Raw genomic sequence first — 57,671 nt, forward strand, 5'->3', positions numbered from 1 at the left:
TCAACGTACGTGGGTTCGGTCCTCCAGTGCGTTTTACCGCACCTTCAACCTGGACATGGGTAGATCACATGGTTTCGGGTCTACGACAACATACTCATTCGCCCTATTCAGACTCGCTTTCGCTGCGGCTCCGTCTCTTCAACTTAACCTCGCATGCTATCGTAACTCGCCGGTTCATTCTACAAAAGGCACGCTATCACCCATTAACGGGCTCTAACTTGTTGTAGGCACACGGTTTCAGGATCTATTTCACTCCCCTTCCGGGGTGCTTTTCACCTTTCCCTCACGGTACTGGTTCACTATCGGTCACTAGGGAGTATTTAGCCTTGGGAGATGGTCCTCCCGGATTCCGACGGAATTCCTCGTGTTCCGCCGTACTCAGGATCCTCCTAGGTGTTATCCAAATTTCGCCTACGGGGTTTTTACCCTCTTTGACATACTTTTCCAAGTATTTCGACTATCTGAATAGACTACCATATCGGAGTCCTACAACCCCAACAAGCAAGCTTGTTGGTTTGGGCTTTTCCCGTTTCGCTCGCCGCTACTCAGGGAATCGAATTTTCTTTCTCTTCCTGCAGGTACTTAGATGTTTCAGTTCTCTGCGTCTACCTCGACTGCGCTATGTATTCACGCAGACGTAACATCCTATAAAAGATGCTGGGTTTCCCCATTCGGAAATCTCTGGATCATAGCTTACTTACAGCTCCCCAAAGCATATCGGTGTTAGTCCCGTCCTTCATCGGCTCCTAGTGCCAAGGCATCCACCGTGCGCCCTTATTCACTTAACCTTTGACCTTACGGTCGGTTTTGAGTACTTCTTCTAGCGATAGAAGGTTGCTCAAGAAAATAAGCGTTGAACTTATTAAAAAACTCTTTTAACATTTCAACTCGGTGTGTGTTACTTGTTTTGATTTTTTCTTCGATATCCAGTTTTCAATGAACAAAGCATAACGACCATTGTCGTTAATGGAGCCTAGCGGGATCGAACCGCTGACCTCCTGCGTGCAAAGCAGGCGCTCTCCCAGCTGAGCTAAGGCCCCGGGTAATTACTTGAGAGTAGACCTCTCAAAACTGAACAAAGGCAAACGATGTGTAGTCTTCCGAAATATTCCTTAGAAAGGAGGTGATCCAGCCGCACCTTCCGATACGGCTACCTTGTTACGACTTCACCCCAATCATCTATCCCACCTTAGGCGGCTGGCTCCAAAAAGGTTACCTCACCGACTTCGGGTGTTACAAACTCTCGTGGTGTGACGGGCGGTGTGTACAAGGCCCGGGAACGTATTCACCGCGGCGTGCTGATCCGCGATTACTAGCGATTCCGGCTTCATGTAGGCGAGTTGCAGCCTACAATCCGAACTGAGAGAAGCTTTAAGAGATTAGCTTAGCCTCGCGACTTCGCAACTCGTTGTACTTCCCATTGTAGCACGTGTGTAGCCCAGGTCATAAGGGGCATGATGATTTGACGTCATCCCCACCTTCCTCCGGTTTGTCACCGGCAGTCTCGCTAGAGTGCCCAACTAAATGATGGCAACTAACAATAAGGGTTGCGCTCGTTGCGGGACTTAACCCAACATCTCACGACACGAGCTGACGACAACCATGCACCACCTGTCACTTTGCCCCCGAAGGGGAAGCTCTATCTCTAGAGTGGTCAAAGGATGTCAAGACCTGGTAAGGTTCTTCGCGTTGCTTCGAATTAAACCACATGCTCCACCGCTTGTGCGGGCCCCCGTCAATTCCTTTGAGTTTCAACCTTGCGGTCGTACTCCCCAGGCGGAGTGCTTAATGCGTTTGCTGCAGCACTGAAGGGCGGAAACCCTCCAACACTTAGCACTCATCGTTTACGGCGTGGACTACCAGGGTATCTAATCCTGTTCGCTCCCCACGCTTTCGAGCCTCAGCGTCAGTTACAGACCAGAGAGCCGCCTTCGCCACTGGTGTTCCTCCATATATCTACGCATTTCACCGCTACACATGGAATTCCACTCTCCTCTTCTGCACTCAAGTCTCCCAGTTTCCAATGACCCTCCCCGGTTGAGCCGGGGGCTTTCACATCAGACTTAAGAAACCGCCTGCGCTCGCTTTACGCCCAATAAATCCGGACAACGCTTGCCACCTACGTATTACCGCGGCTGCTGGCACGTAGTTAGCCGTGGCTTTCTGGTTAGATACCGTCAAGGGATGAACGTTTTACTCTCATCCTTGTTCTTCTCTAACAACAGAGTTTTACGATCCGAAAACCTTCTTCACTCACGCGGCGTTGCTCGGTCAGACTTTCGTCCATTGCCGAAGATTCCCTACTGCTGCCTCCCGTAGGAGTCTGGGCCGTGTCTCAGTCCCAGTGTGGCCGATCACCCTCTCAGGTCGGCTATGCATCGTTGCCTTGGTGAGCCGTTACCTCACCAACTAGCTAATGCACCGCGGGTCCATCCATCAGTGACGCAAAAGCGCCTTTCAACTTTCTTCCATGCGGAAAATAGTGTTATACGGTATTAGCACCTGTTTCCAAGTGTTATCCCCTTCTGATGGGCAGGTTACCCACGTGTTACTCACCCGTTCGCCACTCTTTTTCTTTCGGTGGAGCAAGCTCCGGTGAAAGAAAAAGCGTTCGACTTGCATGTATTAGGCACGCCGCCAGCGTTCGTCCTGAGCCAGGATCAAACTCTCATAATGATTTGTTTGAATGACCATACGGTCATTAAGCTCATAAAAATTAACTTTGCTAGCTATTGCTTGCATGTATTTGTTTCAATAAATTGAAACGTCCTACACATTGGTTCGTTTGCTTGCTTTGTTCAGTTTTCAAAGGTCTACAGTGCTGTGTTAGCAACTTTTATATCATATCAGAGCGACAATTGATTGTCAACTCTTTTTTAAAAGTTTTTTTCGCTCGTTGTTTTTCAACTTCGCAGCGGCTGTCTCAGCGACTTCATTAGAATAACAAATGATTTGTTATTTGTCAACAACTTTTTTTAATTAATTTTGTTGATGTATCAACGTCGATTAACTATTTTAAAATTGCGACTTCGTTATAATATCATCTGTCGAGCTGTGCGTCAACCACTTTTTTCAATTCTTTTTACGAATTCATTTCAGTCATTTGGCACATGTAATAATATACCAACTAAATCCCTTGCGGTCAATCATTTTCTATGGCTTTTTTTAATTTTTACAAACCCGTCTAATCACATTGAATCCAGCTTTTATCGTTCGCATTTAATCCGTTTTCTAGCAATTACCCTGGCTTTTTCCCCTCTAATTCCTCACTGTTTTTCTCCCTGATCCAGCAGACAAGAAAAAAAGCCGCCCATCTCTTGCGAGTGGACGGAGCTTTTTTATCTCATTGTCGGGAATAATAAAACGTCACGAATCGATTGTGCATCGGTCAACAGCATCACTAAGCGGTCGATCCCGATCCCTAATCCACCAGTTGGCGGCATACCGTATTCAAGTGCTTCTAAGAAATCTTCATCCACCCCATGGGCTTCATCATTTCCTGCTTCGCGCTCTTTTTCTTGTCCTTCAAAACGTTCTCTTTGATCGATTGGGTCATTCAATTCCGTGAAGGCATTCGCAAATTCACGACCAACGATAAATAATTCAAAGCGATCCGTAAAGCGTTCATCTTCTGGATTCTTTTTCGCTAATGGCGAAACTTCCACTGGATGACCAAAGACAAAGGTTGGCTGCTGTAACGTTTCTTCAACAAATGTCTCAAAGAATTCATTGATGATATGGCCAACAGTCATGGCATCAGTGATTTCAACATGATGTTCTTTCGCTAAACTACGCGCTTCTTCAACGGACATTGGTTGCCAGAAATCAACACCTGTTTGATTTTTGATTGCATCGACCATATGGATTCGTGCAAAGTCGCTAGCTAAATCGACTTCTTGTCCATCGTATTGGATCGTTGCTGTATGCAAGACTTTTTCAGCAGCATTACGGATAATGCCTTCTGTCAAATCCATCACATCTTTGAAATCTGTATATGCTGTATACGCTTCTAGCATCGTAAACTCGGGATTATGGGTCGTATCGATTCCTTCATTTCGGAAAACGCGGCCGATCTCATAGACTTTTTCCATGCCACCCACGATCAATCGTTTCAAGTGAAGCTCAAGTGCGATTCGTAAATACAGATCCATGTCTAAGGCATTGTGGTGTGTAATGAAGGGACGAGCCGCTGCACCACCTGCTTGATTATGCAATACTGGCGTTTCGACTTCGATATATCCATGTCCGTCAAGGTAACGACGAATTTCGCTAATGATTTGGCTTCGTTTCATGAAACGATCAAAGCTCTCTTTATTACTGATCAAATCCAAGTAACGTTGACGGTAGCGTTGTTCTACGTTCGTCAAGCCATGGTATTTGTCTGGCAATGGACGCAATGCTTTGGATAAGATCACGATTTCTTTGGCTTTGATGGTCACTTCGCCAGTGTCGGTCTTCATGATTTCACCAGATACACCAAAGAAATCACCTAGATCTGCATGCTTGAATACTTCGTAAGGTTCGTCCCCGACTTGGTCTTTACGTACATATATTTGAATACGGCCTTCGCGGTCTTGTAAATGCGCAAAACCAGCCTTCCCTTTTCCACGTTTTGTAACGATTCTTCCTGCAATGCTTGCTGAAAGATTCATTTCGGCTAATTCTTCTTTGGTTCTTTGATCAAATAACTCATGTAACTCGGCAGAATTATGGGTGCGTTCGAATCGCTTGCCAAAAGGATCAATGCCTTCTTCCCGTAGTTTTTCCATCTTTTCACGGCGAACCAACATTTGATCATTCAATTCTTCTTGTGTTTGTCGTTCCTCTGTCACGAGTTTTCCTCCATTCTTAACTTGGGTTTCCTTCTTATAATGCCAATGATGACGCAAAAAATCAAGCCGAACTTTCGAATCGACTTGATTTGTTTCTTATTCCTTAAAAGTTGCTACCGGCTGTTTTTCGGTCTTCTCTACAAATGCATCTAATAAATCAAAAATCGTTTGCTTATCTTCTGCTTGATTGATAGCTGCCTTCACTTTGGCTGCCCGTGAAATACCTTTTAAGTAGTACGCAGCATGTTGGCGGAATTCTCGCGAAGCGATTTTTTCCCCTTTTAGATCAGCCAACCGTTCTAAATGAAGTTTCGCTGTCGAAATTTTTTCTCGTGGTGTTGGTTCCGGCAACAACTCGCCTGTCTCCAAGTATTGCTTGGTGCGGTGAATCATCCACGGATTGCCTAAGGCTGCCCGTCCGATCATCACTGCATCAGCGCCGACTTCTTCCAACATTCGTTTCGCATCTTCAGGGGTTCTGACATCGCCGTTGCCCATAAAGGGAATGGTGATACTTTGCTTCACTTGTTTTAAAACGTCCCAATCAGCCGATCCTTCATACATCTGTACACGGGTTCTGCCATGCATACCGATTGCTGCGGCACCCGCTGCTTCCGCGGCTTGGGCATTCTCAACCGCAAAGACGTGCTGCTCATCCCAACCGATCCGCATTTTGACGGTAACGGGCTTGTCGATCGCACTGGAAACAGCATGGACCATTTCATAAACCTTGTCGGGATCTAAAAGCCACTTCGCACCAGCTTCTGCTTTGATGATTTTGTTTACAGGACACCCCATATTAATATCAATGATATCGGCAGTTGTGTTCTCTGCGACAAATTGCGCTGCTTCTACTAAGGATGCTTTATTCCCACCAAAAATCTGAATACTTAGAGGATGCTCGGTCTCGTCAATAAACAGCATCTCAAGGGTCTTCTTGTTACGCAGTTGAATCCCTCGATCACTGATCATCTCACAGACGACTAAACCCGCGCCAAATTCTTTGACTGTCACACGAAACGCAGAATTGGTGATCCCTGCCATTGGCGCAACGACGACGCGGTTAGGAATCTCAACCGAGCCGATCTGCCATGTCTGTCTATCTTTCACTTACGCTTCCGCCTCTTTCTTCAACGCCGCCAATTCCGTTTCATCAAAATGATACTTGTTGCCACAAAACGAGCAGACTGCCTCTGCCCCATGATCTTCATCAATCATTGCTTGGATCTCCTCAGCCCCTAAGGTGATGATCGCTGTCGCAAATTTTTCTTTCGTACAATCACAGTGGAACTGGACGGGCATTTTTTCTAGTACTTCGATCGTCGTGTCTGGTAACAATGTCGCTAAGATCTCTTCTGGTGATTGGCCTTCATCGATCAAGGTTGACACTCGAGGCAATTCTCCCAAACGTTTTTCGATGGCATCAATGATCTCTTCACTGGCACCAGGCATGATCTGTAGCATAAATCCACCGGCTGCCCGAATCGAATCATCAGTTTCTACTAATACACTCAGACCAACAGCAGAAGGAATCTGTTCTGACACTGCTAAATAATAAGTAAAGTCTTCCCCAAGTTCCCCAGAGACGATCGGTGTTTGTCCAGAGAAAGGTTCTTTTAGCCCTAAGTCTTTGATTACGGTAAAAATCCCTTGGTCTCCCACTGCGCCCCGAACATCCAATTTTCCTTGAGGATTCAATGGCAGACTGATCTGTGGATTTTTTATGTATCCTTTTACGTCCCCACGGCCATTGCTGTCTACGACGATTGCCCCAGCAGGACCATTTCCTTGAATTTTGACGGTCAATTTGTCTTCCCCTTTTAAGGTACTGCCTAATAACAAACTTCCCACCATCGCTCGCCCTAAAGCAGCAGATGCCGTATTCCATGTTTCATGGCGTCGTTGTGCTTCGGCGATCGTCTCTGTTGCCGATACGGCGTATGCTCGGACGAAGCCGTCATATGCGAGTGCTTTTACTAAATAATCCTTCATCTTGATTCTCCTTTTTATTCATTAATGAATCATACTAGGAAGCGCCGCTTTTTTCAACTGAATGTGTTTGAATTTAAGAAAAGTCTTCTTAAATAGAAACAAAAAGGCGCCGAGTTTCCTCGGCGCCTTGATACGTCTTGTTTTAGGCGTTATCATCTTTGTTTTCTTGATCAGTCGGTTGGCTTTCGCTATTGCGGCGAACGTCTTCCAATTGTTGATCAAAATCGTTTGATGATGCATCTTCGCTGTGTTTTTCTGCAGCTTGCTTCTCTGCATCTTTTTCTTCCAGCGCACGTTTCGCTTCTTCAAACGTTTGGGCTTTTTCACTAGGATACTCAGAGCTTTCAGTCCCTGCAGGCATTTTGCCTTCTTCAAACAAGGATTTGATTGCTTTAGCATCCAATGTTTCATGTTCAAGTAGTTTTTCAGCGATCAATTTGTGTTGGGCACGATGTTCTTCAATGATTTCATGGGCTTTTTGATGGGCATCCATTAAAATCTTGCGAACTTCTTGATCAATTTCAAAGGCAACTTGTTCAGAGTATGCTTTTGTTTGACCGTAATCGCGACCGACAAAGACTTGATGGTTTCCTTCATATTGAACTGGACCTAATTTATCGCTCATTCCATATTCTGTCACCATGCTTCTTGCAAGAGCAGTTGCTTGTTCAAAGTCATTGGAAGCCCCCGTTGATTGCACACCGAAGATGATTTCTTCAGCCGTACGTCCACCTAGCAAGCCAACGATTTGTTCAAACATATCTTCTTTAGTCATCAAGAATTGATCTTCTTTCGGCAAGGCGATCATGTACCCACCAGCACGCCCCCGAGGAATGATGGTTACTTTGTGTACCACACGGGCACGACTCAAGACTAAACCAACAATGGTATGTCCTGCTTCATGGTAAGCAACCATTTCACGTTCGCGTTTGTTGATGACCCGGTCTTTCTTCGCAGGACCAGCGATCACGCGGTCTTCTGCTTCATCGATATCTGAAGCATCGATTTTTTTCTTGTTACGACGAGCAGCAACTAAGGCGGCTTCGTTCAAGACGTTTTCCAGATCCGCACCGGCAAAGCCCGGTGTTTGTTGGGCAACGACTTTCAAATCAACATCATCTGATAAAGGTTTGTTCCGAGCATGAACACGGAGGATTGCTTCACGGCCTTTCACGTCTGGACGACCAACTAAAATCTGACGGTCAAAACGACCTGGACGCAGCAACGCTGGATCTAGAACATCCGAACGGTTCGTTGCGGCAATGACGATCACGCCTTCATTCCCATCAAAACCATCCATCTCAACCAATAATTGGTTCAATGTTTGTTCCCGCTCATCATGTCCGCCACCCATACCGGCACCACGTTGGCGACCGACGGCATCGATTTCATCGATAAAGATGATGGCTGGTGCATTTTTCTTCGCTGTTTCAAATAAGTCACGTACCCGGCTTGCACCGACACCGACAAACATTTCAACGAAATCTGAACCAGAGATCGAGTAAAACGGTACGCCAGCTTCACCGGCAACGGCTTTGGCTAGCAACGTTTTCCCGGTTCCCGGAGGTCCCTCAAGTAAGACACCTGCTGGGATACGGGCACCTAATTCAACGAAGCGTCGAGGATCTTTCAAGAATTCCACGACTTCGACAAGTTCTTGTTTTTCTTCTTCTGCACCGGCTACGTCTGAAAAACGTACGCGGTTGGCTTTTTTGTCCGCTTCTTTGGCTTTTGATTTGCCAAAGTTCATCACACGGCCGCCACCGCCACCGCCGCCGCCTTGTTGGCTCATCATCATATAGAAGAAGAAAATGATGATCACAAGTGGTAAGAAGCTAACCAAAAGCGATAACCAAATACCACTGTTGGATTCTTCTTCGATGGTAGTTTTGACCCCTTGTGCTGAGGCCAGACTGGTGACTTCGCTCAGCGTAGAATCATTTGGTAAAATGATCGTTGAAAAGCGGGTCGAACTCGCCTGTGTATTGCCTAAAACAGACAAGCTGTTGTCATTGCTGACAGTTTGTTCTTCATTGTATTCACCCACGATTCGATAAACACCGTTAGCGGGTTGGACAGTAAATTGTTTGACCTTCCCGTCTTTCAGTTGTTCTGTAAACGTGGAGTACTCGATCGTTGGGGTCTGCTGATTGCCATTTCCAAAAATGAAATAAACGACCATGACCATCGCCAACAAGACAAGTACATAATATAAGGTATTTTTTACCATACCGTTATTTTTCTTATTCATGCGTACCTCCCTGGCTATTTTGTTTTATCAATCCTGACCATTTAATTGTATCACAATTGATTTAGAACAGTCACTAATTTGACTGATAAACACTAGGTTTTAAGACGCCAACGTAAGGTAAGTTTCGATATTGCTCTGCATAGTCCAGTCCATATCCAACAACAAACTCATTTGGCACATCGAAGCCGACGTAATCAGCATCGATCTCAACAACACGGCCTTCCGGCTTATCTAATAACGTCACGATTTTCACTGATTTCGCTTTACGGTATTTGAATAGATCTACCAGATAAGCCAACGTGCGACCGCTGTCAATGATGTCTTCAACGATCAAAAGATCGCGGCCCTCAACATTTGTATCTAAATCTTTAATGATTTTGACTTCTCCAGATGAAATCATGGCATTGCCATAACTTGAGACATCCATGAAGTCTAACTCCAAGTAACAATCCATCTCACGAACGATGTCTGCCATGAAAGGAACGGCACCTTTCAGTACACCTACGACTAGAGGATTTTTATCCGCATAAGCCGCCGTTAATTCTTGACCAAGTTCCACACAACGATTTTTGATTTCGTCACGGGAAATCAAAATTTTCTCAATATCTTTATCTAGCATAAAGTTCTCCTTCCAACTCTTACTTCTGATATTTATAAAGAAGTATGTAGTGTATTTTATCAGTTTCTGGCGTAATACTCAAATAGGAAAATGCATGAGGTAGTAAGGCAATCACCTGTTTATCAAGGTTTGTGACGACCCAACTTTTTTCTCGCTCTTCATTAGGAATTTTTGAATCGATAAAAAAACGACTGATCTTTTTGGTCAGGCCACGTGCCAAGCGGATTCGGTCTCCTGGCTGACGCTTACGTACGATCAGCTCAGAGGAATAGTTTAGCGGTAAATCTTGGGAAAACTCTGACCAATTTGTGATTTTTTTGGGAATATGCTGTTCATTTATCGGAAAATACCCAATCCATTCCTTTTCAGAAAGATAGATCCCTTCTCCTAAAACCAGACGCTGACTGACTTCTGTCAACGGCGCTGCAGGCTTTTGGGGAACAGCAATGGGTTCCAATAGTAATTGGTCATAACTGCGCCGCAGCTGCCACTGTTTGTGCAACGCCAATTGCCATTGCCCTTTCTTTTCGTCTAGCAAACGCAATAGCTGTGGCAGCTGTTTTTGATTGAGTGGATGCTTTGTAAAAGCTTCTGCTTGTTGCAAAAACCCCGCATAGAAAAAATAGCGCTGCGCCGGCGAAAACGTCGGCAGCTGTTGCAGATCGATCACTAAGCGAGTAGCTTGCTGTTGAACGAACGCAGACAACCATTGCTGCTGCTCTTGCTGGATCAACTGATTGGCGAACTGCATTTCTACAGAAAGCTGTTGAAAATGCGGCAACAGTTGCGGATTTTCCGCTTTTAATGCCGGCACTACTTGCTGGCGTAGTCGGTTTCGCAAATACAGCGGTTCGTGATTGCTTTCGTCTTCAAAGTAGGGAATCTGCTGTACTTGCGCATAGTCGTAAATCGCTGTCTTACTGACACTAAGCAACGGCCGCAACAGGATTCCAGCGTGAAAAGGCTGCTGCTGCTGCATCCCGCCAGCCGATTGCAAGCGGCCTTCTCGCATCATCTTCATCAGCATCGTTTCTACTTGGTCATCACTGTGGTGAGCAGTCAGCAAAACATCATAGCCTTCTCGGGACATGACATCGGCAAAAAACGTATAGCGAAAGTCCCGAGCGCTAGCTTCTATGCCAGTTTCTGGCGGATTTTCCCAGCACCGCTCATAAAAAGGAATGCCGCGTTCTTGGCAGTACTGCCGTAAAAAAGCAGCTTCCTCAGCAGATGCTGGACGCAATTGATGGTTTACATGTGCCACACCAAAGACCTGCTCTTTTTGCATTTCGGGAAACAACTGACAAAAGACCTGCAGCAAGACCATGGAGTCGACTCCCGTCGATACCGCCAGCAAAAAGCGGCGTTTTTTTTCAGGATCGATGGCAGTGAGTTGCCCTCGAACGGTTTGAATGACCATCATTTGCCCTCCTTCTCATTTGGTAGACCCACAAGAAAGAAAGCTGAAACAAAACGAACCAACAGTTTTGTTTCAGCTTTTTCCAACTTGCTATTCATGTTTAGTTACGGCGTCCGCCGCGGCCACCGCGTTTTCCTTCTGTATTTCGACGTAATGATGAAAGACGATCATCACTATCTTTTAGAAAAGAACTCATCAATGAATCGAAGTCTTGTTTATTTACATTCGTAGTTTGATTGCGTGAAAAAGATTTTTTCGGATTTGGTCGATTGAATTCTTTTTTCGGGTATTCACGTTTTTCTTCCGGCTTATCTTCTGCTTTGCGGATCGATAGTCCAATTTTTCCATCGTTGCCGATTGCCGTAACAAGTACTGTCACTTCATCCCCAACAGACAACACGTCGTGAATGTCTTTGACGAATCCGTTTGATACTTCACTGATATGCACCAAACCAGTTTTCCCTTCACCAAGATCAATGAACGCACCAAAATTTGTAATACCAGACACTTTGCCCTTTAGTTTCGCTCCAACTTCGATTGACATATAAAAAATGTTCCTCCTAATTTTTACCCATTTAAAATAATTCAAACTACTGCGCTGAGTAGGTATGACATTGCTTAATCTTGTGACTCTGTGGATGATGATTCTTGTTCGCTTTGCGCAGAACGCTCATTAGTGTTTTGAGAATCCGTTCCATCTGGCAAGACAGGATAAATTTTTTCGCCATCTTTTGAGTAGAAGAATCGGCTGCGGGCCAATTTTGCCACATACTCATCGTCTTGAAATAAGGCAACATCTCGCTCCAATGAAGCCACTTTTTGTTCAGCTTCTTTTTGTTCGGCGACTGTTTCCGCCTTGTATTCCTTTAGTTTTTGCAGGCGCATTTGGTCGTTAAACATCTGAATCCCCACGACTGCAAATATCGCTAATGCCGCCACGAAAAACGCCACCAGCCGACGTCGGCGAAACACGACTTGCCGCCGCTCTTTTTCAAACTTGGCAAATTGCTCTTTCGCATAATCGGTCTGCAATAGTTCTATTTTTTTATTTGATTCTTTTGCCACCTGAACTCGCTCCCGTCGCTGTCTTTGTTTTTTACATTATACCAACATCCGCAAAGCTTGTCTAACTGAAAATGCCGTAAAAATCAAGCATTTTCTGAGATTCTTTCCTCTGAAACAATCTCATACATTTTTGCAGCGTCTTCTTTTTTCGTCGATTCATGCAATTCATTGACTTTTACTTCCAAGACCTTATTCCCGAACTGAATACGCATAGTATCGCCTACTTTGACGTCACTGCTTGACTTGGCTAATTTGCCGTTGATCTGAATGCGTCCCTTGTCTGCCACTTCTTTGGCCACAGAGCGACGCTTGATGATGCGGGAGATTTTAAGAAATTTATCTAATCTCATGTTTTTCACCTCTTCTTAATAGTTTCTTTCCAAATGGAACTAACAGCCATTCGCGAATCGTTAACAATTTGATTTTGATCGCTGCCCCGATAAAGGCTGCGCCTCCCAAACCGACACCGCCTAGGCAAAAAATCAGCGCCTGTAGTCGATGGGTCAAAGGACCGTTCAATAAGATCGCAACGAAGCTATAATATAAGAATAGCACGCTTGCCATGATCCCTAAACAAAGAAATAATTTTTTTCCATAATTTCCTTCATACCAAAAGCGATTGATGCTACTTTGTGCTCGACGCTGTTCGGAAACCACAAAACAGCATAAGGTCGCGCCTAACCCCAACAGCGTACTGATACTTGCTCCTGCAGTCCCATAAGAAGCGGTCAGCGGCCACATCGATAGACATTTGACTAAAAGACCAATTCCCGCAGCGAGCAAGCCGAAGGTATAGGTATTGCGACTTTGTTGAATGCTTTGATAGGCTTGGATCGTCGCCATCAGAGCGATGGAAAAGACAAACAATACCAGCGCCGCATTGCCAGATCCGTCTTTAAATAAAGCAAAGTTGATATAAGGCAGCAAAATCGCTAACCCTACCGCAGAAGCCGAAGCAATCCCGATCGTTAGGCGCAAATACATTTTTGCCGACTTTTCAAACAGCTGCTGATTTTTTACCGTCAAATACTTGGTCAACGTTGGCAAAAACGTCGAGCTTAACGCCATCGCCACCACAAGACCTAGTTGGACGAGGGGTTGTCCGCGATCATAGATCCCTTTCGAAATCCGGGCTGCTTGTGCCGTCAATCCCCCCGCTTCTAGCGCATTGGTCAATAAAAACGAATCCGCTAACTGGAACAAGATCAAATAGCCGCTATAAATCGTCAACAGACCGCCTTCTAAGAAGAACCGTTTTTTCAACGAGGCGGATAAACCAGCGGTATTTTCTCCTGTACGGGTGACTGGTTTATGCCATAGCGATAGGCGTTTGCCGTTGATTTGTCGGCTATAATAACTTAAAATCCACCACGCCGCAAGGCCCCCGACTAAGGCACCCATCATGGCGACAGTCCCCGTTTGATAAATCGTCCAGCCCAATTGCTGGAAAGCTGCCGCAGCACCTAAAATCACACCAACTCTAAGCAGCTGCTCTACAACTTGAGACACTGCGGTTGGCACCATTTGTAGATTTCCTTGAAACATTCCTCGATAAAAGGTCAAGGGTGGGACAAACAAAAAGGTAAAGGAAACGACTCGAATCAAGCCTGCCAGTTGATGGTCCCCCATCACTTGCGCGATTGGACCGGCAAATAAAAAGGTCACAGCCCATAAGCCAATCGCCGACCAAAGCACATAAGACGTCAACGCTTGCAGCCGCTCCTTGCTTTTCAAAGGATCAGGTTCTTCAGCAACAATGCGGGAGATAAACTGCGGCAAACCTGACAACGCCAAAGTCATTGCCAATCCATAAATCGGATAGACCTGTTGATACACATAAAACCCTTCGTCGCCTACCAGGTTCTGAAAAGGGACCCGATAAACGGCACTTAAGATTTTTGCGATAAAGGAAGCGATCGTTAAAATAAACGCCCCTTCCATCGTACGCTTCAATTGTGATTTCGGCATCCCTCTGGTTCCTTTCTAGCCTTGGCTGGCGTATTTTTGTTCCCGTAACGCTTTGACAAAATCTTGGATTTCTAATAGCCAGGTGCTTTCTTTCATCACTGGCGGAATCTGTAATTTGATGGTCATTTGCTCATGATCGACACCCATCGTGGCTTTTAATTTAGTAGCTTTCAATGCTTCAAACAGCTGCTCCACCGAATAATTTTTCGTGCCTACTTTACTCAAAGTAAACGACACGGTTTGTTGCTGCTTGCGGATAGTTTCTAACAAGGCACGATCGCCGTTCATTTTGATCTCGCCCACCGTTAAGAGGTGCGCCACTTCTACAGGGTATTCTCCGAAACGGTCTAATAAATCATCTTGAAGTTCATCAACTGCTTCTTGTGATTCCAGCTCACGAATTCGTTTATAGATCTCGATTTTTTGCCGTTCGTCTTCAATATACGAAGTCGGTAAGTAGGCATCGATCCCCAGATCGATCTCAACGGTCGTTTTTTCTGTTTGGGTATTTTTCCCTTGTTTACGAGTGACTGCTTCCGACAGCATTTGTGAGTACATGTCAAACCCGACTGCATCGATAAAGCCGTGCTGTTGCGCCCCCAATAGATTTCCTGCCCCACGAATCGAAAGATCTCGCATCGCGATTTTGAATCCTGAACCTAACTCCGTAAAGTCCTTAATGGCTTGCAGACGTTTTTCACTGACTTCGTTCAACACTTTTTGCTGTTCATACATGAAATACGCATAAGCGACTCGATTGCTCCGACCGACACGGCCACGCAACTGATACAACGTCGAAAGCCCCATGTAATCGGCATTTTCCACAAACAACGTATTGGCATTGGGAATATCCACACCGGTTTCAATGATCGTCGTCGTCACCAACACATCGTATTGCCCTTCAATAAAGTCAAACAGGGTATTTTCCAATTGGATCTCGGTCATTTGCCCGTGGGCATAAGCGATTCGTGCATCTGGCACTAACGCCTGCAGTTCTTCAACTTTTCGCTCGATCGTATCGACACGATTATAGAGATAAAACACTTGGCCCCCGCGTGCCATCTCCCGTTGGATCGCTTCTCGCACCGCTCCTGGATTCATCTCCATCACATAGGTTTGGATCGGGTAACGATTTTCCGGTGGTGTTTCGATCACAGATAGGTCCCGCACGCCCAGCATCGACATATGCAATGTTCTTGGGATCGGCGTTGCCGTCAACGTCAACACATCGACTTGCGAACGCAGTTGTTTCAAGCGCTCTTTGTGTTTGACCCCAAAACGTTGTTCTTCATCGATCACCAACAAGCCCAAATCAGCAAACTCGACATCTTTTGACAATAATCGGTGGGTCCCCACCAAAATATCGACTTGCCCTTTGCGCACTTGCTCGATTGTTTCATTCTGCTGTTTTTTCGTCCGAAAACGACTCAGCACCCCAACATTGACGGGGAATCCTTCAAAACGATCGACCATCGTTTCATAGTGCTGCTGCGCCAAGATCGTTGTCGGCACTAAGAAAGCCACTTGTTTGCTTTCTTTGATCGCTTTAAAAGCAGCCCGCAGCGCCACTTCTGTTTTCCCAAAACCGACATCTCCAACTAACAAACGGTCCATCGGCTTTTCTTTTTCCATATCCCGCTTAATCTCTGCCGTACTGCGCAGCTGATCATCGGTTTCCGAATAAGGAAAGGCATCTTCAAATTCTTTTTGATAGGCATCGTCTGGTTGAAAGGCATAGCCTTTTTCTGATTCGCGTTTGGCATACAATAAAATCAAATCATCTGCGATGTCTTCAATTTTAGCCGTCACTTTGCGCTTGGTCTTCGCCCACTCACTGCCGCCTAATTTATTGATTTTCGGTGTTTTCGATTCGGAAGCCACATATTTTTGAATCAAATTCAATTGGGTGACTGGAATAAAGAGCTTGTCTTCGTTTTGGTACAAGATCGTCATGTAATCTTGATGGACGCCATCGACTTCTAAGGTTTCCATGCCGATGTACTTCCCGATCCCATGATTCGCATGGACGACATAATCGCCGGTTTTTAACTCATTGTAGCTTTTGAGACGTTCCGCATTGGTGACATTTTGCCGGCGGGCTCTTTTTTTGTTCATCTTTTGGAAAATTTCTTTTTCTGTAACCACCACTAGCTTGTCTTGCGGCATTTCAAAGCCGCTTTGCAAACGTTCCACCACGATTTGGGTGCGTCCCGTAAACAGGCGGTCTTGTTGCGTCTGCACGGCATAGATATCATGATCTCGCAGATCTTGCTCTAACTTCTTGGCCCGTTCTTGGTCACTGACCAGAAAAATCACCGTTTGCTGTTGCTTCTCCCAGCGATCGATCTCAACTTTCAAGAGACCCATTTGGCTGAAAAACTGCTGCATCGGCCGGTATTGGAATTGATGGATCGCTTGGAAGCGAATGTTCCCCATTCCTTTTTGGAATAAAGAAAAGAAGCTGGTCACAAAGGTTTCTTTTTGCAGCAGTTGATGGACATCGATCCCGAATTGCTGTTCAGAAAAGACCCGCAGCTCCGCTAATTTTTGGGTATGCCACTCCGCTTCTTCCCGTTCGATCTCACGATTGGTCTCCATGATCCGAGCATAATCATCGATCATCAAAAAGGCGTCTTCAGAAAAATAATCTAAGACACTCGTTTGCTGACGATAAAGCAAATCCGTGTAATAACGGGCACTTTCACCGGGAATCCCCGCTTGCCATTGGGAGGCCAATTGGCCGAAATAGTCTTCTAAAAACGCGCGATCAGTTACTTCTTTGGTGACCGCCAACCGTTTGTTCAATAATTCTTGTAGCTGCTTTTGCCCCGCAGCTAAATCTTCCGCTGAGAAAACCAATTCGGTAGTCGGTAAAATAGCCACTTGCTGCAGCGTTTCCACTGAGCGTTGCGTTTCCACGTTGAAAGAACGCATCGAGTCGATTTCTACATCGAATAACTCGATCCGTACGGGGTATTCGGCATTTAATGGATAAATATCGAGGATGCTCCCACGAATACTGAATTCGCCGGGTTTGCCAATCATTGACTGCCGTTCGTAACCCATCAAGATCAATTGTTGCGGCAAACGCTCTAAATCGATCTCATCGCCGATTTGCCATTGGAATTGGTTGGCTAACCAGGTTTTCTTTTCAGGCAAATACTTTCGCAAAGCCGCTACCGGCAACACATAGATCCCGGTTTTCCCTTGAGAAACAGCATTCAGCGCTGCCACTCGTTCTTCTCGTGCTTCTGGTGAAGAAAAAGCCATTTCGGCTGACAACACTTCGTCCACTGGGAAAACATAGACATCATCCGTCACGTTGCGCAGATCTTCGGCTAGTTGATTCGTATAATACAGATTTGGTGTCACCACGATCACTTGTTTTTGAAATGCCTGATACACACCGGTGATCGCCAATGTTTTTGCCGATCCAGCTAGACCGGTCAGTAATTGCCGGGGGGCCTGTTCACGTAAACCTGCATGCCAAGCCGCCACTGTCGGCACTTTATTTATTAATTCAATTAAATCCATCTCGGCCCTCCTTAGTTAAATCGATTCATTGTGGCAAGAAAGTCGCCGTTGGTCAAGTAATCACTACTTGCCTCGACCGCCTTATCAATACTTTGTAAAACGATGGGCAGATCGTCTTTTGCAAAAGGACTCAGTACATGATTGACCACGGTTTGTCCTGGACGTGGCCGATCGATCCCGATTTTGATGCGGTCAAAGACTGTCGAGTCCAAATGCGCGATCAAACTCTTGATTCCATTGTGCCCCCCCGCACTGCCTTTTTGGCGCAAGCGGATTTTCCCTAATGCTAAATCAAGGTCATCATAGACCACTACTAATTCTTCTTGATAGATGCCAAAATAGGTCATCAACGGACCTACCGAACGACCGGATTCATTCATGAAGGTTTGCGGTTTGACCAAAAGGATTTTTTCACCCTTCAAGAAAAACTCTGCCACTTCTGCTTCAAAAGCCGACTTTTTAAAGGTTGCTTGGTACTTTTGTGCCAAGGCATCCACTACCATAAAGCCAACATTGTGTTTGGTTTTCTCATATTTTTTGCCGGGATTTCCCAAGCCTACAATCATTTTCATTTTTCGATTACGCTCCATTATTTCTAGTTTCAAGCTGATTCTTCATCTATTTTATCGGTTTTCTTATCCAAACACAAAATACTGGGCACACAAATGCGCCCAGTTCTTTTGCTGAAATAATTATAACACGAAATGGACTGTTATGGTGGCGTCCTCTTGCTCAGTTTTTATCTTTCTTAACGAATCTTAATAAAACGTTGATATATCCTCTTTTTGACGTAATAACAAAGAAAGCATTTACAACTGAAACAGCGATATTTTGTGTAATATTGTTGTGCAAATCACATGACAAATATACTTGAAAATGGTAGGATGATAGCGAGTAAAACAATTATGCGGAAGGAATGATACACAGATGACTGCAAAAACGAACAAAAAAGATCACCAAAAGGTAATTCTTGTTGGAGACGGTGCGGTTGGTTCTAGTTACGCGTTTGCGCTGGTGACCCAAAACATTGCGCAAGAAGTCGGAATCATTGATATAAATACAGCAAAAACAGAAGGCGACGCAATTGATTTGTCCCATGCCTTGGCCTTTACTTCCCCTAAAAAAATCTATGCCGCTTCTTATGAAGATGCACATGATGCTGATTTAGTCGTTATTACAGCTGGTGCGCCTCAAAAACCAGGTGAAACCCGTTTAGATTTGGTTCATAAAAACTTGAAAATCAACCGGGAAGTAGTTACCCAAATCGTTGATTCAGGGTTCAACGGAATCTTCTTAGTAGCAGCGAACCCAGTCGATATTTTGACTTACTCGACTTGGAAATTCTCAGGCTTCCCGAAAGAACGCGTCATCGGTTCAGGTACTTCTTTAGACTCTGCACGTTTCCGTCAAGCTTTGGCTGAATTAGTCGATGTTGATGCCCGTAACGTCCATGCCTATATCTTAGGCGAACACGGGGATTCAGAATTCCCTGTTTGGTCTCATGCCAACGTAGCCGGCTTGCAAATCTATGAATGGGTCAAAAATAACCCAGACATCGATGAAGAAGCAATGGTCAACATTTTCTTCAGTGTTCGTGATGCAGCCTACACCATCATCGAGAAAAAAGGTGCGACTTTCTATGGGATCGCGGTAGCCTTAGCACGAATCACTCGCGCGATCTTAGACGATGAAAATGCTGTTTTACCATTGTCTGTGTACATGAACGGCGAATACGGCTTAAACGACTTGTACATCGGTGCGCCTGCAGTTATCAACGCCCAAGGGATCCAAAAAGTGATTGAGATCCCATTGACGGATGGTGAAAAAGACCGGATGGCCGCTTCTGCAAAACAATTAAAAGATATTCTTGATGAAGCTTTTGCGAAACTAGATGCAGAAGACAATCAATAATTTCTTTCACTTCGTTTAGCTAGTCAACTATGCCACTGAACGAACCTTACAGCTCACTCTTTTTCAGAACAATTTGATCAAGATGATTTGCTGCGGTTCGTTCAGTTTTTTTATGCAAAGAAATGCTTTTCTACAGCTTAGCTAAAGATAGTTTAAGAATTTTCTATTTTTCATGGAAGTTTCATTTGCCATATTCGCTTTCTTGGGGGAATATGGTATGATTTAAGCGTTATTATCTATTATGCCATTAGAAAAAAAGGAGTAGTTGAATGACTCGTTCAAACAAACATACTGACGCCAAGAACAATACCAAGAAAATTGTTCTGATCGTTGTGGCTGCTATATTAGTAGTGATCGCTGGCGGCTATACCTACCGAAGTACATATTATGCAAACCGTTTTTTACCAAAGACTGAAATCGATGGGATCGACATCAGCAACAAAACTGTTGCCGAGGCCAATGCCCTGCTGCATGACCGCTACTCGCAAGAAGATTTCACCATCAAAGAAGGCGATAGCGAATGGAAGACAATCAACCTTGCTCAATTTGGGTTACAAACGGATTTCACCAATGAGCTGCAATCATTAAAAGATGAACAGAACCAGTGGAGTTGGGGAATGGCTTATGTTTCCGCTGCAGAAGAAAAAACACTGGACAATCTCTCGGTGGATCAAGATACGCTAAACAGCGAAACGGACACGATCCAAAAGGAACTAGAAACTTTAAATGAGGATCGTACCAAGTCAGCCGATGCAACATTGGAAAAAGGCGAAGACGGCTTTTCTATCAAACCAGAAGTTGACGGCGATGCCATTGATGTGGACAAAGCAGTAGCAGACTTACAAGAAGCCATCGTCAGTGGCGAAAAGGAATTAAATCTCGTCGATTACGTCACAAAACCAAGTGTGACCGCTGATGATCCTGATCTAACCAAAGAAATGGATTCGTTGAATAAAATCGCCAAAGTAACCGGCAATTATACGATCAACGGAAACACGTTTCAAATTCCAAGAGAATCGATCATGGATTGGCTCTCTTACAAAGATGGCAACACCACGATCGACGAAGACAAAGTAAGAAGCTATGTCGCTTCTATCGGAGAGCAATACAACACCAGCACCAATTCTTCGACCTTCAAGAGTACCAAACAAGGCGAAGTAACGGTTCCAGCCGGCACCCTCAGCTGGACGATCCAAACCGATGCGGAAACAGAAGCATTGATTGAGGCGTTAAAAGCCGGCGAAGACTTCACGCGCACACCGATCGCTCAAGGAAGCACCGATGCTGGCAGCCCGTTATTTGGCAACACGTATATCGAAGTTGATCTGAAAAACCAACACATGTGGTATTACAAAGATGGCGAGCTGGTGCTAGATACGAAAATTATCTCTGGAAAACCAGCCACACCAACGCCAACTGGTGTCTTCTATGTCTGGAACAAAGAAGAAGATGCAACCTTGACCGGTGAAGATTATGCGTCCCCTGTTGATTACTGGATGCCGATCGATTGGACCGGTGTCGGAATCCATGATTCTGATTGGCAAACGGAATACGGTGGTGATCTTTGGAAAACCCGCGGCTCTCACGGCTGTATCAATACTCCGCCAGGCGTGATGAAAGAATTGTACAGTAAAGCCGAAGTCGGGACACCCGTGATCGTGATTTAATGGAAAAAAGAGTCAAACCTTTTTATAGATGAACCAAAAGCCGCAAAAAAATTCTTTTGCGGCTTTTTTGTTGTTTCCAAATGTTCCTGTTTACAAAGCGCCATTTAATTAATATACTTAATTAAACATATTAATTAAAAAGGAGAATCACTTTGGAAAAAGTTGTCTTTATTGATCGTTCTACTTTAGCTGGAAGTCTGATTAAAATTTTCGCCCGCAACATCCAAATGCTGTCCGAGGATCAAATCAGCGTGACTGTTGTGACACCAGAACGTCTGATGAATTATCGTTTTTCGCAAGAAAAAATCGTTTTGGTCGATCCTTTGCTTTCTTTAACAGATCCGATGATCAAGCAGGCCATCCCGCCGCGAATCAAGCGCCTGTCATTTCCCATCAATCATTACAGCGGCATGAATGCTGAAGCCATTCTAGAATTGATCCAACAAGCATAGCCTAAAAAAGGCCGACGGAAACCAATGGTTTCTGCCGGCCTTTTCTCATGCCACTTGCCCTCTGCTAGACAATCGCCTCTTCTTGTTCTAACAAAGTAACTTGTTCTCCTTTGTCTTGTAGCGCAGCGACGTGCATCGTGCCCCACTGGCAAAGGGTATCCAATAAGCCGCCTAACGTTTCTCCATATTCACTCAAGGAATACTCAACTTTGGGTGGTACTTGATTATAGGATTTGCGGGTAACGATATCAGACTCTTCTAGTTCCCGCAATTGCTGCGTCAACATTTTTTGACTGATGCCAGGAATTTTTCGCCGTAAATCACTAGGACGCAATGCCCCATGGCGTAAATTACAAAGAATGATTGGTTTCCATTTCCCGCCGATGACATCCATCGTTGCTTCTACACCGATATTATAAATTTTTTCTTCCATTTTTTTCACCTCATCAAGTCTGTAAACACACAAATGTTACCAAAATGTGTGTATCAAACAAAAAAGTACGTACTACACAACCTTACCTCCTCATTATATGATGATTACAGAAAAAAATAAAGGAGATGTTTTTATGATCGAAAAATTATCGGATACCGTTACACTGAACAACGGCAGCAAAATCCCCGGTTTGGGGTTAGGTGTCTTTCAAATCCCTGAAGCTGAAACAGCAGAGGTCGTGAAACAGGCCATTATCAATGGGTATCGCCTGATTGATACGGCGGCTATTTACGGCAACGAAACAGGAACAGGGGAAGGAATCAAACAAGGCTTACAAGAAACGGGGTTGGCTCGTGAAGAACTCTTTGTCACTTCCAAACTTTGGAACGATCATTTAACTTATGATGAAACGATCCATGCTTTCAATGAAAGTTTGGCCCGCTTAAACCTCGAGTATCTCGACTTGTACTTGATCCATTGGCCGGGAAACCAGGCATTTCAAGAGTCATGGCGCGCCTTGGAAGACTTGTATGCCGCTGGAAAAATCAAAGCAATCGGGGTCAGCAACTTCCAGATTCATCACTTGGAGCAACTATTGGCCGCTGCTAAGGTCGTTCCTGTCGTCAATCAGATCGAACTGCATCCCAAACTTACGCAGCAAGACCTGCGGGACTTTTGTGCTGAAAAGGGGATTGCGATCCAAGCTTGGTCACCTTTGATGCAAGGCAAACTGCTGAAAGAGGAAACCGTCTTGGCGATCGCCGATGCACAGCAAAAATCAGCGGCACAAGTGCTTTTACGCTGGGCTATCCAACAAGGAATCTTAGTCAATGTCAAATCGACACACCCTGAGCGAATGCGCGCCAATGCAGCGATTTTTGATTTCCATTTATCAGAAGATGAAATGGCTCGCTTGAACGCATTAAATGAGGACCTGCGAGTGGGTCCAGATCCAGACACATTCGATTTTCATTAACCAAACGATATACTAAACAAAACCTTAGGAGGAAGTATAATGACAAACACAAACACAGGCTTTTCAATGGTGAACCACGTGGGAATCACCGTCAGCAATCTCGAACGTTCCATCCAATTTTATGAAGCATTAACTGGAAAGAAAATCGCCAATCAAGATACGATCGGTGGCAAACGAATGGCGCAAACGCAAGGTTTAGAGGATACATTGATCAAATACGCCAATCTTCATTTAGACAATCTCAACATCGACCTTTTAGAATACGTCGAACCAAAATCCAACAAAGCTAGCTATTCCAATGAGCAAATCAGTGCCATGCATCTTTGTTTTGAAGTCGAAAATATTGATGAAGCCGTTGCTCGTCTAAAAGCCATCGGGGTTGAACCTGACGGTACCCCAATCGTTTTTGAAGAACAAGATGGTTTAAAAAGCGGCTTCGGGACAGGTGTTGCCTACTTTACAGATCCAGATGGTACCAATCTTGAACTGATTGCACCTAAAGGACCATTTCAACGCGGATAATTGAAAAAGGGATGGCGACTTATAGCGCCCTCCCTTTTTATTTACGCAAAACTATCTATTTTTTCAATAGTTCCCCTTCATAGAACCCTTTACAGCGAGTACAATAAATAGATAATCCTTTTTATTCGCTGATTTTCCCAACAAACCTCGCTTGAAAGGAAGTGATCTCGATCGATATTGGTCTTTTGTTGTTGATTTTTACGGGTATTTTTTTCATCGTCTTCCGGTTCTTTTACCGAGAAGAACCCAATTATATATTCGGCTTTCGCACCAAGCGCAGTACAGCCAGTGTCAGCAATTGGCGTTTTTCCCAGCAGTGGTTCTCCCTGTTGGCGATGCTCTTTCTAGGTGGGGTCATTTTGCTGCAGCGCAACGAGCTGATTGAAGAGAAATTTTACCAGATAGCCGTCCTTGGTAGCTATCTTCTAGCAGCACTGCTGGTAGAAATAGCGCTTTATCTCAAAGATTCACGCGCGAGCACCAAAAAGTAAGACGAAAAAGACATTCCGTGGAATGTCTTTTTTCTATTCTTTATTTTGACTGTGGATCGTGATTCCCAACACCAGGGCTAAAATTCCTGAAACCACCCAGATGGTCCGGTGGAACAAGAAAATTCCTAGCAAGCTGCTTAAAACCGCCCCAAAAAAGAAACCGCCGATGATCAAGGAAATAGAAATGATCTTGGGTGTCACTGATCGGTCCTGCTTAAACCCGCGCAAATACAAGTAATCAGCCAGCGAACGTAAATTGCCAGTGGTCATCGTGGTGGCATAGGGCATCCCTGCCAAGCGCCGATAAGCGGCATATTGAATCGCTGCAAAAAAAGATAATCCGGAATCAACCAGGACATTGGGTAAAGAACGCGCAAAAAAGCCCAGAACCAAAATACCGATTGCTTCAAAGATCAACGCAGCATTTTGCCAAACGATCCAACCACCAGTCGGAAAATGATGCTGCAGATAATTCGTCACCACGATCCCCACTAAAAACATACAGATTGGTGGCAGATACCGAAAGGCTTGTTCAAACTGCCCCGTTGAAAGATTGATCCCTAACAAAATAACATTCCCCGACTGCATGCTCGCAAACACTTCACCGTGAAAGAGATAGGTATAGGCATCTAAAAAGCCGCCAGCCATCGCGAGAAGAACCCCCACCGGCAAACTTTCATGCACGACAAACTCGGTTTTGCCTTTGACACTACTCAAACTTTTTTCCATTGGTTTCGCCTCTTGTTTTTTATACTTTCTAACAGCTTAACGCTTAAAAACGCCGACAACTCGTTATGTTTTGCGGCGTTTAGGTGACTTTTTCGATAACTGACAAATCAACCACCCCAAAAGAACGGCGGTCAGTGCTCCAGCTGAATCCAGCATGACATCTTGAAAAAGCGGCGTCCGTCCTCCCGTCAGCATTTGATGGTATTCATCGATCCCAGCATAGCCGGTAGCTGCTAACCAAGCAAAAAAAGCGGCTAGCCAATACGGCGTACGGCGATATACGAGAACGAAGAACAGACTGCCCCCTAAGACAAAATAGGTAAAGAAATGCGCGCCTTTACGAATGAAAAATTCCACAAATGAAAAATAGCCTTTTTCCGCAATACTGATCTCCGAACCAGCATAGGAAAAAGAAATCTTCTCTAGCCACTCTTTCAATGGTTCATTTTTTAAGATTCGTGAAAGCAACCCGATTTGTGATTGCTGCTCATAGGTTTGTGAAGAACTGATAAAGAGGATGACCATAACCGCAAGTGCGATACAAAAGTAAAAATTCGGTTCTTTCAGTAATTTTTTCATAGTTTTCACTCCTCATTTTCCTATCTTACCATTTTCATTTGGTGATGCAACTGTTTTTCCAGCAAACCGTGGTGACATTGCACACACAAAAAGAGTGCTTCCGTGAAGATTAGAAGCACTCTTTCTTTTTAAAAATAGCCATCGGTATGAAAAGCCGTCACCCGTTTGGTTGTGAGATTTTGGGGCTTGTGACGTTCAGCTCCTTCAACGATTCTCAGGGCTGTTTTGCGTTTTTTTCTCCAGTAAACAATGACGAACCCATCTCGTAGCCTTCTACATAATGGTTCAACCGATCGACGACCTCTGCTGCCGCTTCTTGTGACGGCGTGATGATCAATAAAATATCAAACCCTGCAATCGTGCCGACAATTTCTGGTAGCTCCATTTCATCAAGATAATTGGCGATCACATCGGCGCCGTTTTCAGCCGTATGAACGACAACTAAAAAGTCAATCTGCGTAATCTTTTTTAGGTACTCATACATCGAAAACGCAATTCTGTCTTCTAGATCCTGCTCTTTGGATTCAAAGATCGAATAATACGGCCGACCGTTTTTAGCATACGTTTTAGCGATGTTCATTTCCCGCATGTCTCTAGAAATCGTGGCTTGGGTAGCTGAAACATTTTCTTTTTTTAATAAATTCATCAATTCTTCTTGAGACTCAATCCGATGTAGGACAAAGAGTTTTTTGATAATTGCTTGTCGCTCTTTTTTTTTCATTTACTTGATCCGCTCCTCTCAAGTCGCCTCGCTTACTGAAATAGTTGATCCGTCTCGTTCACATCTTGAAACGTAGCTTACAAGAACAACATTGAGAAGATTAAAATGGCAAGATTGGAAATTCCGATAACCAGTAACGGTTTGCGCATAAAGCGGGTCCAAGTGGAATAGTTGACCCGAGCCAGCTCCAATCCCCCCATCACGACGCCAGAAGTTGGTGTGATCAAATTCACTAATCCGCAACCAGCAGTAAAGATCATCACCATGACGTTCGGATTGAGTCCGATGCTTTGCGCCAAGGCCCCCATGATCGGGATCGATACATACGCTAGTCCGGAAGTCGATGGAATCAAGAACGATAAGAGCAGATACAAAATGTAGGCGCCAATCACAAACAGGACAGGTGATAGACCTTCTAAAAGATGGGAAGCCCGATCCAAAATAAACAGATCCAAGTACGTCGTTTGCATAATGTAGGAAGCACCCCGTGCCACAACGATGATCAAGACAACGGATAAAATGTCTTTGACCCCATCGATAAAGTTGGTCACGATTTCTTTTTCTGAGAATCCTTGAATCAACGCAATGATGATACTGATGTAGAAGAACCACATGGCCAAATCACCAAAATACCATTCACCGAAGCTATTGCCGGTCAAAAAGGCGGTCCAACCGTCAAACACATGGATATCAAAGTCGCCCCAAGGAATCAAGGAAACCACCATGATCACAAAGGATAAACCAAAAATCGTCAAAATCAGGCGATGTTTTTGCGTAAACACCAAGGCTTCGTTCGTGTCTTTGACAAAATGTTCTTCCATTTCTTTTTGCTCTTGCAGCGATAAGATCGTGGAGCCTTTGTCGGCTTTGACTTTTTTGGCATAAGACATCACCACAAAGATACAGTATGCGGTCGTGACTAACCAAAGCAATGCCCCGACTACTAAGATCGTGCCATTGTTTGGGGCAATATCGATGCTTCGCAAGGCATCCATCGCAACGCCGGTCGCAAAGGGATTGACGGTGGAGCCAATCACGCCGGCACCAGCACCCAGCATAACGGTTCCTGCTGCGACGATCGTATCAAAACCTGATGCCACCATCGTTATTGCTAATAAGGAATAAAAAGGAATCGTTTCTTCCGCCATTCCATAAGTGGAGCCGCCGATCGAAAACAAGATCATTAAAATCGGAATCAAAATCAACTCATTGCCTTTGAGTTTTTTGACCAAATGCTGAATCCCGGCTTCCAAAGCGCCTGTTCGCGTGACGATATTCAAAAAACCACCCAAACAGAGAATAAACACACAGATCTCGATCGCATCACGAAATCCGTTAAAAGGCGCCATAAAGAAATCAGAAAACTTGGCACCCACCACTTGGCTGACCATCTCTTCTTGGCCTGCTGGTAAAGAAGGCGCAAAAGGCTGCCCTGCTAAGAGCCAGGAAGCGACCGTCAAGGCGATAATGATCAGAAATAAGATACTGAATGATGTCAGCGACTTTTTTTCTTTTTGCTTTTTTTTCATCTGTGTTCCCCCTTTTTTGAATCGATCCTATTTGCTGCCAGCCATTACTTGGCAACATGAGAAAAATAATCTTGGTCATAAATAATGAGTTCTTTGTAGCGATAATAAATCTTTCTTTTATGCACGAGCGCCTTGAGCGTTTGACTGACTGTCTCTCGCGTCGTTCCACTGTACTTGGCTATATCATTGATAAAAACTGGAAAAGGGATGCGAATCTGCTCACCTTGTGTCTGCCCATGCTCGATCATCAAAAGACCAATCGTATTAACGACTCTTGTTTGCGCGCTGGAGGTGACACAATACTCGACACGGCGTCTTTGCTTTTCCAACTGCCGGCTCATTTGCTGATTGAGCCACAGCAACTGACTTGTAGACGAAACGACTAGCGGTTCAAACAGTGACATCGCTGCAAACTGCACGACAATGTCTGTTGCAGCGAATGCCGATACATCATAGTTGTCTCTTTCAAACAAGCCAATCAAAGGAAATAACTGATCTGGCCCAACAAAATCTACATAACAATAGGAATCAGTTCCGTCGGTCTTTTCGATCCGCACAAGTCCTTCTATCACAAGGAATATCCGATCTCTTACGTCGCCTTCATAAAAAAGCACTTGACCTTTTTTGTACGTACGGCAGTAAATATGCTCTTTCAAACGCTGCTGATTTTCTTCTTCCAGCCATTGAAAGCTGTTCGCTTTTGTTGATGGATCTTTTATTTGGTGGTCGATCATTTTTCTCACTCCAATGTTTTGGGTCTTGCTTTGCTGCTTCGCTTACTTCCAGGTGATCTGCGTGCCAGCATCATCGATAGCTGCCAGCTTGTCTAAAGAAGTAATCACTGCCCGTTTTTCCGCCCCCATTTTGACAAAGTTCAAAGCGGCTTGTACTTTCGGCAACATACTACCTGGTGAAAAATGGCCTTCATCGACATAGGTTTCCAATTCCGCGGCGGTCACATGATCCAACCACTGCTCACTTTCCTTGCCAAAGTTCAAAGCGATTTTTTCTACGCCCGTTAAAATGATCAGCTGATCCGCATCGACTAATCGAGCCAATTTTTCAGAAGCAAAATCTTTATCGATCACGGCTTCAACACCCAGGCCATTGTCTAGCACGGGAATGCCGCCGCCTCCTGCACAAATGACGATCGTGTTTTGTTCAATCAGCGCTTTGATGCTGGCAACTTCTTGGATCGCTTGTGGTGCAGGACTAGCCACGACTTTCCGCCAGCCACGACCAGCATCTTCCCGGTAGATGGCATCTGAAGCCGCCATGGCTTCTTTGGCAGCCGTTTCCGTTAAGAAAGGCCCGATTGGTTTTGTCGGATGGGCAAATGCTGGATCTTGGGCATCGACTGTAATTTCCGTGACCACAGTCACCACCGGCTTCGCTATTTGTGCTGCTTTCAACTGGATTCTCAGCTCATTTTGCAACCAATAGCCAATACTGCCTTGGGTCATGGCGACACAGGTATCTAAAGGCATTGCTGGGTTTTTGCTAGAATCGCTCGCTTGCTGCTGCAAAACCAGGTTTCCCACTTGGGGACCATTCCCATGAGTAATGATCAAATTGACGTCTTTTCGGATCAAGGGAATCAGATAGTCCACGGTCTGTTTGAGTCGCTCTTTTTGCCCTTTGGCACTGGCATCTTCTGCTAAGATGGCGTTGCCGCCAAGGGCGACAACGATCGTTGGTTTCTTTTCACTCATCTGCTCACTGCTCCTTCTCACACTCTAGGAATAAATAGATCGCCTAATGTTACTGCCATGATCGCTTTGATCGAGTGCATCCGGTTTTCAGCCTCTTCAAATTGACGACCCCAGTGACTACGGAAAATATCGTCTGTGATCTCCATTTCAGAAATGCCAAATTTTTCTTCGATCATTTTTCCATATGTCGTATTCGTATCATGGAACGCTGGCAAGCAGTGCAGCACGATCAAGCCATCGTCTTGTTTTCCGGTGGCCATCACCATTTCGCGGTTGATCTGGTAATCTTTCAACAGCTTCACCCGCTCTTCGAACTGGTCTTCTTCCCCCATTGACACCCAAACATCGGTATACAAGACGTCTGCATCTTTGACGCCTTTTTGGATATCATCTGTTACCATCAACTGACTGCCAGATTCTTTAGCAAATTTGTTGGCATAGTCTGTCACTTCTTGCGCTGGGAAAAGTTCTTTTGGTGCACAGATACGAACGTTGACCCCTAAAATTGCCCCCGTCACTAACAAACTATTCGCCATATTGTTCCGGCCGTCGCCCACATAAACTAGCGTAATGTTTTCCAAGGTGCCGAAGTTTTCTTTGATCGTCATAAAGTCAGCGATCATTTGGGTTGGGTGCCATTCATCGGTTAAGCCATTCCAAACAGGAACACCGGAGAATTTGGCTAAATCTTCAACGACTTGTTGACTGAATCCACGAAACTCAATACCGTCAAACATGCTGCCTAAAACTTTTGCTGTATCTTCGACAGATTCTTTTTTGCCTAGCTGAATATCATTCGCGCCTAAAAATTCTGGATGGGCACCAAGATCGATGGCAGCTGTCGTAAAGGCCGCCCGTGTCCGAGTCGATGTTTTTTCAAACAAAAGGGCAATGTTCTTGCCTTCTAAATAACGATGAGAAATATTTTGTTTTTTCAATTGTTTTAAATAGATTGAAAAATCAATGAGGTATTCTAACTCGGCTTTCGTAAAATCTTTTTCTGCTAAAAAACTTCTTCCTTTAAATACTTGTTCCATCGATGATTCCTCCTCTGATTTAAATATCTTCTCTAACAAATGGCATGCTCATGCAACGAGGACCGCCACGACCACGAACCAATTCACTGCCGGAGATTTTGTGCAATTTGATACCGGCTTCTGCCAACTTCTGATTGGTGATGGTATTGCGGTCATATACGACGACTTCGCCAGGTGCGATCGTCAAGGTATTGGAACCGTCATTCCATTGTTCCCGAGCTGCTGCAATCAAATCACTGCCGCCGCAACGAATCAATTCAACCGTATTTAGTTCTAGATAGCGACATAAAATATTTTCCAACGTGTCCTTTTCTTCTTTGATCGTCACCCCATCACCTGCTCGTGAGATTGAATAAACCGTCAGCTCTCCTTCGATTTCTGGATGGATCGTAAACTTGTCATGATCGACCATTGTAAATACCGTATCTAAATGCATGAATTTGCGCTCTTGACCAATGTCAAACGCTAGAACATACTCAAAGCTTGGCTCATTTTCGAACACTTTGCGGGCCAGCTGCTCAATCGAAGCGGCATCCGTTCGTTGCGAGATACCAATCGCCAACACATGTTTTGACAGAACTAATTCGTCGCCACCTTCGATGCGGGTTGGTTGGGCGCGATCATAAAGCATATGAGGCGGATTTTGCTGGAACATTGGATGATGAGCAAAAATATATTTGCCGTATAACGTTTCGCGCCGTCTTGTTTCTGAATACATGCGATTCAAGGATACTCCGTTACCAATCGTCGCAAAGGGATCTCGTGTAAAATACAAATTCGGCATTGGATCGATCAGAAATGGGTATTGATCATCCACGGTCCCAGCGAGGCTCTGGGTATTTGGCAGCTCCAGTTCATTTTTGGCTAAACCAGCCATAGTTTTGTCGATCAGTTCCCGATCATTGTCACAAGACATAAAATAATCCGTGACTTCTTTGATGATCTCAGAACTTTGGATTGTAGTTTCCGCTAAATAATCCTTGAGAAATTGCTGTTTGATTTCTGGTGACGTGAGCGATTCAGCAGCTAAATCTTCTAGATACAACACCTCCACATCATTTTGACGTAGGACTTCCGCAAACCGATCATGTTCTGCTCTGGCTTGTTCCAAAAAAGGAATATCATCAAATAGCAGGCGGTTCAAATGATCAGGAACAAGGTTCTCCAATTCCCGACCAGGGCGGTGAAGCATGACTTGCTTCAATCGTCCAATCTCTGAAAAAACATGAATAGCATTTGGCATTTTTCTTCCTCCTTCTTCTGTTTACACCTCTATGCTACCTAATTGTATACGCTTTCGCAGTGGTATATTTCGTGTTCTTTTCGCAAAGGATTTGGCATTATGCATGAAAAAGCGAATATCGCTCATCAGGCGTTTTTTTACTCGCTGTTTTTTTTCATATGTAATATTTATCCATCGATTTTTTTCTAAGAATTTGATGAGGATGTGATAGTTTTTTTATTTTTGACGTTTTTCCGCCCTATCAATAGATCAAGGAGATATACATTCCATTTTTTGTTTTTGGTACAGTTTCATCAAGAACCCTTATTTCATAAGGATTCTGATGGTTGCGACCAAATTTCGTTATGCTATACTTAATAAGATCGAAGGAAAAGAAAGGGGTTTGATAGGAATGACCTATTCAATCAATTGGAATCTGGAAACAATCTTTCCGGGAGGCAGCGATTCTGTTCAATTAAAAGAACGCATGAGCCAACTGGAAGAACAAATTGCAAATTACCGAACAACAGTCGATGCATGGTCGCCCAACAGCGAAGACGATGCAGCAAAATTAGAAGAGTTACTTGATTTATCCGCAACTATTAGTCAAGGATTTTCACAATGCGGCAGCTTTATCAATGCCTTGCTTTCAGCGAATGTCAATGACAGCAAAGCCAAAATCCTGACGGGTGACCTCTACGCAAAATTGCCAGCACTGCAAGCAGCACAAACCGTTTTCTCGAAAAAATTGACAGAAATTTCTGAGGATGATTGGACAGCACTAGTTAAAGCGGAAAACTTAGCACCTGTCGCTTTTCGTTTAAGCGAGATTCGCCGCGACGGCAAAGAATTATTATCCGAAGCAGAAGAGACCATCATCAACACTTTAAATTTAGATGGCTTGAATGCTTGGAGCCAACATTACGATACGATCGTTGCCTCGATCGAAATTCCTTTCCTTCAAGAAGACGGCACGACGATCAAGTTTTCAGCTGGTCAAGCCTTCAATAAAATGATGGGCGATCCTGATCCGGAAGTTCGTGCGCGTTTATTCGATACTTGGGAAAAGACGTGGGCAGAAAAAGAAGACCTCTTTGCGGATACCTTGAACCACTTAGACGGTTTCCGCCTTTCTACCTTCAAACTTCACGGTGTCACTGATTACTTGAAGGAACCATTAGAATACAATCGTCTGCAAAAAGCGACATTGGATGCTATGTGGGGCACAATCCAAAAGAACAAACAGCCAATCGTTGATTTCTTGACTCGCAAAGCCCAGCTTTTCGGCAAAGAAAAAATAGAATGGCAAGACCAAGATGCGCCAATCATCCTTGGGGACATGGAAGAAAGAACCTACACCTTTGATGAAGCAGCTGACTTTATTTTGACCAACTTCCGTAAGTTCAGCCCAAAAATGGCTGACTTTGCCCAAGTCGCTTTTGAAAAAAGCTGGATCGAAGCAGAAGATCGTCCCGGCAAACGTCCTGGCGGCTATTGCACCAGCTTGCCAGAAACCAAAGAATCACGTATTTTCATGACCTACAGCAATTCTGTCAACGAAGTAGCGACGCTTGCCCATGAGCTCGGTCACGCTTTTCACAGCAGCGTTCTTTGGGAGCTGCCAGAATTAAACCGCAACTATGCCATGAACGTTGCCGAAACAGCAAGTACCTTTGCTGAATTGATCGTTGCTGATGCAACCCTCAAAGAAGCAACGACAAAAGAAGAAAAAATCAATCTATTGGATGCTAAAATGCAAAATGCGATCGCGATGTTCATGAACATCCACGCACGTTTTATTTTTGAGAACAGCTTCTATCAAGCTCGTCAAAAGGGCTTGGTTTCAGCGGAACAAATCACGGAAATGATGACTGCGGCGCAAAAAGAAAGCTATGCGGATGGGTTAGCGACTTATCACCCACATTTCTGGGCAGCCAAATTGCACTTCTTTATTGACGATGTGCCGTTCTACAACTTCCCTTACACCTTTGGTTACCTCTTTAGTATGGGGATCTACGCGTATGCCAATGAAAAAGGGTCTAGCTTTGAAGAAGAATACATTGCTTTATTGCAAGATACTGCTTCAATGACGACGGAAGAACTGTCGCAAAAACACCTTGGTGTCGATTTAACGAAACCAGACTTCTGGCAAGCAGGGATCGACATGGTCCTAAAAGATGTTGCCAGCTTTATGGAATTGACTGAAGACTATATCTAAAAGAAAAAACCCTCTTCCAACAAGACGCTTGGAAGAGGGTTTTTCTATCAGGCATTCAATAAAGTTAAGCCAATCGTTAAGTAGCCGGCGTATAAACACCAAATCAAATAAGGAATAAACAAGTACATCGCTTTTTTGTCGATGCGAGCAAAGAGGATCATACAAATAATCACTGATAACACTAACAAGACAATAATGACCGTTCCTGCCCAGTAAGCATTCCAGCCAAAGAAAACGATACTCCAAAAGAAGTTTAATACTTGCTGGATCGCAAAGAAGATGTAGGCATTCTTTTTAAGCGCTGGATTGACTTTGGCGACGATCAACAGATACAACGCCGTTCCCATAAAGGCATACAAAATCGTCCAAACGATCCCAATGATCCCGCCAGGAGGGGCTAAAAAGGGTTTTTCCATTTGCGCATACGTTCCGGCAATGTCCCCTGCAAACAAACTCGAGATGATTCCTGTTGCTTCAATGCCGATCACACAGACCAGCCAAATTAAAAATTTCATGTTCTCCACTCCTTCTTTTTTTCATAACTCACTAGTTTCATCGTACCATCGAATCGAAAAAAAGCAGAATAGAACGCTTAAAAAAAGAAACGGCCGTGTGGACGTTTCTTTCTTATTCCTTTCGATTTATGCTGCTTGTTCCCCTTCTTGGGCTTCTTGCTTGACTAGGCCTGCGTCATAAGAACGAGCGAATGGGAAGTAGATCAAAAAGGCAACGCCTGCACATAAGAAAGCACAAACTGCGGCTTTCCAATCGCCTCCACTTCCAATAAATGCGCCGATGCCGATTGGAGAAGGCCATGGCATTTGGGCGATCATCGGTCGAATGATTTCCAATTCGATCGCAAAATAGGCAATCGATGCGGATGCCATCGGTGCTAAGAAAAAGGGAATCGCTAAGAAAGGATTATAAATCAAAGGAATCCCGAAAATCAACGGCTCGTTAATATTGAATAATGCTGGAATGATCGAAGCTTTTCCTAACACTCTTAATTGTTTTGATTTCGCCAGATAAACCAAGAATAAAGCGAGACCTAGCGTTGCCCCTGAACCACCGACGGTCACATACGCATTGTTAAACTCACCAGCTAATGCAAAATTGGCGCCCTCAGCATTGGCTGTCAAATTGCCTAAGGTGATTGGCGTCAATACAGAGAAAATGATATTTGCGCCATGAATCCCTACTAACCATAATGCACTGACTAAAAAGTAAATCACCATCAAACCTAACCAACTGTTGGTCAAATTGGTAACAAACCCAAAAGGTACCGCAATGATTTGGAAAATATCCGTTCCTGCTGCAACTAATGCGCCATTGATGATAAGAACCGTGAAGGCCACAACAAAGGCGGGAATCAATGCTGTAAAGGCACGGGCAACCCCTAATGGGACTTCTTCAGGCATTTTGATGACCCATTTTTTCGTCACACATAAACGGTACAACTGAACGGCCAACACCGCCATAATGATACCGGTAAATATCCCGGTCGTTCCTAAACGCTCCACCCCGTCGCCACCGATCGCCCAGCCATTGATGATGGCATTTTCTTGATCGGTGATCCGTGACATGTTGCCATCCACAATCATCAATTGTGGGATCGACATGAAAAAGGCAAACATCGATAGTAACGCCCCACTCATAGGCGCAAGATCCAACTCTTCTTCTTCCGCATAGATCTTGGTGTATTCATAGCCGAGAACGATACAAAAATATAATGCCAAAAGTCCCATTGTCGTGCTGTTTGCCAGCATATACAATTCACTGACTCTGAAAAAAGTATTATTGAAGAAATCTTCTAAAAAGGTAAAGGTCTGCGGCAATACATTGATAACTAAAAACATCGAGCCAACGATCGTAAAAGGAATCGAAGCCATCCCAGCAGCCATGATGGCACGTACGATTTTGAACTGTGCCACTTTTCCTAACGGTCCCATGACGGCCGTTTCTAAGAGACTGAACAACTTGCTATTTGATTGTTCCATAATGTAACTACTTCCCTTCAATGAGTTTTTGGTATTCTTTAATATATCCATAATACGTATCTTTTTTGCGACGGATCTTATTCACACGCTGCAAACATAGCGCAGCTAACGTTAGCCCCACACTAAGCCAGAGTGTAAGAATGCCTCGATTGTGCAGTGTATTATCAAGAAAAGGAAAAACGAATGAAAACAGAGGAGAGAAGAAACAAACGGCGCATAAAAGGAGATTCATCGTCAGTTGACAAAGATAAAACAAGCGCGTCCACCGCAGTTTTTCTGCTATTTGCTCTGAGTGGCTGCCATAAAGGCGCACGTATTCTCCAATTGCCGAAATAGCCAAAACCAACAGCGCCAGCGGAAGAATCAGGAGTAGGGCATTGCTGGCCATCGCAGCCAATAACCAATAAAGATTTGCAAAGAAAAACACTGCTAATACATACCTTAGAAATAAAAAGCGATTAAACCGAAAATTTTTTTCTGCCATTTTTTTCTGTTGTTCTTGATTGGTCATTTGTTTCCTTCCTTTCTACCGCTCTCGCTGGTATAACGCCAGCATTTCAATCGCCACTTCTCGCAAAGTCATCGTTGTCATTAGATGATCTTGTGCATGGACCATGATAATCTCCATGTCGATTTTTTCGCCGCTGGCGTATTCTTGTAATAAGCCCGTCTGTGCTTTATGGGCCTCTACTAGTGCTTCATTTGCTTGATCCAGTTTTGCTTGTGCTGCTTCAAAAGTTCCTTGGCGCATCTCTTGGAATGCTTCATGAACGATTGTCCGAGCATCCCCGCTGCTAAGAATGATTTGAAAAGCGGTCTCTTGTAATTTTTCTGATTCCATTGTTCTTTCTCCCTTACATGTGCTATATATGTGCTTCTAGGTGATACCCAATAAAACATTTCATAAAATGTTCAAAATCACCACTTGCTATGAGTGCATCTTTAAATGATTCATCTTCAATGATCGGTACTAACAGTTGGCTGATTTTGTTCAATTCTACTTGCCCCAATCGATCAGGGGAAAGTAAGAAAATCAGCTGGATCTGGTCATGCTCGTCATCCCATTTTATGCCTTGTTTTAGTATAGCAACGGCCGCATAAGCATCATTGGTGATCGGTTCAATGGGGTGCGCCACCGCCAAATGATCCGAAAAAGCTACTGAGCTATAGGCTTCTCGTAAAGCAAGCTGCTTGCCTAGCGCTTCTTTCACTGAACGTTTTTCCAAGCCTTCAATTTTCGTCAGCAACTGATCCATAACAGTTGCTTTGTCAGTCTCTTCCTCTATCAGCAGAAAAAGTTCTGAGCGAAAGCTGGTCTCAATCAATTCCCGCTCCTTGTCAGATAAAGATTTCGGCTGTTGTTTCAGTATGCTACCATACTGTTTTTTGATTTTATACTGCTTCAACTGGCGATTGATTTTTTGGATATCTTTTTTATCTAAAAAAACACTGACGGTGACGATGGGGATATTTAGAACCACATCTGGTACTTTGATGGATGAAATGATCAAATCGATCCCTGCTAGTTTTTGTTCACTGATTTCGTAATAGCTGATCATATCTTCAATCACGATTTTTGAACCAAGTTCGTGTTCCAAACGATTTTTTAACATTTGCGAACTACCAATTCCTGTTGCACAGATCACTATGACCTTGGCTTTTTGTTGATTCGCTAAGCGTTCCATCGCAGCAGTTAAATGGATCGTCAAATAGGCAAGCTCTCCTTCGGTCACTCTATAGGGGGCAAAGAAGGGAACATCAGAAAAATGCCGAATCGTTAACTGAAAAAAGTCACTGTAATCTTTTTTGATGGTCTCTAGCAAAGGATTCTCCATACTCGTACCGTTATTCAATCGTTGCAATAAGGGGGTGATATGCATCATCAGCCCTTCTATCAACAGTGGATCTTCGACTAAGCAAAAGCCGGTTTCTTGATCGATTTTATGCAAAACAGCTAACAGCTGTTGTTTGACCTCGTTATCATCTAAATCGATCTGTTCACGGATAGTTTCGGAAACTAGTTTGTTTTTTAAGTGAATGGCGATATAAAAAGCCTCTTCTGGCGGCAAAGCAATGCTCATCTGTTGGCGAATCTTCTCAACGATTTCTATAGCCGACTGGTATTCTGCTTCTTGTTCCAATTCAGGATCCTGCGGATGCAGCTGGATCTCAAAGCCCGACTGCAGCCGTTTTATCGCTAAGCCTATATGCAGGACGATCGTGTAGATCATAAAATCAGAGAGTTTCAAAAAGTATTTACGGCAGGTGTCCAAGACGATGATCACGATCTCCTCGATCGCTATCCCCTCTAATAGATGTTTGTACATTGAGAATGCATAAAGATTGTCTTGCAGGCGATTCATGAAAAAGTAATTCATGATGAAATGCCGCAGACTGTTTTCAGATCCTTCAACATAAATGCCTTGACTGGTTCGATGTTTCAACTCGATCGTATAAGGCTTTAATAATTGCTTGATTTCAACGATATCATTTGAAATCGTCGAGCGCGAAACACATAGATCCGCTGCCAAATCATCAACAAAAACGGGCTTATGCCCAAATAACAATTGATTTAACAAAAAATATTGCCGGTCATTGGCTTCATTGATCGTGGTTAGATCGTCAGCTGTTGGCCTGAGATTGGTCTTCTCTGAATAAAACAGATCAAAGGAACGCTGGTCCGTGATGTTCAAGCGATACCCCTGTCCTTGCTTGGCACAAATTTGACCAATCTTATGGTTCTTCAGGATAAGTCCCAGACCTTGAACGTACTTGCGAGTAGTCCGATCCGAGACCCCCAGTTGATTTGCGATCTGTTTGCTGCTAGTGTATGTGTTGCGGTTTTGGTAGAGCATCTTTAGCATGATGATTTCTTTTTTACTCAACATTATTCATCAACCTTTTTCATCAACCTATTTTCATCTAGCTACTTATTTGAACTGCTTTGAACTGCTATTTGATATTTTGTTCTACCACAGCAGCTAATTTTTCAATGCCCATCGGTATCGGAACATAGGCTTGGGGCGGAATATTTACGATGGGTCGTTGGTACTTGATGGCAGCTTTTTCAAGATTCGCAAAGTACATCTTAGTTTGAGGGCTGACTAAGTATAGGTCGTATTCATCTTTGGCGATCGTGGCTGCTCCTTGAGAGGCAGACGTTGCATCTAGTTCAATTTCTTTTCCTCGCTCTTTAAAATATTCCGTCGTTTTTTTTGCAATGACCGATGAAGACATACCGCCTGCACAGATGATTAATGCTTTTTTCATATAGTTTTCCTCCTTAACGAATACACTCATTTTCACTATCTATGTTCAGTAGCTGCTAAATAGTGGTGTAGTACTGATTTTCCTTACGTTGAATAAATCAGTTGCTCACCTGATTTAGCATGGCAATGGGTTGATAATGTCATCATAATAGATAGCGCTTTCTTTTTGAACACAAGGTGTTTCCTTATCGATGCGGAAGCAAATTAGATGCGTCTACTTGATTTTACAAGAATTCCCTTCAAAAAATGATCGAAAAAAAAGCTTTACCTGTCTTTTGTCCAAGTAAAGCTTTTTTAATCATACGCTCTTTGATTGTTCCTCTTCAAACTTCCGCCGTTCATTTTCTACATATTTGTATAACGAACCGTAGCGGCTGCGATAGCCTTTCTTCCATGGTTTCTCTTTGCCGCAAAAATGCAGCAGAACGGTATGTTCGATGACCCAATCCAAACTCCATTCCCCTAGGCTGATCGTCTCATACGTACGGTTTTTCCGTACATCATAGTTATAGAGCTGATCAGGAATCGCCAGCACCCGATCACCATATAACCCATTTAAAATATCTTGATCCGGCAAAAAGAGGTTCAAATGATTTTTCTCAATGAAGGCTGCGATTTCTGTTTCTTTGACCTCTTGCCGTAGCTGGTGCACATTCATCAGCAAGACACCTGAATTATAGTAGCCTTCTGACTCATAATTGCGCAAACGGACTTTATTGATGACCGTCGTCACTTCTGTCAGCTTGGAATGACTGGCAGCGGCATACAGAAAATCCCCTAACGTCAGCTCATACAAGGGGCGCAAATCATTGATGCACAAAATATCCGCATCCAGATACAGGATTTTTTCCACCTGCTGCGGCAAGTAATTTTGCGCCAACAATCGATAGTAGATCGACTCTGGGTAGCGGTCACTAACTGGCGCGGTTTTAAAGATCGAACCAGAACCGATGATGACGGGATGATAGGTCATCGCCAATTTTTGACAAAAGACCTCTAGCTCTGCACCTTGTCTCAATTCTTTTTCTTGTAAGACATAGACATCGAAAGATGCTGCTGTCGTATGGCGTTTGATTGAATATAACGTTGTTTTTAATTGTTCACTGAATCGATCATCAATCGCAAAAAGTAGATTCATGCTCTTGTTCACTCCTCTGTTACTGGATGCACTCGTTGGGCAAAAAATCGAACGCAGTTGCCCGCATCTTCTGTTCTTCTAGTATACCCGATTTTTAGTCATTCTTTCAGTGAAATAGCCTTTCCAGTGAAAACCATTCCTTGGAAACGCAAAAAAATGCTGCTCCATTCAATGAATGAAACAGCAAATGATCGATGATAAATGGTGACCTCCTAAAACAGATCAGCGAATCGTGGCAAAAGCTTTTGACCACAACAACAATTCATCCAGCATGTCATTGACACCTGCAGCCATGTGCGCACCGGGTTTGAAGGTACTGAAATTTTCAAAATCTGTGAAGAGATTGAAGGCTGGGTTAGTCCGCACGGTGGCAACTTTTTGTTCAGCTAAAACGTTACGCAATTGTTCAGCGGCACGAATCCCACCGCCAGAACCATAACTGACGATCCCAGCTGCTTTATCAAACCATTCTTCCCGTGCAGAGTCTACGGCATTTTTCAAGGAAGCCGCAAAACCGTGGTTGTATTCTTGTACGATGAAGATATAGCCATCTAATTCAGCGATTTTTTTGTTCCATGCCATGTTTGGCTCAGCCGTTCCCATAAACGGTAAATCAAATGCCTTTACATCAACGATCTCAAACTGATGCTCTGACCGTTGAGTAGCAATTTCTTGAATATATGCTCCGACTTGCGGACTTACGCGTCCTTCTCTTGTACTGCCTAAAATAATACCAAATTTCATGATAGGTTCCTCCTAAGATTGTTTTCGTTTGTTTTTTAACGATTGGCAAATGTGTCTGCCCAGTCCAGTAATTCCGTCAACATATCGTTCATTCCTGCCGTCATATGTTCGCCAGGAGTAAAGGTGGCAAAATTTTCAAAATCAGTAAATAAGTTGAAGGCTGGATTAGTGCGCACCGTGGCTACTTTTTGTTCCGCCAAAATCAAGCGAACTTGCTCAGCGGCCCGAATCCCCCCTGCTGAACCATAGCTGACGATTGCTGCTGCTTTGTTGAACCATTCCTCGCGGGCGCTGTCTAACGCATTTTTCAAGGAAGCCGATAGCCCATGATTGTATTCTTGTACGATGAAGATATAACCGTCTAATTCAGCGATTTTTTCATTCCACGCTTGGTTCGCTTCGCCTGTACCCATAAAGGGCAAGTCGTAGTCTTTGATATCAATGATTTCAAATGAGCGGTCGCTATGTGCTCGTGCTGTTTGTAAAACGTAATTGGCTACTTGCGGACTCACGCGGCCTTCTCTCGTGCTGCCAACGATGATTCCGATTTTTTGCGCTTTTTTCTTTTCCGGAGTGCGATACACCTCTTTCATTACTTCTTTTTCAATTATTTGTTCTTTTTTCCCAAATCCAAAGACCATTCTTTTGTACTCCTTTTATTGTGTTTTCTTTAACGATGGACTCAGCATATCAAACTTACTTTTAGTAAGTCAATCATTTTGCTTACTTTTTGTTAGAAAAAAATCCCAGCTACTTCCTCTTGACATTCGTTCGGCACCGAACTATAATCAACTCATCGATATCATTAGGTACCGAACAATAATTCAAAAGGAGTGTTCTCAATGAGTACAATGACCGATCACTTAATGAAACAGCTTCGTTTTATCAGCGAAGCCAGCAATGCTTTTATGAGTCAAAATAACCAACGCCTTTCTGGACAGCAACGCGTCCTAGCCGTTTTAAATTTAGAAGATGGCTTGGTGCAAAATTACCTCGCAGAAGTTTTAGATTTACGGCCAAGTTCCTTGGCAGAACTATTGAAGAAAATGGAAAGCAGTGGGGATATCCAACGCAAAGAAGATGCAGCCGACAAAAGGATCAAACGAATCTTTCTGACAGAGACTGGACGAAAAAAAGCAGAAAAATTACTGGCACAAAAAGAAGCCGCCAGCAGTCAAACGTTTTTTGCTGGGTTAACAGAGGAAGAACAAACCGAATTTGCCCGTCTGCTTGAAAACATCGCCGCTGGGTGGGAAGCTGACTTTCAGCAACAGACGCAACGCTTTATTGACCCGATGGATCGTCTACAAGCTATGCAGGAGATCCGGGAACAGATGATGAAGCAATGGGGTGGAAATTGGCAGGAAATGACGAATGACGATCGCCGAAAAATGAAGCAACAAATGAAAGATACTTGGCAAGATATGGGCGCTGACGAGCGGCGTCAAATGAAAAAGCAGATCAAAGAAGCCATGCGGCAAATGCCATTTCCTGGACACCGCGGCATGTTTGGCAATCGGCCATTTGGGCCATTTGAACCATTTGATAGTAGCGAGGCGAATGATCCACGGGACACATGGGGAAAAGGCAACTTTTTTGATGCCTACGGGTTTGGACAAGACCGCAAAGCAAGACCTGATTCCGCTTCTAAAGACGAAGCAGCCGAAGATGATTGGCAGGATTTCTAATAGCACCTAATGAAAAAGAAAAAGCTGCAGGACATCTTGCTTGTAGCGGAGGAAAACGAATGGAAACAACGACACCAACAGTGAACAAAAACAAATTTAAAATGAAAGACTTTATCCACCTGATCGTCAGTGTCAATCCCAAGAAAGGCTTGTTTCTTTTAGGGATGCTCTTTAGCCTGATCACGAGTGCCGCCAGTTTGGTCGTGCCGCAGCTGACGAAAACGCTAGTCGATGCCAGCGGCACCCCCACGTTCAGCACCTCCATGCTGGTCGTTTTGATCCTAGCCTTTGTGCTGCAATTAGGCGTAGGCACTTTAGGCGGCTTTCTCTTGCGCTATGTGGGAGAAAGTGCCGTGAAAACATTACGAGAACGTCTTTGGAAACATCTGCTGCATTTGCCAGTCAGCTATTTTGATGACCATAAGTCGGGGGAAAGCAGTTCGCGACTCGTTAATGATACTTCCGTGATCAAAGAACTAGTCACCTCGCAATTTCCCAGCTTTGTCACTGGCTTGATCCAATTGGTTGGTTCGATGATCATCTTGTTTTTGATGGATTGGAAGATGGCGGCGATCATGTTCAGTGCGGTGCCTTTGATCACCTTGATCATGTGGCCGATCGGCAAGATCATGTCGAAATTAGGACGCCAACTACAAGCAGCGACTGCCGATTTCAATGCGGATGCCAGCGAAAAACTCTCAGAGATCCGTTTGATCAAAGCCAGCAACGGAGAAGCTAGTGAACAAGAAAACGGTCGGCGCAACATTGGGGCAATCTTTACCCTCGGGGTCAAGGATGCGAAAGTTAGTGCGATTTTGCAGCCAATCATGACGACGGCAATGCTGGGATTACTCGTAGGAATCCTCGGTTATGGCGCGATCCGTGTCCAAGCCGGCACCTTGACGAGTGGCGCATTGATTGCTTTTCTACTGTATCTCTTTAATATTATTGCGCCTGTGACGACGTTTGCGATGTTCTTTTCACAAGTCCAAAAAGCGATGGGTGCTACGGAACGGATCCAAGAAATTTTGGATACGCCGCTGGAGCCGATCCAGGCAGCACCCAAAGCCGCTATCGACGGCGCAGTCCTACGGGCAGAACAGATCGATTTCAGTTACGATCCCAAACGGCCGATTTTGCAAAACATTTCTTTTGAAGCCAAACCCAACACCGTGATTGCTTTTGCGGGACCAAGCGGCGGCGGAAAATCCACGATCTTCGCTTTACTGGAACGCTTTTATGAACCCACCAGCGGGCGCTTGCTGATTGGTGAACAGCCGATAGCTGACATTGATCTGCAGGACTGGCGGGCACAGATCGGCTATGTTTCCCAAGACAGTGCGGTCTTTGCCGGTACGATTCGGGAAAACTTGCAATACGGATTAAGCCGAACACTGTCAGAGGAGGAATTGTGGCAAGGACTGGCATTGGCTTATGCCGATCAGTTCGTCCAAGAGTTCCCCGAAAAACTAGAAACACAAATCGGCGAACGCGGCGTCAAACTATCTGGCGGGCAAAAACAACGGATCGCCATCGCACGAGCATTCTTGCGAGACCCCAAGCTGCTGATGCTCGATGAAGCGACCGCCAGCCTAGATTCTCAGTCGGAAGAAAAGGTCCAGCGGGCGTTGGATCATCTAATGGAAGGGCGCACGACATTAGTGATCGCCCATCGCTTGTCGACCATCGTGGATGCCGATCAAATCTACTTTATAGAAAAAGGTACCATTACCGGTCAAGGTACCCATGCAGAATTGATCAACAATCACCCGCTTTATGCTGCCTACGTGAATGAACAAATGATCAATTAAAGAATAAAAACTAGAAAAAAAACTGCTTATTGATGGATAAGCAGTTTTTTTCTATTAGCCAACGGCTGAATGTTGCTTCTCTTCACGCGCCACAGGCACTTGATTCCCTCGCTGTAATTCTTTCAGCACCTGGTTTTCTGCCCGCAAAAAATCCCTTTCGCTTTGGGCAGTAGCAAGCTTTCCTTGATAGACCAAGACTTCTTCTTGGTAGGTTTTGGCGGTCTTTTGGACTTCTTCTTCTAACTGATCGATTTTATGGGTCAATTCTTGATTGATCTGTTCATATTTTAGGTAAAGCTTTTGGGCATTTTCGATATTCGTTTGTTCCAAATTCGCTTTGCTGGATACTCGGGTAGCCAAATAAGTAAGTACACCAGTAATGAGTGACGGCAAGACAACTGTTACGATCGATGTATCCATGATCCTCCCCCATTCTTTTTGATACGATTCATATCATCTGTTTCCAGTATAAAAGATACGATTCGTATCGTCAACTGATGTGATATTTTTTATATCAAATAATACAAAAATAGATACAAATTATATCCAACGTGCTATACTACAAAAAAGGAGGCGATCACTCATGCTTGGCGAACGGCTAAGAACACTCAGACTACGAACCAACCAAACCCAACAGCAGATCGCAGATCAGCTAGGGATCACCCGCGCAGCGTATTCGCATTTCGAAAATGATCGTAACGAACCCGATGGCGAGACCATCGTCAAACTCGCGGAGATTTTTCAAGTATCCACCGATTTTTTATTAGGCAGACAAGTCCCGGCAGGCTTTACGCCGCCCTCTGCAAAAGTTCAAACCGTTGCGGCCCATATTGATGATGACGTCACCGATGAGCAGATGGAAGATATCCTCAGCTACATTGAATTTATAAAACAGCGGCACGCCCAAAAGGAATGATGGAAATGGATAAAGTAGAAGAACTGATGGCCGCCTACCCAGACTTGCACTTTATTTTCGATAAAAATATGCCTGATGGTCAGCAAGGATTGTACATCGATCACCATATTTACTTGAACCCTGACCAATCACAAGAAGACCTCTTGAGCACCATCGGTGAAGAAATCGGTCATTATTTGACCAGTGCTGGCGACATTACCGCCCAAGACACCAACGAAAAACGCAAACAAGAACGCAAAGCCCATGACATTGGTTCTGCGATCGTGGTCACGCCCTATGATATCATCGCTTGTTTTGAAGAAGGCTGCAAAACGTTGGCGGCATGCGCTGATTTTTTAGGTGTCCCCCCACAAACCTTCAAAGACGCAGTCACCTATTATGCTCGCCGCTTTGACGGTATCAAAACCGAAGAAAACTATACCTTGTTTTTCCATATCGACGGCACGATTGAAGTTGTCAAAACCTTTGGCAATCAAGGTTAAGCCTTTTTTGCACAAAAACAGACGTTCCTTTCCTGCTGCTAAATTCAGCGTTGACGGAACGTCTGTTTTTTATCCTTGCATGTTGACCCGCATCAATACGCGGTTCGGTCGATAGTTTTCTGAGGATTGATGAACCAGCGCGCCTTCCTCAAAACGATACAAATTGTATCCATAGCGTTCTTCAAAACGGACCATCCCCTCGCCTTCATCTTCCCCGACAAACGACATACTTGCCACAGTATAGTAAGGAATACCTGCGATCGTTCCCGTAAATGCATGATGGGTATGTCCACTGAGAATACAAGAGATCTGATACTGCTGCAATAATGCCACCAAACGATTGGCACCGGCCCATGCCGGCGTGCTTGCTTGATAAGGCAACAAATGATGGTGCGTCACAAAAACGATCTTTTTCTCTTTGAGCTGCGCCAGCGTGGCTTGCAGCCATTCAAACTGTCGTTCATCTACGATACCGTCGGCATAGCCATAGCAGGAATTATCGAAAGCCACGACCGCCAATGTCTCCGTTTCATAGACTTGATTAAAAGGTGTATCACTGGCCGTTTCTACTGACTTGCCTTGCCAGCCTTGGCGAAAATGCCGTTTAATATCATGATTGCCTAGCGTTACTACGATCGGCACTGAGCCAAAGGCTTTTTCTAGATAATGCTTCAAAGAGGCATAATCGGCAGGCGCGCCATCTTCGGTCAAATCGCCGCTGATCACCACCAAATCAATCGCCCCTCGCGCCTTGGCATCTTGGATACACTCTTCAAGAGGAATCAAGGGATTTTGCATAGCTGCCAGCATTCCTTGATACCCTTCTTCACAAGGCAGGTAACTTTCTCGAAAATGGATATCTGATATATGCAATATATTCATAGGTTTATCTCAATTTCTTTCTGATGATTCCAGTCAACTGGTCTAATAAGAAGACGGTCACAACGACGCCCAACAAAATAATACTTACCTTGCTCCAGGTTCTGGTTTGAATAGCAAAAATCAATGGTGCACCGATCCCGCCGGCACCGACTAACCCTAACGTTGCTGCACTGCGGACCGCAATTTCAAAATGATTCAACGCAAAAGAACTATAGATGGGTGCTAAATAAGGAACCCGCACGAAAAACATCGTTTGCCAAAAGTTGGCACCGACTGCTTGCATCTCTTCCGTCAAGCGCTCATCCATGGCTTCCATTTCTTCGGTGAACAACTTGCCCAGCATACCGATCTGGTGGACACCGATCGCCATAACCCCAGCGAAAGGTCCCGGACCTACCACACGGACAAAAATAATCGCATAAACTAGCTCTGGAAATGCCCGCAAGATATTGCAGATCATTTTGCCGATCTTCGCGACCCACGGCGCAGAAGACCATAGGTTGGCGGCACTCAGCAAGGTCACCGGTATCGCGCAGACTGTTGCGATCATCGTTCCTAGACAGGCGATCCCGATCGTCAGTAACAATAAGCTCCACAGATCCTCCCCGCTACCGTCGTAAAAGAAAGACCAGTCTGGCTGACTCAACCCTTGCAGGACATCTCTTCCCATCGCTAAGGAAAAAGTACTCAATCCGGAATAATCCAGCGTCGCTGCAGATAATGCCAGTAAGATAGCAAAGAGTCCCCATAACAGCCAAGTCGTTTTCTTCACTTCTCTGATCATCATAGGAATGACCTCCTTACCCGCTCACTTAGAAAATCAACGATCGCTACCGTTAGCAAAATCGTCAAGATAATGATCGAGACCCGTTCATAATTCAACAATGCCAATGAGGCGTTCAAGATGACCCCGATCCCGCCGGCACCAACATATCCTAACACCGTCGAAGCTCGAACATTGACTTCAAAGGCATAAAAAGTATAGCTGGCAAACTGGCTGATGACTTGAGGTATGATCGCCCAAACAGTCACTTGAAATTTATTTGCCCCTACCGCCGCCGCTGCTTCGATTGGCGCAAAATCAATGGTTTCGATCGCTTGGAACATCAGCTGTGAAACCATCCCAAAGGTAAAGACCGCGATGGTCAAAACACCAGTGGCTTCACCGATCCCAAAAATCGCTACGAACAATGCCGCCAACAATAAATTGGGGATCGTCCGCACCAGACCTAAGAGAAAACGCATCGGCACAGAGACCCACCGGCTTTCTGTCACGACTGTCGTCGCCAACAGACTCACCGGTATCGCTGCGACTACTCCTAAAACAGTGCCTAAAAAGGACATTTGCAATGTCTTGATCAAGGGCATCATCAGTTGCGGTAAATAACTAAAATCCGGATGCAAAAAGCGAGCCATGAAAGCCGTCATCTGGCTTCGATTCGACCACACTTGGGCAAAATCAGCCCCCGTGATCCAGGCACTGCTTTGAAAAAAGAGCAGCAATAAAAGAATCAGCAGCAGGTGTTTGTACCAATTAAAATGAACTGTTTCTTTCAGTTTCATCGATTTCTCCTGCCTTTTCTTCAAAAATTGCTTTCCCATAGATTTGTTCTAAACGCTGATCCGTCAAAGCGGCTGCGTTGCCGTCAAAAACGATTGCACCTGCTTTTAAGGCAATGATCCTTGTTGCATACTGACGAGCCAAGGGAATCGAATGCAGATTGATGACAATCGTTTTGCCCATTTCTTGATTGATCTTCTTCAAATCCTCCATCACTTTCTCTGTGGTGATGGGATCTAGCGATGCCACGGGTTCATCTGCTAAAATCACTGGCGCTTGTTGGACCAAGGCACGGGCGATGGATACCCGCTGCTGTTGCCCACCACTCAACTGGTCGCTTCTCGTTTGCAGTTTGTCTGACAAGCCGACAGTCGCTAGTGCTTCTTTCGTTCTTTCATAGTCTTCTTTCGTAAATAACCCTAAAATACTTTTCCATGTCCCGTAATACCCCAAACGACCAGATAGCACATTCTTTTGGACAGTACTACGTTTGACCAAATTGAAGCTTTGGGAGATCAATCCGATTTGTCGGCGAATCAAGCGCAATTCTTTTTTATTGGCTTTCGTGACTGATTTGCCATCTACCCGGATATCTCCTTCAGTGATTGGCACTAAGCGATTGATCGAGCGCAAAAAGGTACTCTTACCAGCACCGCTCAAACCAATGATTGCCACAAATTCTCCTTGTTCAATCGTTACATCTATGTTCTGTAATCCTTTGACCCCATTCGGGTAGACTTTGGATACATTCTCAAAAGTTATCATCTGTCTTCTCCATTATGTAGGGACCGCGGCAAAGTTTCCCCAATCGGTCACGGTCTATCTCACTAAAAAATGCACTGATACTGCGTATTCCACCTATTCCCCTAGTAAATCGCTGCACATCTCCGTGTCCCGTTATCCTTCTACCGCAATCCCTGATTTTTTACTCTGCTGCTCGTTTAGTATAGTCGCGAATGGTATCGTAAGCAGAATCAGCTGCTTCTTCATACCCTTGGTGTCCCCACAAGCTCATTGCTTCGGCGCCTTCTTCATCGTCTGCCATATTCAAGAACACTTCTTTGATCTGCTCTTTTAGTTCAGCATCCATCGTCGGTTGAACGGCAATGGCGTCATTCGGGATGTCCCCTTCGGTTAAGTAAAGAACTTTTAGATCTTCGAATAAATCGTTATCTGGGAAGCTTGACGCAAAGACATTCCGTGCCCCTTGAAACACAAAGGCGGCATCCATCTGACCATTCAAGACTGCAGTGATCTCACTTGGAATATCGTTCACCGTCGTTAATGTAGCATCCGTCGTTGGATCAACTCCTGCATCTTTCAACTCGGCAACTGGGTAAATATAGCCGCTGGCAGAGTTCGGACTCAATGTAGCGATTTTTTTCCCTTTTAAGTCCGTCAATTCTGTCATATCGCTATCCGCACGTACCAAGATCTCCCCTTTGAAGGTATTGGTTTTTTCCCCTTCTAATGGCAAGCCGGTCTCTGGATCATAGGCACCTAATTGAGAAGTCAAAATCGCTTCTGCTGCATCCATGTCTTTGGCTTGAACATAAGCGGCTGGCGGCATGATCCCTAAATCAACTTGGCCAGAAGCCATCGCTTCTACGATCGTCGAATAATCCGTTGCTAACGTTACTTCTACTTCACGGTCTAATTTTTTTGATAAATACTCAGCAAACGGTTTTGCTTTGGCTTGCATCGAGCCGTCATTATTGGTCGGTACGAATTGTACCACCAGCTTTTCTTTTTCGGCTGCGGCACTGCTGTCGCTGCTGCTGCTCCCATTCCCACAGCCGGTCAATGCTGCAACTAACGCAATTCCTAACATTCCTTTAACAATTCGTTTCAATGGCATTTTTTCTCCTCCTAATGGTTTGAAGCTTTCTTACATTCAAATCATACCAAGTATCCCTTCAAAATGAAGTGACACATGTCCTATTTTACCTTATTTTTACATACAATTTACATTAGTTTTTATTTATCGTTCGTGTTGAGTCAAAAGGGGAACTAAGCTATACTTAAAGAAAACCATTCAGGAGTGGCTGATTCCCATGAAAAAAATCGATGATACCGCACGCCTCAGGAATTACATTGACACATACGATCTGCAATCTTATATGGACAATGATTTGTTAGCGATGGCCACTTTGCATTCCTTTGAAAAAGAAGAGCACCTGATTCGAACGGGCACGCCTTCTGAATACTTGTATTTTCTCGTAGAAGGAACCGTGATGGTCTATTCCTTCTCTTCGGATACCCAAACGATTTGTATTGATTACGCCAAGCCGGCTGCACCTTTAGGGGAAGCTTCCTCTTTATGGGAACTCTTGCCGAAAAGCAGTGTCAAAGCCGCTTCTGCTTGCGTCTGCGTCTGTATCCCTTTGAATCGCTACCGCAGCACCTTGCAACAAGACGTCCGCTTTTTGCAAACCATCTGTCAGTTGCTCAGTTCCCGCTTGAATTCGGGGATCAACTTAGCGAATTCATTGACGGAACCTGTAGAGACACGGTTGGCCAAATTTATTCTTGCGCATCAAGAAAACCAACACTTTTCCTTTCAGTTAACCACCTGTGCCGCAATCTTGAATGTCAGCTATCGCCACCTGCTGCGAACCTTTACCAGCTTTCGTGAAGACAAGCTGATCGAAAAACAAAAACAGGGCTATGCAATTCTCGATTTCCCCGCTTTAGAGTCGCTTGCCGAAAATTTAAGCCATGTATAAGGAGCAGCCATAAGAATGTTCGGATTTTCCCTGAGTACGCGTTCCTGCTGTTGGTCTTGCCCTTAACTAGCGCTGTGACAAGCATTCTCCACCGAAGAAGGCAAGCGAGACCGGCAACTGCGCCTTATTTTCTTACAAAAAACCCGATCCTTGCTGATATTCAGTCGAGGATCGGGTTTCTTTTGCTTATTTTACGATGGCTAAGAAGTCTTCTCCTTGCAAGACATCGGTTTGATTCATATCCATCACATCTAAATATTGCGGGGTATTCGTCACAACGATTGGTGTAATCGTGGATAAGCCGGCAGCTTTGATCGTATCTAGATCAAACTTCACCAACAAATCACCGCGTTTGACTTGATCGTCTTGTTTAACAAAGACCTCAAAGCCTTTGCCATCTAGTTCCACGGTATCCATACCAATATGCATCAAGACTTCTGCTCCATCCGTAGTGGTCAAACCAACAGCATGGCCGGTAGGAAAGAGCGTCGTGATGGTGCCATCTGCCGGCGCATACAAAGCCCCGACGGTCGGTTCGATGGCGATGCCTTTTCCTAATGCACCAGAAGAAAAGACTTGGTCTTTGACTTCTGCTAAGGGAACCACTTTGCCTTCTAACGGACTGCTGAGGATCACTCGTTCTTTAGACGAACTATCTGTGGGTGCTGCTGGCTCTTTTGCTGGTGCTGCACTGGCATCGGTTGCTGGCTGATCTTCAAAACGTAAGAAGAAGGTCAAGACAAACGCGGCGCCAAAAGCGATAGCCGTTCCGATTGAAGCTGCGATCAGACCACTTAGATCTTTCGTATCTTGTGGGATAAAGGAAGGAAGACTTAGTAAGCTGACTAACCCAAAGGTATAGTTTTCGACTTGGCTGAAGCCGATGAAGGCTCCCCCGATGGCACCACTGATACACGCGGCGATAAATGGTTTTTTCAATGGCAAGGTTACCCCATACACCGTCGGTTCTGTGATCCCAAAAATTGAGGTGATCGTTGAAGAAAGGGCCAAGCCTTTCAATTTCACATTTTTTGTCATAAAGAACACTGCTAGCGCTGCACCACCTTGAGAAAGGACAGCTGGCAACAGCATTGGTACCATGGTATCGACACCGGTTTGACTGAGATTCAACATGATGATCGGCACAAAGCCCCAGTGCATGCCAAACATCACAAAGACTTGCCATAAACCACCCATAACAGCACCAGCGATCAGTGGGCTGAAGTGGTAAATGCTGTCGTAAGCACTACCTAACAAGTTTCCTAAAATCGTTCCTAGTGGACCGACGACAATAAAGGTCAATGGCGCCATGATCAAGAAGACCGCTAAAGGTACACAGATGATCTGTAAGAAGCTAGGAATGACTTTTTTAAAGAAACGTTCCACATAGCTTTGTAAAAAGACCGCTAAAATAATCGGAATGACTGAAGACGTATAAGCACTAGCACCAATAATGACCGGTAGGCCTAAGAAACTCAAGGTTTGTCCAGCCAAAGCGGTAATGTCTGGATGAACCAACGCCATCGCTAAGGAAACCGCTAGAAATTCATTGGTGCGAAACTTTTTCGCTGCAGTAAAAGCCAACATCACTGGTAAATAGGTAAACAACCCATCGGCAATCGCATACAATACGGTGTAGACTCCAGAATCAGCTGCTAACCAATTCAAGGTGACTGCCAGCGTCAAGAATCCTTTTAAGACCCCGGCACCTGCCATTGCGCCTAAAAACGGCGTGAAGATCGACGAAATAATATCCACCAGTTGATTCAACAGGTTGCCTTTGTCGCCTTTGCTGTCTGCTTCACCATCGAAGTTCGCTACTCCATTCAATTCACGGTAAACGTCGCTGACATGACTGCCGATCACCACTTGGTATTGTCCGCCGCTTTGAACGACTTGGATCACGTCGTCGTCTTGATTCAAGCGTGCCGTATCCGCTTTGTTCTCATCTTTTAATTTGAAACGCAAGCGGGTCGCACAATGCACCACGCTGTTGACATTTTCTTTGCCGCCCACCGCATCGAGGACGCGAACTGCAATTTCTTTATTTGAACTCATTTTTTCAACACTCCTTTTTTAATAAAAAAACCCAGATTGAAAAAACGACCGTCCAACGAGTCTTTTCCTCGCTGACTGTTGTCTTTTCAATCTGGGTATTGCCTGCCTGACAGTAACAATCCGTTAATGATTGAATGTTAATTGGTTTGATCATTGACGACACGTTCGATATGGATCGTTAAGTAGATCATTTCTGATTCACCGATCGATTTGTCGTAGGTTTTGATCAAATATTCGTTGATCCGTTGGACCGTTTGAAACGCTTTAGGGTACTTCGATTGCACAAGGGCAAATAAAAATTCATCTTTTTCCCCCGAAAGTTCATCGCTTAAATAGCGCTGCGCAAAATACTGTAAATGCGTGGTGATCCGTTGATAGTTCAAGGAATCTGGGTTAAAGACTCGTCCATAAAAACGACTGATGATTGCCAGTACGTCACGAACGATCTCTACCGCTTGCATCGTGGTTTCCATCGTACCATTTGCTTGTTCGCTATTGACGATATGAAAGGCGATAAAGCCAATTTCCGATTCCGGCAATGAAATCCCGAAGACTTTTTCAAAATAAGCAACGGCATCTGCTGCAACCGCATACTCTTTCGGATAAAATTTGCGGGTCTCAAACAACAATGGATTCGGCAGCTCAATGCCTTCACGTGCCCGAACTAGCGCATAATGGATATGATCGGTCAGTGTCAAATAAATATTTGGCGACAGCTCGATCCCCAATGACGCTTCTGCATCATCCACCACTTGCTTGACGGCTTCGACTTCTTCCACAGGAATGTCTGAAAACAATTGCTGAAACTGATTTGCGGTAAACGTATCCTTTAACACAAATTCTTTTTCGACAAAGGCTTCATCCACTGGATCGCCGACCTTCTTCTTAAACGCAATGCCACGACCCATATAGATCACTTCCTGACCGGCATCATTGGTCGAGATGACGACATTATTATTTAATATTTTCCCAATAACCATCGTTTTCCCTCACTCCAAAATAAAAAAACCTAGAATCTCCCCATTAGCGCACTACGGTCAATTCTGGTTTTGCCTGCCGAACAGTAACAATCCTTGTAACTGAAAGAATAATAACACACCCCTGTGGCAGATGCAACCCTTTTCAATCAGAATTTCTGCAACGTGCTTTTCCTTTGTTATACCATTGAACAATTCTCCTTGCAACATCCTTCACTATCTAAATTGAGTTGTTTTTTAATAAAAAAAGGAATGGCTCAGCTGCAGCCATTCCTAATGTATCAGAGTTGCTTTCTTTGCTGTCCCATGCGCCGCTCTTTCATAGCCGTGCCTAACGTACCATAGGTGAAGACCGCGATCCCTAGCCAAATAAACGCAAAGGCGGAAAATTGGGCCAGTGAATAGGTTTCATGAAACAAAAAGATGGCCAACAAAAGCATGATCGTCGGGTTGACGTATTGAATAAACCCAAGCGTAATGTAAGAAACATTTTTCGCGGCTTCCGCAAACAGCAACAGCGGAATAGCCGTCACGATCCCGGCACCCATCAATAAGAGATTGGTTTGCAAGGGATAATTCATAAAGCCGACGGTTGAAAATCCTAAAATATACACGAGCGCAAAGGGGAAAATCACCATCGTTTCGATCGTTAACCCAGTAACCGAACTAATGGGGATCCTTTTTTTGATCAAGCCATACGTACTAAAGGAAAAGGCCATGATCAGTGAGGCATAAGGAATCGTTCCTGTTTGGATCGATAATAAGATCACCCCGATACTTGCCAGCAGACACGCCAGCATGCCAGTACGACTAAGACGTTCTTTCAAAAAAACGGTTGCTAACAAGACATTGACTAGCGGATTGATATAATAGCCTAAGCTGGCTTGCATCACATGGCCCGCACTCACCGCAAAGATAAAGGTGAACCAGTTGATGGAGATCAGCACAGAAGCTAAAACGATCAGTCCAGCAAACACTTTGTTCTTCCACAGCAGACGCGCTTCTTGTAAAAATTGCTTTTTCTTCCCGGAAAGCAAAATAAACAGCACCATAAAAACAAAGGACCACACGATTCGGTAGCACATCGTTGCTAATGGCGAAACCCCAACGATTATTTTCCAATATAGTGTGACCAAGCCCCACAAGACATAGGCAGACAACCCAAAATAAACGCCTTTATTCTTCATTTTCTCCCTGATTTTTTTCCATGAAAACAAGTCTTTCCTGAAAAAAAATACTCCTCCTAAACCATAAGTTATCTTATTATATCGAATTTTTTGGTTTTTCATAGAGTTTCATGAAATAAATCAAGAAAAGCACCCTTCAAAGAAAGGTGCCCCTCTTTATTCCAGCGGTTCCTCCGCACCTTCCAGCCACACGGCTTCTGGTTTCTGATCACGAATCAAAAATAGCCCCGTTGCAAACAGCAGTCCAGAAGCGATCGTCATCAATAAGAAAGAAACATTCATCCCATGAAGCAGTGCACTCGTCCCCGTTAAGGTCGTGCTGTTTTGCGCCACACTATTCATGATCCCGACAAATAATGCTGTTCCGATGGCCCCTGCCACCGTCCGCAAAGAAGTCAATAACGCTGTTCCATGCGCCGTCAGCTGCGGCGGAATATTTTTATTTCCCCACGTCACAAAGGGCATCAACAAACAGCCTGTGGCGGCACAGCGCAGCATGTTCAAAACCACTGCTACCCAAATCCCCGTGTGCATATGGATGAAATACATGCCGATGTTGCTCAAGACCAGTGAGCCACCGCCGAAAATCGTCAACAGACGGATGCCGACTTTGTCATAGATTCGTCCAGCCACCGGACTTAAAAAAGCCGAGACCAAGGAACCTGGCAAAACGACTAACCCTGAGATCGTCGCTGATTTGCCTAAAATCGACTGCACGTAAAGCGGCATCAGCATCGCCGAACCCATCAAGACCAAGTAAAGCATGATACTGCCAAAGACACTGATGGCATATTCTTTTGTTTTCAAGACCCGCAGATCCAAAAATGGGGTTTCCGCTCTTAACTGACGGAAGACAAAGAAGATCCCTGCTACCAAACCGATCCCTAAGGTTCCTAAAACTGGCAAGCTGAAAAAGCCATAGCTGCCGATATTACCAAAGCCTAAAGTGATCCCACCAAAGGCGAAGGCACTCAAAACAAAAGAGGTCTGATCAAATTTGCTGTTGCTTACTGGTAACACATCATCAAAAACCTTTATGGCCCAAATCAACGAGATCAAAACGATCACGGCAACGATATAAAAAATCGCATGCCAGTTCAAGCGGTCCACGATCAGCCCAGCGATCGTCGGTGCGATCACGGGTGCCGCGGTGATTGAGAGTCCATACCAGCCCATCACGACACCGATGCGATTGATCGGATAGATCGATAAGAGGATCACTTGCGCCATTGCGGTCAAGATTCCATTGCCTACGGCCTGCAAAATACGAGCAAGCATCATGACTAGAAAATTGGGCGCTGCAGCACAAAGCAGCAAGCCCACCAACGCAATTCCTAAGGCAGCGAGATAGAGCTTTTTGGTTGGCACACGATTCATAAGATATGCCGTCAAGGGCATAACGATCGCCATTGCCAAAGAATACCCGCTAGTCAGCCATTGGCCCGTAGTGACGGAAATCTGCAAGTCATTGACGATGGCGGGTAAAGCCGTCGTCAATGCGGTCGCCAACATGGATACGGCAATACATGTAATCATTAAATTAATAAAAATCAGCGTCCGCTGACGTTCCGTTCGTTGGACTGTTTCACTCAATCAACGTCCGCCTCCTTCTCAAGATAAAACTGTTCGATTTTTGCTAAGGCTTGACCAAAGGCTTGTTTTTCTTCTGCCGTCAAATAGGTCAACATTTCTTGGTGCGCCTTGCTGCGTTTTTCTTTCATTCGCTGTGCCTCTTCCTTGCCTGCTTCTGTCAGCGAAATCAAATGACTGCGTTTATCTTTCGGATCGACTTCTTTTTGGATCAGCCCTTTTTCAGCCAGTTTCTTTAGTAGTTCGCCAGTGGATGTCGAACGAATCGCTAAATACGCGGCGAGATCTTTTTGGGTCAACGTGCCTTTTTCGTCCAATACCAGTAAACAATTGAACTGCCCCCGTCCCGGCATAAAGCGTCCATACTTTTGTTCCGCATACCGCCGATTTAATTTATACACTTCAAACAATCGTTCCACGATTTCTTGTTCGGAAACCATCGATCTTCAGCTCCTTTCGCCTCTTCACTATTTAGATAGGTACCTAGTTAAAAGTCCGTTCTCCATTTTACATAGGTACCTATCTATTGTCAAGAAAGGATTGACATTGAGAGCGGATGCAGCAACCAAAAACGAAAAAAGCATTGAAACTTACGCTTCAATACTTTCCTCGTGGTTCTTTTTCTCCGCAAACTCTGCCAGCAGTTGCCGAACTTCATCCGTTGATTTGGTATTCATCAATTTTGCTCGCAAATCACTGGCTCCTGGGAAGCCTTTGACATAGATTTTAAAGAAACGATGCAATCCTGCGATCGAGCGTGGCACC

The 57,671-nt window shown here is 44.5% G+C and carries 54 protein-coding genes, 1 tRNA gene and 2 rRNA genes (2 of these 57 only partly in view); 12 read left to right on the forward strand and 45 right to left on the reverse strand.

The annotated features are described in order from the left end of the window. The 15 genes from IGK85_RS15180 to pth form a co-directional block, all read right to left on the reverse strand. A 23S ribosomal RNA gene (locus IGK85_RS15180) occupies positions 1–788 on the reverse strand (it extends 2,127 nt beyond the left edge of the window). A gap of 179 nt (positions 789–967) precedes the next feature. Next, a tRNA-Ala gene (locus tag IGK85_RS15185) sits at positions 968–1,040 on the reverse strand. Positions 1,041–1,116: 76 nt separating this feature from the next. Next, a 16S ribosomal RNA gene (locus IGK85_RS15190) occupies positions 1,117–2,676 on the reverse strand. The 16S and 23S rRNA genes sit together here with 1 tRNA gene alongside, the layout of an rRNA operon. Positions 2,677–3,338: 662 nt before the next feature. Further along, entirely contained in the window at positions 3,339–4,832 is a 1,494-nt protein-coding gene (lysS, locus tag IGK85_RS15195) for a lysine--tRNA ligase (protein ID WP_005230758.1), read from the reverse strand. A gap of 96 nt (positions 4,833–4,928) precedes the next feature. Beyond that, positions 4,929–5,942, reverse strand: a complete 1,014-nt coding sequence (gene dusB / locus IGK85_RS15200) for a tRNA dihydrouridine synthase DusB (RefSeq protein WP_005233357.1) — start codon at positions 5,940–5,942, stop codon at positions 4,929–4,931. Next, entirely contained in the window at positions 5,943–6,824 is an 882-nt protein-coding gene (hslO, locus tag IGK85_RS15205) for an Hsp33 family molecular chaperone HslO (protein ID WP_008380144.1), read from the reverse strand. It lies immediately after the preceding gene. A gap of 142 nt (positions 6,825–6,966) precedes the next feature. Continuing rightward, a complete protein-coding gene (gene ftsH, locus IGK85_RS15210; protein ID WP_005233354.1) occupies positions 6,967–9,075 on the reverse strand; it encodes an ATP-dependent zinc metalloprotease FtsH in 2,109 nt (702 codons plus the stop codon). A 73-nt stretch (positions 9,076–9,148) separates the two neighbouring features. Then, positions 9,149–9,694: a hypoxanthine phosphoribosyltransferase gene (gene hpt / locus IGK85_RS15215; RefSeq protein WP_005230750.1), complete on the reverse strand. Its 546-nt coding sequence runs from the start codon at positions 9,692–9,694 to the stop codon at positions 9,149–9,151. A 19-nt stretch (positions 9,695–9,713) separates the two neighbouring features. Further along, positions 9,714–11,114 carry a tRNA lysidine(34) synthetase TilS gene (gene tilS / locus IGK85_RS15220; protein ID WP_008380147.1) on the reverse strand — a complete coding sequence of 467 codons (1,401 nt, stop codon included), beginning with the start codon at positions 11,112–11,114 and terminating at the stop codon, positions 9,714–9,716. Between the two features lie 100 nt (positions 11,115–11,214). After that, on the reverse strand, positions 11,215–11,658 hold the full coding sequence (locus IGK85_RS15225; RefSeq protein ID WP_005233352.1) for a S1 domain-containing RNA-binding protein: 444 nt from the start codon (positions 11,656–11,658) through the stop codon (positions 11,215–11,217). A gap of 74 nt (positions 11,659–11,732) precedes the next feature. Continuing rightward, a complete protein-coding gene (locus IGK85_RS15230) occupies positions 11,733–12,179 on the reverse strand; it encodes an FtsB family cell division protein (protein WP_429972322.1) in 447 nt (148 codons plus the stop codon). An 83-nt stretch (positions 12,180–12,262) separates the two neighbouring features. Further along, complete coding sequence (locus IGK85_RS15235; protein WP_005230745.1) at positions 12,263–12,529, reverse strand: RNA-binding S4 domain-containing protein; 267 nt, start codon at positions 12,527–12,529, stop codon at positions 12,263–12,265. Then, entirely contained in the window at positions 12,516–14,147 is a 1,632-nt protein-coding gene (locus tag IGK85_RS15240) for a putative polysaccharide biosynthesis protein (RefSeq protein WP_008380151.1), read from the reverse strand. Before IGK85_RS15240 ends, IGK85_RS15235 begins: the two co-directional genes overlap by 14 nt. A gap of 15 nt (positions 14,148–14,162) precedes the next feature. After that, positions 14,163–17,681: a transcription-repair coupling factor gene (mfd, locus tag IGK85_RS15245; RefSeq protein ID WP_005233346.1), complete on the reverse strand. Its 3,519-nt coding sequence runs from the start codon at positions 17,679–17,681 to the stop codon at positions 14,163–14,165. An 11-nt stretch (positions 17,682–17,692) separates the two neighbouring features. Continuing rightward, entirely contained in the window at positions 17,693–18,253 is a 561-nt protein-coding gene (pth, locus tag IGK85_RS15250; protein WP_008380153.1) for an aminoacyl-tRNA hydrolase, read from the reverse strand. Between the two features lie 355 nt (positions 18,254–18,608). Here pth and IGK85_RS15255 point away from each other — a divergent pair, with 355 nt between their 5' ends. The 3 genes from IGK85_RS15255 (at position 18,609) to IGK85_RS15265 (ending at position 21,711) form a co-directional block, all read left to right on the forward strand. Beyond that, positions 18,609–19,592 (forward strand): L-lactate dehydrogenase, encoded by a 984-nt coding sequence (locus IGK85_RS15255; protein WP_005230720.1) that lies wholly within the window; start codon positions 18,609–18,611, stop codon positions 19,590–19,592. 269 nt (positions 19,593–19,861) lie between these two features. Beyond that, positions 19,862–21,259, forward strand: coding sequence for a L,D-transpeptidase family protein (locus IGK85_RS15260; protein WP_005233342.1), 1,398 nt, complete (start codon positions 19,862–19,864; stop codon positions 21,257–21,259). Positions 21,260–21,411: 152 nt separating this feature from the next. Continuing rightward, a complete protein-coding gene (locus IGK85_RS15265) occupies positions 21,412–21,711 on the forward strand; it encodes a hypothetical protein (protein WP_005233340.1) in 300 nt (99 codons plus the stop codon). 64 nt (positions 21,712–21,775) lie between these two features. On the opposite strand, the gene IGK85_RS15270 is transcribed toward IGK85_RS15265, so the two are convergent. Further along, the gene (locus tag IGK85_RS15270) at positions 21,776–22,144 is read right to left on the reverse strand and encodes a winged helix-turn-helix transcriptional regulator (protein WP_005233339.1); all 369 of its coding nucleotides are present in this window, start codon (positions 22,142–22,144) and stop codon (positions 21,776–21,778) included. A gap of 97 nt (positions 22,145–22,241) precedes the next feature. On the opposite strand from IGK85_RS15270, the gene IGK85_RS15275 reads away from it, so the two are divergent. From IGK85_RS15275 to IGK85_RS15285, 3 genes are all read left to right on the forward strand, one after another. Then, entirely contained in the window at positions 22,242–23,120 is an 879-nt protein-coding gene (locus IGK85_RS15275; RefSeq protein ID WP_016611992.1) for an aldo/keto reductase, read from the forward strand. Between the two features lie 39 nt (positions 23,121–23,159). After that, on the forward strand, positions 23,160–23,642 hold the full coding sequence (locus IGK85_RS15280) for a VOC family protein (protein WP_005233337.1): 483 nt from the start codon (positions 23,160–23,162) through the stop codon (positions 23,640–23,642). Between the two features lie 161 nt (positions 23,643–23,803). After that, positions 23,804–24,133, forward strand: a complete 330-nt coding sequence (locus IGK85_RS15285) for an SdpI family protein (protein WP_016611997.1) — start codon at positions 23,804–23,806, stop codon at positions 24,131–24,133. Positions 24,134–24,166: 33 nt separating this feature from the next. Here the strand turns inward: IGK85_RS15285 and IGK85_RS15290 are convergent, their stop codons facing one another. The 8 genes from IGK85_RS15290 to arcA all read right to left on the reverse strand — a co-directional run bounded on the left by IGK85_RS15290 (position 24,167) and on the right by arcA (position 31,683). Next, positions 24,167–24,862, reverse strand: a complete 696-nt coding sequence (locus IGK85_RS15290) for a YoaK family protein (protein WP_008380162.1) — start codon at positions 24,860–24,862, stop codon at positions 24,167–24,169. A gap of 63 nt (positions 24,863–24,925) precedes the next feature. Next, positions 24,926–25,441: a VanZ family protein gene (locus IGK85_RS15295; RefSeq protein WP_008380164.1), complete on the reverse strand. Its 516-nt coding sequence runs from the start codon at positions 25,439–25,441 to the stop codon at positions 24,926–24,928. 214 nt (positions 25,442–25,655) lie between these two features. Beyond that, a complete protein-coding gene (locus IGK85_RS15300) occupies positions 25,656–26,162 on the reverse strand; it encodes an arginine repressor (protein ID WP_005233333.1) in 507 nt (168 codons plus the stop codon). Positions 26,163–26,239: 77 nt separating this feature from the next. Next, complete coding sequence (locus tag IGK85_RS15305; RefSeq protein WP_008380167.1) at positions 26,240–27,691, reverse strand: YfcC family protein; 1,452 nt, start codon at positions 27,689–27,691, stop codon at positions 26,240–26,242. 44 nt (positions 27,692–27,735) lie between these two features. Beyond that, entirely contained in the window at positions 27,736–28,425 is a 690-nt protein-coding gene (locus IGK85_RS15310; RefSeq protein WP_008380170.1) for a Crp/Fnr family transcriptional regulator, read from the reverse strand. A 42-nt stretch (positions 28,426–28,467) separates the two neighbouring features. Further along, positions 28,468–29,403, reverse strand: coding sequence for a carbamate kinase (gene arcC, locus IGK85_RS15315; RefSeq protein ID WP_005233327.1), 936 nt, complete (start codon positions 29,401–29,403; stop codon positions 28,468–28,470). Between the two features lie 17 nt (positions 29,404–29,420). Beyond that, complete coding sequence (gene argF / locus IGK85_RS15320) at positions 29,421–30,440, reverse strand: ornithine carbamoyltransferase (RefSeq protein WP_008380172.1); 1,020 nt, start codon at positions 30,438–30,440, stop codon at positions 29,421–29,423. Positions 30,441–30,459: 19 nt separating this feature from the next. After that, positions 30,460–31,683: an arginine deiminase gene (gene arcA / locus IGK85_RS15325; RefSeq protein WP_008380174.1), complete on the reverse strand. Its 1,224-nt coding sequence runs from the start codon at positions 31,681–31,683 to the stop codon at positions 30,460–30,462. A gap of 391 nt (positions 31,684–32,074) precedes the next feature. Between arcA and IGK85_RS15330 the strand changes: the two genes are divergently transcribed. After that, positions 32,075–33,880 carry a M3 family oligoendopeptidase gene (locus IGK85_RS15330; RefSeq protein WP_035006905.1) on the forward strand — a complete coding sequence of 602 codons (1,806 nt, stop codon included), beginning with the start codon at positions 32,075–32,077 and terminating at the stop codon, positions 33,878–33,880. Positions 33,881–33,927: 47 nt separating this feature from the next. Here IGK85_RS15330 and IGK85_RS15335 read toward each other — a convergent pair whose 3' ends face one another. The 9 genes from IGK85_RS15335 to IGK85_RS15375 all read right to left on the reverse strand — a co-directional run bounded on the left by IGK85_RS15335 (position 33,928) and on the right by IGK85_RS15375 (position 41,669). Beyond that, positions 33,928–34,395, reverse strand: a complete 468-nt coding sequence (locus tag IGK85_RS15335) for a TspO/MBR family protein (protein ID WP_005233316.1) — start codon at positions 34,393–34,395, stop codon at positions 33,928–33,930. A 126-nt stretch (positions 34,396–34,521) separates the two neighbouring features. Beyond that, complete coding sequence (gene celB, locus IGK85_RS15340; RefSeq protein ID WP_008380179.1) at positions 34,522–35,877, reverse strand: PTS cellobiose transporter subunit IIC; 1,356 nt, start codon at positions 35,875–35,877, stop codon at positions 34,522–34,524. A 7-nt stretch (positions 35,878–35,884) separates the two neighbouring features. Continuing rightward, positions 35,885–36,388 carry a hypothetical protein gene (locus tag IGK85_RS15345; protein WP_008380180.1) on the reverse strand — a complete coding sequence of 168 codons (504 nt, stop codon included), beginning with the start codon at positions 36,386–36,388 and terminating at the stop codon, positions 35,885–35,887. A 15-nt stretch (positions 36,389–36,403) separates the two neighbouring features. Then, a complete protein-coding gene (locus IGK85_RS15350; RefSeq protein WP_016620318.1) occupies positions 36,404–36,718 on the reverse strand; it encodes a PTS cellobiose transporter subunit IIA in 315 nt (104 codons plus the stop codon). A 22-nt stretch (positions 36,719–36,740) separates the two neighbouring features. Continuing rightward, complete coding sequence (locus IGK85_RS15355) at positions 36,741–38,765, reverse strand: BglG family transcription antiterminator (protein WP_008380185.1); 2,025 nt, start codon at positions 38,763–38,765, stop codon at positions 36,741–36,743. A 64-nt stretch (positions 38,766–38,829) separates the two neighbouring features. Beyond that, on the reverse strand, positions 38,830–39,147 hold the full coding sequence (locus tag IGK85_RS15360; protein ID WP_008380187.1) for a PTS cellobiose transporter subunit IIB: 318 nt from the start codon (positions 39,145–39,147) through the stop codon (positions 38,830–38,832). Between the two features lie 297 nt (positions 39,148–39,444). Continuing rightward, positions 39,445–40,284 (reverse strand): glycosyltransferase family 8 protein, encoded by an 840-nt coding sequence (locus tag IGK85_RS15365; protein WP_008380189.1) that lies wholly within the window; start codon positions 40,282–40,284, stop codon positions 39,445–39,447. Between the two features lie 222 nt (positions 40,285–40,506). Further along, positions 40,507–41,028, reverse strand: a complete 522-nt coding sequence (locus IGK85_RS15370; protein ID WP_005233313.1) for an NADPH-dependent FMN reductase — start codon at positions 41,026–41,028, stop codon at positions 40,507–40,509. Between the two features lie 35 nt (positions 41,029–41,063). Next, complete coding sequence (locus IGK85_RS15375; RefSeq protein ID WP_008380194.1) at positions 41,064–41,669, reverse strand: NADPH-dependent FMN reductase; 606 nt, start codon at positions 41,667–41,669, stop codon at positions 41,064–41,066. Positions 41,670–41,870: 201 nt separating this feature from the next. On the opposite strand from IGK85_RS15375, the gene IGK85_RS15380 reads away from it, so the two are divergent. Both IGK85_RS15380 and IGK85_RS15385 read left to right on the forward strand, forming a co-directional pair. Continuing rightward, positions 41,871–42,716: a MarR family transcriptional regulator gene (locus IGK85_RS15380; RefSeq protein ID WP_008380196.1), complete on the forward strand. Its 846-nt coding sequence runs from the start codon at positions 41,871–41,873 to the stop codon at positions 42,714–42,716. Positions 42,717–42,775: 59 nt separating this feature from the next. Further along, on the forward strand, positions 42,776–44,527 hold the full coding sequence (locus IGK85_RS15385) for an ABC transporter ATP-binding protein (protein ID WP_008380198.1): 1,752 nt from the start codon (positions 42,776–42,778) through the stop codon (positions 44,525–44,527). Between the two features lie 54 nt (positions 44,528–44,581). Here the strand turns inward: IGK85_RS15385 and IGK85_RS15390 are convergent, their stop codons facing one another. Continuing rightward, positions 44,582–44,947, reverse strand: coding sequence for a hypothetical protein (locus IGK85_RS15390; RefSeq protein ID WP_008380201.1), 366 nt, complete (start codon positions 44,945–44,947; stop codon positions 44,582–44,584). Between the two features lie 163 nt (positions 44,948–45,110). Here IGK85_RS15390 and IGK85_RS15395 point away from each other — a divergent pair, with 163 nt between their 5' ends. Continuing rightward, positions 45,111–45,443, forward strand: a complete 333-nt coding sequence (locus tag IGK85_RS15395; RefSeq protein WP_005230670.1) for a helix-turn-helix domain-containing protein — start codon at positions 45,111–45,113, stop codon at positions 45,441–45,443. 5 nt (positions 45,444–45,448) lie between these two features. Further along, positions 45,449–45,925 (forward strand): ImmA/IrrE family metallo-endopeptidase, encoded by a 477-nt coding sequence (locus tag IGK85_RS15400; protein ID WP_008380203.1) that lies wholly within the window; start codon positions 45,449–45,451, stop codon positions 45,923–45,925. Between the two features lie 69 nt (positions 45,926–45,994). Here the strand turns inward: IGK85_RS15400 and IGK85_RS15405 are convergent, their stop codons facing one another. The 5 genes from IGK85_RS15405 to IGK85_RS15425 form a co-directional block, all read right to left on the reverse strand. Then, complete coding sequence (locus IGK85_RS15405; protein ID WP_008380205.1) at positions 45,995–46,807, reverse strand: metallophosphoesterase family protein; 813 nt, start codon at positions 46,805–46,807, stop codon at positions 45,995–45,997. Positions 46,808–46,811: 4 nt separating this feature from the next. Then, positions 46,812–47,594, reverse strand: a complete 783-nt coding sequence (phnE, locus tag IGK85_RS15410) for a phosphonate ABC transporter, permease protein PhnE (protein WP_005230666.1) — start codon at positions 47,592–47,594, stop codon at positions 46,812–46,814. Then, positions 47,591–48,370, reverse strand: coding sequence for a phosphonate ABC transporter, permease protein PhnE (phnE, locus tag IGK85_RS15415; protein WP_008380208.1), 780 nt, complete (start codon positions 48,368–48,370; stop codon positions 47,591–47,593). The genes phnE (IGK85_RS15410) and phnE (IGK85_RS15415) overlap by 4 nt, the downstream gene beginning before the upstream one ends. Beyond that, complete coding sequence (gene phnC / locus IGK85_RS15420; protein ID WP_005230661.1) at positions 48,342–49,133, reverse strand: phosphonate ABC transporter ATP-binding protein; 792 nt, start codon at positions 49,131–49,133, stop codon at positions 48,342–48,344. Before phnC ends, phnE (IGK85_RS15415) begins: the two co-directional genes overlap by 29 nt. A gap of 160 nt (positions 49,134–49,293) precedes the next feature. Continuing rightward, positions 49,294–50,226, reverse strand: a complete 933-nt coding sequence (locus tag IGK85_RS15425; RefSeq protein ID WP_008380209.1) for a phosphate/phosphite/phosphonate ABC transporter substrate-binding protein — start codon at positions 50,224–50,226, stop codon at positions 49,294–49,296. 196 nt (positions 50,227–50,422) lie between these two features. On the opposite strand from IGK85_RS15425, the gene IGK85_RS15430 reads away from it, so the two are divergent. After that, the gene (locus IGK85_RS15430) at positions 50,423–51,094 is read left to right on the forward strand and encodes a cyclic nucleotide-binding domain-containing protein (protein WP_008380210.1); all 672 of its coding nucleotides are present in this window, start codon (positions 50,423–50,425) and stop codon (positions 51,092–51,094) included. A 186-nt stretch (positions 51,095–51,280) separates the two neighbouring features. Here the strand turns inward: IGK85_RS15430 and IGK85_RS15435 are convergent, their stop codons facing one another. From IGK85_RS15435 to IGK85_RS15460, 6 genes are all read right to left on the reverse strand, one after another. After that, positions 51,281–53,152, reverse strand: a complete 1,872-nt coding sequence (locus IGK85_RS15435; RefSeq protein WP_008380211.1) for a beta-glucoside-specific PTS transporter subunit IIABC — start codon at positions 53,150–53,152, stop codon at positions 51,281–51,283. Between the two features lie 137 nt (positions 53,153–53,289). Further along, complete coding sequence (gene licT, locus IGK85_RS15440) at positions 53,290–54,132, reverse strand: BglG family transcription antiterminator LicT (protein WP_005233287.1); 843 nt, start codon at positions 54,130–54,132, stop codon at positions 53,290–53,292. A gap of 278 nt (positions 54,133–54,410) precedes the next feature. Further along, complete coding sequence (rarD, locus tag IGK85_RS15445) at positions 54,411–55,316, reverse strand: EamA family transporter RarD (protein ID WP_008380213.1); 906 nt, start codon at positions 55,314–55,316, stop codon at positions 54,411–54,413. Positions 55,317–55,472: 156 nt separating this feature from the next. Continuing rightward, the gene (locus IGK85_RS15450) at positions 55,473–56,909 is read right to left on the reverse strand and encodes an MDR family MFS transporter (RefSeq protein ID WP_008380215.1); all 1,437 of its coding nucleotides are present in this window, start codon (positions 56,907–56,909) and stop codon (positions 55,473–55,475) included. Continuing rightward, a complete protein-coding gene (locus tag IGK85_RS15455) occupies positions 56,906–57,346 on the reverse strand; it encodes a MarR family winged helix-turn-helix transcriptional regulator (RefSeq protein WP_005230651.1) in 441 nt (146 codons plus the stop codon). The genes IGK85_RS15450 and IGK85_RS15455 overlap by 4 nt, the downstream gene beginning before the upstream one ends. Before the next feature lie 150 nt (positions 57,347–57,496). Beyond that, a protein-coding gene (locus IGK85_RS15460; RefSeq protein ID WP_005230648.1) for a tRNA dihydrouridine synthase crosses the window boundary here: on the reverse strand, positions 57,497–57,671 show its 3' portion. The gene runs 812 nt beyond the window's last position; the window shows 175 of its 987 coding nt (coding positions 813–987); the start codon falls outside the window, past its right edge; the stop codon is at positions 57,497–57,499.

This window comes from Enterococcus sp. AZ015 (assembly GCF_050499225.1).
Taxonomy (GTDB): Bacteria; Bacillota; Bacilli; order Lactobacillales; family Enterococcaceae; genus Enterococcus_D; species Enterococcus_D entomosocium.

Coding starts and splice junctions, on each gene's coding strand:
- IGK85_RS15235 (WP_005230745.1), bottom strand. CDS start 12,529: ATGAGATTAGATAAATTTCTTAAAATCTCCCGCATCATCAAGCGTCGC.
- IGK85_RS15425 (WP_008380209.1), bottom strand. CDS start 50,226: ATGCCATTGAAACGAATTGTTAAAGGAATGTTAGGAATTGCGTTAGTT.
- IGK85_RS15380 (WP_008380196.1), top strand. CDS start 41,871: ATGAGTACAATGACCGATCACTTAATGAAACAGCTTCGTTTTATCAGC.
- IGK85_RS15360 (WP_008380187.1), bottom strand. CDS start 39,147: ATGAAAAAAGCATTAATCATCTGTGCAGGCGGTATGTCTTCATCGGTC.
- IGK85_RS15290 (WP_008380162.1), bottom strand. CDS start 24,862: ATGGAAAAAAGTTTGAGTAGTGTCAAAGGCAAAACCGAGTTTGTCGTG.
- IGK85_RS15400 (WP_008380203.1), top strand. CDS start 45,449: ATGGATAAAGTAGAAGAACTGATGGCCGCCTACCCAGACTTGCACTTT.
- mfd (WP_005233346.1), bottom strand. CDS start 17,681: ATGGATTTAATTGAATTAATAAATAAAGTGCCGACAGTGGCGGCTTGG.
- IGK85_RS15345 (WP_008380180.1), bottom strand. CDS start 36,388: ATGACCAATCAAGAACAACAGAAAAAAATGGCAGAAAAAAATTTTCGG.
- phnC (WP_005230661.1), bottom strand. CDS start 49,133: ATGATAACTTTTGAGAATGTATCCAAAGTCTACCCGAATGGGGTCAAA.
- IGK85_RS15280 (WP_005233337.1), top strand. CDS start 23,160: ATGACAAACACAAACACAGGCTTTTCAATGGTGAACCACGTGGGAATC.
- argF (WP_008380172.1), bottom strand. CDS start 30,440: ATGGAACAAGTATTTAAAGGAAGAAGTTTTTTAGCAGAAAAAGATTTT.
- IGK85_RS15300 (WP_005233333.1), bottom strand. CDS start 26,162: ATGAAAAAAAAAGAGCGACAAGCAATTATCAAAAAACTCTTTGTCCTA.
- IGK85_RS15355 (WP_008380185.1), bottom strand. CDS start 38,765: ATGTTGAGTAAAAAAGAAATCATCATGCTAAAGATGCTCTACCAAAAC.
- IGK85_RS15260 (WP_005233342.1), top strand. CDS start 19,862: ATGACTCGTTCAAACAAACATACTGACGCCAAGAACAATACCAAGAAA.
- IGK85_RS15370 (WP_005233313.1), bottom strand. CDS start 41,028: ATGAAATTTGGTATTATTTTAGGCAGTACAAGAGAAGGACGCGTAAGT.
- IGK85_RS15275 (WP_016611992.1), top strand. CDS start 22,242: ATGATGATTACAGAAAAAAATAAAGGAGATGTTTTTATGATCGAAAAA.
- IGK85_RS15430 (WP_008380210.1), top strand. CDS start 50,423: ATGAAAAAAATCGATGATACCGCACGCCTCAGGAATTACATTGACACA.
- hpt (WP_005230750.1), bottom strand. CDS start 9,694: ATGCTAGATAAAGATATTGAGAAAATTTTGATTTCCCGTGACGAAATC.
- IGK85_RS15455 (WP_005230651.1), bottom strand. CDS start 57,346: ATGGTTTCCGAACAAGAAATCGTGGAACGATTGTTTGAAGTGTATAAA.
- IGK85_RS15240 (WP_008380151.1), bottom strand. CDS start 14,147: ATGCCGAAATCACAATTGAAGCGTACGATGGAAGGGGCGTTTATTTTA.
- tilS (WP_008380147.1), bottom strand. CDS start 11,114: ATGGTCATTCAAACCGTTCGAGGGCAACTCACTGCCATCGATCCTGAA.
- IGK85_RS15335 (WP_005233316.1), bottom strand. CDS start 34,395: ATGAAATTTTTAATTTGGCTGGTCTGTGTGATCGGCATTGAAGCAACA.
- rarD (WP_008380213.1), bottom strand. CDS start 55,316: ATGAAGAATAAAGGCGTTTATTTTGGGTTGTCTGCCTATGTCTTGTGG.
- phnE (WP_005230666.1), bottom strand. CDS start 47,594: ATGATGATCAGAGAAGTGAAGAAAACGACTTGGCTGTTATGGGGACTC.
- hslO (WP_008380144.1), bottom strand. CDS start 6,824: ATGAAGGATTATTTAGTAAAAGCACTCGCATATGACGGCTTCGTCCGA.
- IGK85_RS15270 (WP_005233339.1), bottom strand. CDS start 22,144: ATGGAAGAAAAAATTTATAATATCGGTGTAGAAGCAACGATGGATGTC.
- IGK85_RS15310 (WP_008380170.1), bottom strand. CDS start 28,425: ATGATCGACCACCAAATAAAAGATCCATCAACAAAAGCGAACAGCTTT.
- IGK85_RS15385 (WP_008380198.1), top strand. CDS start 42,776: ATGGAAACAACGACACCAACAGTGAACAAAAACAAATTTAAAATGAAA.
- IGK85_RS15405 (WP_008380205.1), bottom strand. CDS start 46,807: ATGAATATATTGCATATATCAGATATCCATTTTCGAGAAAGTTACCTG.
- IGK85_RS15295 (WP_008380164.1), bottom strand. CDS start 25,441: ATGAAAAAATTACTGAAAGAACCGAATTTTTACTTTTGTATCGCACTT.
- ftsH (WP_005233354.1), bottom strand. CDS start 9,075: ATGAATAAGAAAAATAACGGTATGGTAAAAAATACCTTATATTATGTA.
- IGK85_RS15365 (WP_008380189.1), bottom strand. CDS start 40,284: ATGAATCTACTTTTTGCGATTGATGATCGATTCAGTGAACAATTAAAA.
- IGK85_RS15395 (WP_005230670.1), top strand. CDS start 45,111: ATGCTTGGCGAACGGCTAAGAACACTCAGACTACGAACCAACCAAACC.
- pth (WP_008380153.1), bottom strand. CDS start 18,253: ATGAAAATGATTGTAGGCTTGGGAAATCCCGGCAAAAAATATGAGAAA.
- IGK85_RS15390 (WP_008380201.1), bottom strand. CDS start 44,947: ATGGATACATCGATCGTAACAGTTGTCTTGCCGTCACTCATTACTGGT.
- celB (WP_008380179.1), bottom strand. CDS start 35,877: ATGGAACAATCAAATAGCAAGTTGTTCAGTCTCTTAGAAACGGCCGTC.
- arcA (WP_008380174.1), bottom strand. CDS start 31,683: ATGCCAAATGCTATTCATGTTTTTTCAGAGATTGGACGATTGAAGCAA.
- phnE (WP_008380208.1), bottom strand. CDS start 48,370: ATGAAACTGAAAGAAACAGTTCATTTTAATTGGTACAAACACCTGCTG.
- IGK85_RS15255 (WP_005230720.1), top strand. CDS start 18,609: ATGACTGCAAAAACGAACAAAAAAGATCACCAAAAGGTAATTCTTGTT.
- IGK85_RS15330 (WP_035006905.1), top strand. CDS start 32,075: ATGACCTATTCAATCAATTGGAATCTGGAAACAATCTTTCCGGGAGGC.
- IGK85_RS15225 (WP_005233352.1), bottom strand. CDS start 11,658: ATGTCAATCGAAGTTGGAGCGAAACTAAAGGGCAAAGTGTCTGGTATT.
- arcC (WP_005233327.1), bottom strand. CDS start 29,403: ATGAGTGAAAAGAAACCAACGATCGTTGTCGCCCTTGGCGGCAACGCC.
- IGK85_RS15350 (WP_016620318.1), bottom strand. CDS start 36,718: ATGGAATCAGAAAAATTACAAGAGACCGCTTTTCAAATCATTCTTAGC.
- IGK85_RS15435 (WP_008380211.1), bottom strand. CDS start 53,152: ATGAGTTCAAATAAAGAAATTGCAGTTCGCGTCCTCGATGCGGTGGGC.
- IGK85_RS15305 (WP_008380167.1), bottom strand. CDS start 27,691: ATGAAAAAAAAGCAAAAAGAAAAAAAGTCGCTGACATCATTCAGTATC.
- IGK85_RS15375 (WP_008380194.1), bottom strand. CDS start 41,669: ATGGTCTTTGGATTTGGGAAAAAAGAACAAATAATTGAAAAAGAAGTA.
- licT (WP_005233287.1), bottom strand. CDS start 54,132: ATGGTTATTGGGAAAATATTAAATAATAATGTCGTCATCTCGACCAAT.